At 69.3% G+C, this 49,786-nt stretch carries 76 protein-coding genes and 21 pseudogenes (3 of these 97 running past the window's edge); 53 read left to right on the forward strand and 44 right to left on the reverse strand.

From position 1 onward, the window contains the following. The 5 genes and pseudogenes from G7085_RS16465 to G7085_RS16490 form a co-directional block, all read right to left on the reverse strand. Positions 1-458: pseudogene (locus G7085_RS16465) on the reverse strand (5-methylcytosine restriction system specificity protein McrC); it reaches 414 nt to the left of the window's first position. Positions 459-560: 102 nt separating this feature from the next. Then, positions 561-1,409: an McrB family protein gene (locus G7085_RS16475; protein ID WP_197511776.1), complete on the reverse strand. Its 849-nt coding sequence runs from the start codon at positions 1,407-1,409 to the stop codon at positions 561-563. A gap of 85 nt (positions 1,410-1,494) precedes the next feature. Next, entirely contained in the window at positions 1,495-1,695 is a 201-nt protein-coding gene (locus G7085_RS16480; RefSeq protein ID WP_197511777.1) for a hypothetical protein, read from the reverse strand. Between the two features lie 197 nt (positions 1,696-1,892). Continuing rightward, positions 1,893-2,285, reverse strand: a complete 393-nt coding sequence (locus tag G7085_RS16485) for a hypothetical protein (protein WP_197511778.1) — start codon at positions 2,283-2,285, stop codon at positions 1,893-1,895. A gap of 769 nt (positions 2,286-3,054) precedes the next feature. After that, a complete protein-coding gene (locus tag G7085_RS16490; protein ID WP_197511779.1) occupies positions 3,055-3,528 on the reverse strand; it encodes a hypothetical protein in 474 nt (157 codons plus the stop codon). On the opposite strand from G7085_RS16490, the gene G7085_RS16495 reads away from it, so the two are divergent. The 4 genes and pseudogenes from G7085_RS16495 (at position 3,518) to G7085_RS32975 (ending at position 6,151) form a co-directional block, all read left to right on the forward strand. Further along, complete coding sequence (locus tag G7085_RS16495) at positions 3,518-4,066, forward strand: hypothetical protein (protein ID WP_197511780.1); 549 nt, start codon at positions 3,518-3,520, stop codon at positions 4,064-4,066. The genes G7085_RS16490 and G7085_RS16495 overlap by 11 nt on opposite strands. 283 nt (positions 4,067-4,349) lie before the next feature. Then, positions 4,350-4,526 carry a hypothetical protein gene (locus tag G7085_RS16500; RefSeq protein ID WP_197511781.1) on the forward strand — a complete coding sequence of 59 codons (177 nt, stop codon included), beginning with the start codon at positions 4,350-4,352 and terminating at the stop codon, positions 4,524-4,526. Beyond that, a complete protein-coding gene (locus G7085_RS16505) occupies positions 4,508-4,696 on the forward strand; it encodes a hypothetical protein (RefSeq protein ID WP_197511782.1) in 189 nt (62 codons plus the stop codon). Before G7085_RS16500 ends, G7085_RS16505 begins: the two co-directional genes overlap by 19 nt. A 65-nt stretch (positions 4,697-4,761) precedes the next feature. Further along, positions 4,762-6,151: pseudogene (locus G7085_RS32975) on the forward strand (MFS transporter). 51 nt (positions 6,152-6,202) lie between these two features. Here the strand turns inward: G7085_RS32975 and G7085_RS27115 are convergent. Together G7085_RS27115 and G7085_RS16530 are read right to left on the reverse strand one after the other, a co-directional pair. Then, positions 6,203-6,654: pseudogene (locus G7085_RS27115) on the reverse strand (DUF2249 domain-containing protein). A 196-nt stretch (positions 6,655-6,850) separates the two neighbouring features. Continuing rightward, entirely contained in the window at positions 6,851-7,345 is a 495-nt protein-coding gene (locus G7085_RS16530) for a hemerythrin domain-containing protein (protein WP_197511786.1), read from the reverse strand. Between the two features lie 140 nt (positions 7,346-7,485). Here G7085_RS16530 and G7085_RS16535 point away from each other — a divergent pair, with 140 nt between their 5' ends. Next, the gene (locus G7085_RS16535; RefSeq protein WP_197511787.1) at positions 7,486-7,752 is read left to right on the forward strand and encodes a hypothetical protein; all 267 of its coding nucleotides are present in this window, start codon (positions 7,486-7,488) and stop codon (positions 7,750-7,752) included. Positions 7,753-7,879: 127 nt separating this feature from the next. Here the strand turns inward: G7085_RS16535 and G7085_RS30890 are convergent, their stop codons facing one another. The 3 genes and pseudogenes from G7085_RS30890 to G7085_RS35365 form a co-directional block, all read right to left on the reverse strand. After that, positions 7,880-8,239, reverse strand: a complete 360-nt coding sequence (locus tag G7085_RS30890; protein WP_408647219.1) for a DUF6194 family protein — start codon at positions 8,237-8,239, stop codon at positions 7,880-7,882. Then, a pseudogene (locus G7085_RS35360) lies at positions 8,217-8,342 on the reverse strand (DUF6194 family protein); the annotation flags it as partial. The pseudogene G7085_RS35360 and the gene G7085_RS30890, both read right to left, overlap by 23 nt. A 187-nt stretch (positions 8,343-8,529) precedes the next feature. Beyond that, positions 8,530-8,826, reverse strand: a pseudogene (locus G7085_RS35365) (GNAT family N-acetyltransferase); the annotation flags it as partial. Positions 8,827-8,910: 84 nt separating this feature from the next. Here G7085_RS35365 and G7085_RS16550 point away from each other — a divergent pair. Together G7085_RS16550 and G7085_RS16555 are read left to right on the forward strand one after the other, a co-directional pair. Further along, complete coding sequence (locus G7085_RS16550) at positions 8,911-9,087, forward strand: hypothetical protein (RefSeq protein WP_197511789.1); 177 nt, start codon at positions 8,911-8,913, stop codon at positions 9,085-9,087. A gap of 79 nt (positions 9,088-9,166) precedes the next feature. After that, the gene (locus G7085_RS16555) at positions 9,167-10,432 is read left to right on the forward strand and encodes a tellurite resistance/C4-dicarboxylate transporter family protein (RefSeq protein ID WP_231979622.1); all 1,266 of its coding nucleotides are present in this window, start codon (positions 9,167-9,169) and stop codon (positions 10,430-10,432) included. Positions 10,433-10,615: 183 nt separating this feature from the next. Here G7085_RS16555 and G7085_RS16560 read toward each other — a convergent pair whose 3' ends face one another. After that, on the reverse strand, positions 10,616-10,999 hold the full coding sequence (locus G7085_RS16560) for a VOC family protein (RefSeq protein ID WP_231979623.1): 384 nt from the start codon (positions 10,997-10,999) through the stop codon (positions 10,616-10,618). A gap of 313 nt (positions 11,000-11,312) precedes the next feature. Between G7085_RS16560 and G7085_RS30900 the strand changes: the two genes are divergently transcribed. Continuing rightward, on the forward strand, positions 11,313-11,444 hold the full coding sequence (locus G7085_RS30900; protein WP_269451899.1) for a hypothetical protein: 132 nt from the start codon (positions 11,313-11,315) through the stop codon (positions 11,442-11,444). Between the two features lie 7 nt (positions 11,445-11,451). Here the strand turns inward: G7085_RS30900 and arfB are convergent. The 3 genes and pseudogenes from arfB to G7085_RS35370 all read right to left on the reverse strand — a co-directional run. Next, a pseudogene (arfB, locus tag G7085_RS16565) lies at positions 11,452-11,861 on the reverse strand (alternative ribosome rescue aminoacyl-tRNA hydrolase ArfB). A gap of 154 nt (positions 11,862-12,015) precedes the next feature. Beyond that, on the reverse strand, positions 12,016-12,381 hold the full coding sequence (locus tag G7085_RS16570; RefSeq protein WP_197512934.1) for an FCD domain-containing protein: 366 nt from the start codon (positions 12,379-12,381) through the stop codon (positions 12,016-12,018). A 139-nt stretch (positions 12,382-12,520) separates the two neighbouring features. Beyond that, positions 12,521-12,649 (reverse strand): annotated as a pseudogene (locus G7085_RS35370) (GntR family transcriptional regulator); the annotation flags it as partial. A 286-nt stretch (positions 12,650-12,935) separates the two neighbouring features. On the opposite strand from G7085_RS35370, the gene G7085_RS16580 reads away from it, so the two are divergent. The 14 genes and pseudogenes from G7085_RS16580 (at position 12,936) to G7085_RS16620 (ending at position 19,412) form a co-directional block, all read left to right on the forward strand. After that, a complete protein-coding gene (locus G7085_RS16580; RefSeq protein ID WP_197511791.1) occupies positions 12,936-13,742 on the forward strand; it encodes an aminotransferase class V-fold PLP-dependent enzyme in 807 nt (268 codons plus the stop codon). Positions 13,743-13,800: 58 nt separating this feature from the next. Next, on the forward strand, positions 13,801-13,977 hold the full coding sequence (locus tag G7085_RS16585) for a hypothetical protein (RefSeq protein WP_197511792.1): 177 nt from the start codon (positions 13,801-13,803) through the stop codon (positions 13,975-13,977). Between the two features lie 26 nt (positions 13,978-14,003). Then, positions 14,004-14,621: an ABC transporter substrate-binding protein gene (locus G7085_RS27125; RefSeq protein ID WP_231979624.1), complete on the forward strand. Its 618-nt coding sequence runs from the start codon at positions 14,004-14,006 to the stop codon at positions 14,619-14,621. Further along, positions 14,621-14,878: a hypothetical protein gene (locus G7085_RS27130; protein WP_231979625.1), complete on the forward strand. Its 258-nt coding sequence runs from the start codon at positions 14,621-14,623 to the stop codon at positions 14,876-14,878. Before G7085_RS27125 ends, G7085_RS27130 begins: the two co-directional genes overlap by 1 nt. Continuing rightward, positions 14,779-15,129, forward strand: coding sequence for an extracellular solute-binding protein (locus G7085_RS27135; protein ID WP_231979626.1), 351 nt, complete (start codon positions 14,779-14,781; stop codon positions 15,127-15,129). Before G7085_RS27130 ends, G7085_RS27135 begins: the two co-directional genes overlap by 100 nt. Continuing rightward, complete coding sequence (locus G7085_RS27140) at positions 15,126-15,302, forward strand: hypothetical protein (protein ID WP_231979627.1); 177 nt, start codon at positions 15,126-15,128, stop codon at positions 15,300-15,302. Before G7085_RS27135 ends, G7085_RS27140 begins: the two co-directional genes overlap by 4 nt. 19 nt (positions 15,303-15,321) lie before the next feature. Continuing rightward, positions 15,322-16,251, forward strand: a complete 930-nt coding sequence (locus tag G7085_RS16595; RefSeq protein WP_197511793.1) for a carbohydrate ABC transporter permease — start codon at positions 15,322-15,324, stop codon at positions 16,249-16,251. Then, positions 16,248-16,811 (forward strand): carbohydrate ABC transporter permease, encoded by a 564-nt coding sequence (locus G7085_RS16600; protein ID WP_231979628.1) that lies wholly within the window; start codon positions 16,248-16,250, stop codon positions 16,809-16,811. Before G7085_RS16595 ends, G7085_RS16600 begins: the two co-directional genes overlap by 4 nt. Then, positions 16,769-16,999 carry an ABC transporter permease subunit gene (locus G7085_RS27145; protein WP_231979629.1) on the forward strand — a complete coding sequence of 77 codons (231 nt, stop codon included), beginning with the start codon at positions 16,769-16,771 and terminating at the stop codon, positions 16,997-16,999. Before G7085_RS16600 ends, G7085_RS27145 begins: the two co-directional genes overlap by 43 nt. A 99-nt stretch (positions 17,000-17,098) precedes the next feature. Then, positions 17,099-17,959 (forward strand): 1-deoxy-D-xylulose-5-phosphate synthase N-terminal domain-containing protein, encoded by an 861-nt coding sequence (locus G7085_RS16605; protein ID WP_197511794.1) that lies wholly within the window; start codon positions 17,099-17,101, stop codon positions 17,957-17,959. Between the two features lie 29 nt (positions 17,960-17,988). Next, positions 17,989-18,108: pseudogene (locus G7085_RS35375) on the forward strand (hypothetical protein); the annotation flags it as partial. Continuing rightward, positions 18,098-18,652 (forward strand): hypothetical protein, encoded by a 555-nt coding sequence (locus tag G7085_RS16610; RefSeq protein WP_197512936.1) that lies wholly within the window; start codon positions 18,098-18,100, stop codon positions 18,650-18,652. The pseudogene G7085_RS35375 and the gene G7085_RS16610, both read left to right, overlap by 11 nt. Positions 18,653-18,681: 29 nt before the next feature. Further along, entirely contained in the window at positions 18,682-19,023 is a 342-nt protein-coding gene (locus G7085_RS16615) for a hypothetical protein (RefSeq protein ID WP_197513106.1), read from the forward strand. Beyond that, positions 19,020-19,412: a hypothetical protein gene (locus G7085_RS16620; RefSeq protein ID WP_197511795.1), complete on the forward strand. Its 393-nt coding sequence runs from the start codon at positions 19,020-19,022 to the stop codon at positions 19,410-19,412. Before G7085_RS16615 ends, G7085_RS16620 begins: the two co-directional genes overlap by 4 nt. 94 nt (positions 19,413-19,506) lie before the next feature. Here the strand turns inward: G7085_RS16620 and G7085_RS16625 are convergent, their stop codons facing one another. The 4 genes from G7085_RS16625 to G7085_RS16640 all read right to left on the reverse strand — a co-directional run bounded on the left by G7085_RS16625 (position 19,507) and on the right by G7085_RS16640 (position 21,717). Further along, positions 19,507-19,983, reverse strand: a complete 477-nt coding sequence (locus G7085_RS16625) for a hypothetical protein (RefSeq protein WP_197511796.1) — start codon at positions 19,981-19,983, stop codon at positions 19,507-19,509. A 152-nt stretch (positions 19,984-20,135) separates the two neighbouring features. Then, entirely contained in the window at positions 20,136-20,729 is a 594-nt protein-coding gene (locus G7085_RS16630; RefSeq protein ID WP_231979630.1) for a hypothetical protein, read from the reverse strand. A 5-nt stretch (positions 20,730-20,734) separates the two neighbouring features. Continuing rightward, positions 20,735-21,154, reverse strand: coding sequence for a hypothetical protein (locus G7085_RS16635; protein ID WP_197511798.1), 420 nt, complete (start codon positions 21,152-21,154; stop codon positions 20,735-20,737). After that, the gene (locus G7085_RS16640; RefSeq protein ID WP_231979631.1) at positions 21,109-21,717 is read right to left on the reverse strand and encodes a trypsin-like serine peptidase; all 609 of its coding nucleotides are present in this window, start codon (positions 21,715-21,717) and stop codon (positions 21,109-21,111) included. The genes G7085_RS16635 and G7085_RS16640 overlap by 46 nt, the downstream gene beginning before the upstream one ends. A 275-nt stretch (positions 21,718-21,992) precedes the next feature. Here G7085_RS16640 and G7085_RS16645 point away from each other — a divergent pair. The 3 genes and pseudogenes from G7085_RS16645 to G7085_RS30910 all read left to right on the forward strand — a co-directional run bounded on the left by G7085_RS16645 (position 21,993) and on the right by G7085_RS30910 (position 23,377). Then, positions 21,993-22,426 (forward strand): annotated as a pseudogene (locus tag G7085_RS16645) (MATE family efflux transporter). A gap of 302 nt (positions 22,427-22,728) precedes the next feature. Further along, positions 22,729-22,884 (forward strand): annotated as a pseudogene (locus G7085_RS36390) (hypothetical protein); the annotation flags it as partial. Between the two features lie 100 nt (positions 22,885-22,984). After that, positions 22,985-23,377, forward strand: coding sequence for an MATE family efflux transporter (locus G7085_RS30910; protein WP_197511802.1), 393 nt, complete (start codon positions 22,985-22,987; stop codon positions 23,375-23,377). Between the two features lie 59 nt (positions 23,378-23,436). Here the strand turns inward: G7085_RS30910 and G7085_RS35385 are convergent. The 7 genes and pseudogenes from G7085_RS35385 to G7085_RS16685 all read right to left on the reverse strand — a co-directional run. Continuing rightward, positions 23,437-23,772: pseudogene (locus tag G7085_RS35385) on the reverse strand (DUF6176 family protein); the annotation flags it as partial. Positions 23,773-23,839: 67 nt separating this feature from the next. Next, positions 23,840-24,933, reverse strand: a pseudogene (gene nhaA, locus G7085_RS27155) (Na+/H+ antiporter NhaA). Beyond that, entirely contained in the window at positions 24,900-25,133 is a 234-nt protein-coding gene (locus G7085_RS27165) for a hypothetical protein (protein ID WP_231979633.1), read from the reverse strand. Before G7085_RS27165 ends, nhaA begins: the two are co-directional and overlap by 34 nt. Before the next feature lie 58 nt (positions 25,134-25,191). Then, complete coding sequence (locus G7085_RS30915; protein ID WP_197511803.1) at positions 25,192-25,593, reverse strand: ROK family protein; 402 nt, start codon at positions 25,591-25,593, stop codon at positions 25,192-25,194. An 8-nt stretch (positions 25,594-25,601) separates the two neighbouring features. After that, a pseudogene (locus tag G7085_RS30920) lies at positions 25,602-25,853 on the reverse strand (ROK family protein); the annotation flags it as partial. After that, positions 25,814-25,978, reverse strand: a complete 165-nt coding sequence (locus G7085_RS16680) for a hypothetical protein (protein ID WP_197511804.1) — start codon at positions 25,976-25,978, stop codon at positions 25,814-25,816. The gene G7085_RS16680 and the pseudogene G7085_RS30920, both read right to left, overlap by 40 nt. Positions 25,979-25,995: 17 nt before the next feature. Continuing rightward, entirely contained in the window at positions 25,996-26,325 is a 330-nt protein-coding gene (locus G7085_RS16685) for a winged helix-turn-helix domain-containing protein (RefSeq protein ID WP_197511805.1), read from the reverse strand. A gap of 275 nt (positions 26,326-26,600) precedes the next feature. Here G7085_RS16685 and G7085_RS32980 point away from each other — a divergent pair, with 275 nt between their 5' ends. The 11 genes and pseudogenes from G7085_RS32980 to G7085_RS27200 all read left to right on the forward strand — a co-directional run bounded on the left by G7085_RS32980 (position 26,601) and on the right by G7085_RS27200 (position 33,467). Then, positions 26,601-27,449 (forward strand): ABC transporter substrate-binding protein, encoded by an 849-nt coding sequence (locus G7085_RS32980; protein WP_197511806.1) that lies wholly within the window; start codon positions 26,601-26,603, stop codon positions 27,447-27,449. Continuing rightward, the gene (locus G7085_RS32985) at positions 27,347-27,808 is read left to right on the forward strand and encodes an extracellular solute-binding protein (RefSeq protein ID WP_197511807.1); all 462 of its coding nucleotides are present in this window, start codon (positions 27,347-27,349) and stop codon (positions 27,806-27,808) included. Before G7085_RS32980 ends, G7085_RS32985 begins: the two co-directional genes overlap by 103 nt. An 8-nt stretch (positions 27,809-27,816) precedes the next feature. Continuing rightward, positions 27,817-28,023 carry a sugar ABC transporter permease gene (locus tag G7085_RS16700; protein WP_197511808.1) on the forward strand — a complete coding sequence of 69 codons (207 nt, stop codon included), beginning with the start codon at positions 27,817-27,819 and terminating at the stop codon, positions 28,021-28,023. A 56-nt stretch (positions 28,024-28,079) separates the two neighbouring features. Then, positions 28,080-28,723 (forward strand): annotated as a pseudogene (locus G7085_RS27180) (carbohydrate ABC transporter permease). After that, entirely contained in the window at positions 28,713-28,889 is a 177-nt protein-coding gene (locus G7085_RS16715) for a hypothetical protein (protein WP_197511810.1), read from the forward strand. The pseudogene G7085_RS27180 and the gene G7085_RS16715 overlap by 11 nt, the downstream one beginning before the upstream one ends. After that, the gene (locus tag G7085_RS16720) at positions 28,835-29,641 is read left to right on the forward strand and encodes a carbohydrate ABC transporter permease (protein WP_331715742.1); all 807 of its coding nucleotides are present in this window, start codon (positions 28,835-28,837) and stop codon (positions 29,639-29,641) included. Before G7085_RS16715 ends, G7085_RS16720 begins: the two co-directional genes overlap by 55 nt. A gap of 1 nt (position 29,642) precedes the next feature. Then, positions 29,643-30,827 carry an ROK family protein gene (locus G7085_RS32990; protein WP_331715743.1) on the forward strand — a complete coding sequence of 395 codons (1,185 nt, stop codon included), beginning with the start codon at positions 29,643-29,645 and terminating at the stop codon, positions 30,825-30,827. Further along, positions 30,716-31,634, forward strand: a pseudogene (locus G7085_RS16725) (M81 family metallopeptidase). Before G7085_RS32990 ends, G7085_RS16725 begins: the two are co-directional and overlap by 112 nt. After that, positions 31,606-31,875 (forward strand): annotated as a pseudogene (locus G7085_RS27190) (MlrC C-terminal domain-containing protein); the annotation flags it as partial. The pseudogenes G7085_RS16725 and G7085_RS27190, both read left to right, overlap by 29 nt. A gap of 489 nt (positions 31,876-32,364) precedes the next feature. Further along, the gene (locus G7085_RS30925; protein WP_331715744.1) at positions 32,365-32,610 is read left to right on the forward strand and encodes an alpha-L-fucosidase; all 246 of its coding nucleotides are present in this window, start codon (positions 32,365-32,367) and stop codon (positions 32,608-32,610) included. 197 nt (positions 32,611-32,807) lie between these two features. Further along, positions 32,808-33,467, forward strand: a complete 660-nt coding sequence (locus G7085_RS27200; RefSeq protein ID WP_331715745.1) for an alpha-L-fucosidase — start codon at positions 32,808-32,810, stop codon at positions 33,465-33,467. A gap of 8 nt (positions 33,468-33,475) precedes the next feature. Here G7085_RS27200 and G7085_RS16735 read toward each other — a convergent pair whose 3' ends face one another. Further along, on the reverse strand, positions 33,476-33,796 hold the full coding sequence (locus G7085_RS16735) for a putative quinol monooxygenase (RefSeq protein WP_197511811.1): 321 nt from the start codon (positions 33,794-33,796) through the stop codon (positions 33,476-33,478). A 122-nt stretch (positions 33,797-33,918) separates the two neighbouring features. Between G7085_RS16735 and G7085_RS16740 the strand changes: the two genes are divergently transcribed. Genes G7085_RS16740 through G7085_RS16750 form a run of 3 tightly spaced genes read left to right on the forward strand, consistent with a single transcriptional unit; the run spans position 33,919 to position 34,926 of the window. Further along, entirely contained in the window at positions 33,919-34,350 is a 432-nt protein-coding gene (locus G7085_RS16740; RefSeq protein ID WP_197511812.1) for a GNAT family N-acetyltransferase, read from the forward strand. Between the two features lie 50 nt (positions 34,351-34,400). Beyond that, positions 34,401-34,622 carry a hypothetical protein gene (locus G7085_RS16745; protein ID WP_197511813.1) on the forward strand — a complete coding sequence of 74 codons (222 nt, stop codon included), beginning with the start codon at positions 34,401-34,403 and terminating at the stop codon, positions 34,620-34,622. Further along, positions 34,558-34,926, forward strand: a complete 369-nt coding sequence (locus tag G7085_RS16750) for a DUF6191 domain-containing protein (RefSeq protein ID WP_197511814.1) — start codon at positions 34,558-34,560, stop codon at positions 34,924-34,926. Before G7085_RS16745 ends, G7085_RS16750 begins: the two co-directional genes overlap by 65 nt. 242 nt (positions 34,927-35,168) lie before the next feature. On the opposite strand, the gene G7085_RS16755 is transcribed toward G7085_RS16750, so the two are convergent. From G7085_RS16755 to G7085_RS16790, 8 genes are all read right to left on the reverse strand, one after another. Continuing rightward, positions 35,169-35,405 carry a hypothetical protein gene (locus G7085_RS16755; RefSeq protein WP_231979634.1) on the reverse strand — a complete coding sequence of 79 codons (237 nt, stop codon included), beginning with the start codon at positions 35,403-35,405 and terminating at the stop codon, positions 35,169-35,171. A 663-nt stretch (positions 35,406-36,068) separates the two neighbouring features. After that, the gene (locus G7085_RS16760) at positions 36,069-36,248 is read right to left on the reverse strand and encodes a hypothetical protein (RefSeq protein ID WP_197511816.1); all 180 of its coding nucleotides are present in this window, start codon (positions 36,246-36,248) and stop codon (positions 36,069-36,071) included. Then, positions 36,245-36,535 carry a DUF2207 domain-containing protein gene (locus tag G7085_RS16765; protein WP_197511817.1) on the reverse strand — a complete coding sequence of 97 codons (291 nt, stop codon included), beginning with the start codon at positions 36,533-36,535 and terminating at the stop codon, positions 36,245-36,247. The genes G7085_RS16760 and G7085_RS16765 overlap by 4 nt, the downstream gene beginning before the upstream one ends. Beyond that, entirely contained in the window at positions 36,418-36,894 is a 477-nt protein-coding gene (locus G7085_RS16770; RefSeq protein ID WP_197511818.1) for a hypothetical protein, read from the reverse strand. Before G7085_RS16770 ends, G7085_RS16765 begins: the two co-directional genes overlap by 118 nt. Positions 36,895-36,918: 24 nt before the next feature. Continuing rightward, positions 36,919-37,998, reverse strand: a complete 1,080-nt coding sequence (locus G7085_RS16775; protein ID WP_197511819.1) for a DUF2804 domain-containing protein — start codon at positions 37,996-37,998, stop codon at positions 36,919-36,921. 247 nt (positions 37,999-38,245) lie between these two features. Next, complete coding sequence (locus G7085_RS16780; RefSeq protein ID WP_197511820.1) at positions 38,246-39,700, reverse strand: glycoside hydrolase family 2 protein; 1,455 nt, start codon at positions 39,698-39,700, stop codon at positions 38,246-38,248. Between the two features lie 2 nt (positions 39,701-39,702). Continuing rightward, complete coding sequence (locus G7085_RS16785; protein ID WP_197511821.1) at positions 39,703-40,500, reverse strand: MFS transporter; 798 nt, start codon at positions 40,498-40,500, stop codon at positions 39,703-39,705. Continuing rightward, positions 40,494-41,024 (reverse strand): MFS transporter, encoded by a 531-nt coding sequence (locus tag G7085_RS16790; protein ID WP_231979635.1) that lies wholly within the window; start codon positions 41,022-41,024, stop codon positions 40,494-40,496. The genes G7085_RS16785 and G7085_RS16790 overlap by 7 nt, the downstream gene beginning before the upstream one ends. Positions 41,025-41,123: 99 nt before the next feature. Between G7085_RS16790 and G7085_RS16795 the strand changes: the two genes are divergently transcribed. From G7085_RS16795 to G7085_RS27210, 3 genes are all read left to right on the forward strand, one after another. Further along, complete coding sequence (locus G7085_RS16795) at positions 41,124-41,447, forward strand: ArsR/SmtB family transcription factor (RefSeq protein WP_331715746.1); 324 nt, start codon at positions 41,124-41,126, stop codon at positions 41,445-41,447. A gap of 2 nt (positions 41,448-41,449) precedes the next feature. Further along, complete coding sequence (locus G7085_RS27205; protein WP_231979636.1) at positions 41,450-41,953, forward strand: cation diffusion facilitator family transporter; 504 nt, start codon at positions 41,450-41,452, stop codon at positions 41,951-41,953. Positions 41,954-42,113: 160 nt separating this feature from the next. After that, on the forward strand, positions 42,114-42,377 hold the full coding sequence (locus G7085_RS27210; RefSeq protein ID WP_231979637.1) for a cation diffusion facilitator family transporter: 264 nt from the start codon (positions 42,114-42,116) through the stop codon (positions 42,375-42,377). An 18-nt stretch (positions 42,378-42,395) separates the two neighbouring features. Here G7085_RS27210 and G7085_RS16805 read toward each other — a convergent pair whose 3' ends face one another. Further along, on the reverse strand, positions 42,396-42,746 hold the full coding sequence (locus G7085_RS16805; protein ID WP_197511824.1) for a VOC family protein: 351 nt from the start codon (positions 42,744-42,746) through the stop codon (positions 42,396-42,398). A 227-nt stretch (positions 42,747-42,973) separates the two neighbouring features. On the opposite strand from G7085_RS16805, the gene G7085_RS16810 reads away from it, so the two are divergent. The 11 genes and pseudogenes from G7085_RS16810 (at position 42,974) to G7085_RS27225 (ending at position 47,528) form a co-directional block, all read left to right on the forward strand. After that, positions 42,974-43,177: a DUF1905 domain-containing protein gene (locus tag G7085_RS16810; RefSeq protein ID WP_331715747.1), complete on the forward strand. Its 204-nt coding sequence runs from the start codon at positions 42,974-42,976 to the stop codon at positions 43,175-43,177. Positions 43,178-43,191: 14 nt separating this feature from the next. Next, positions 43,192-43,365 (forward strand): annotated as a pseudogene (locus tag G7085_RS35390) (hypothetical protein); the annotation flags it as partial. A gap of 95 nt (positions 43,366-43,460) precedes the next feature. After that, a pseudogene (locus G7085_RS35395) lies at positions 43,461-43,505 on the forward strand (hypothetical protein); the annotation flags it as partial. A gap of 4 nt (positions 43,506-43,509) precedes the next feature. Further along, positions 43,510-44,529 (forward strand): serine O-acetyltransferase, encoded by a 1,020-nt coding sequence (gene cysE / locus G7085_RS30930; RefSeq protein WP_408647220.1) that lies wholly within the window; start codon positions 43,510-43,512, stop codon positions 44,527-44,529. Between the two features lie 223 nt (positions 44,530-44,752). Continuing rightward, positions 44,753-45,355: a phosphotransferase gene (locus G7085_RS16820; RefSeq protein WP_231980600.1), complete on the forward strand. Its 603-nt coding sequence runs from the start codon at positions 44,753-44,755 to the stop codon at positions 45,353-45,355. 8 nt (positions 45,356-45,363) lie between these two features. Next, on the forward strand, positions 45,364-45,798 hold the full coding sequence (locus G7085_RS16825) for a CBS domain-containing protein (RefSeq protein WP_197511826.1): 435 nt from the start codon (positions 45,364-45,366) through the stop codon (positions 45,796-45,798). 7 nt (positions 45,799-45,805) lie between these two features. Beyond that, on the forward strand, positions 45,806-46,738 hold the full coding sequence (locus G7085_RS16830; RefSeq protein ID WP_197511827.1) for a GNAT family N-acetyltransferase: 933 nt from the start codon (positions 45,806-45,808) through the stop codon (positions 46,736-46,738). A gap of 107 nt (positions 46,739-46,845) precedes the next feature. Next, entirely contained in the window at positions 46,846-46,992 is a 147-nt protein-coding gene (locus G7085_RS16835) for a hypothetical protein (RefSeq protein WP_197511828.1), read from the forward strand. Continuing rightward, positions 46,953-47,207 carry a methyltransferase family protein gene (locus tag G7085_RS16840; RefSeq protein ID WP_197511829.1) on the forward strand — a complete coding sequence of 85 codons (255 nt, stop codon included), beginning with the start codon at positions 46,953-46,955 and terminating at the stop codon, positions 47,205-47,207. The genes G7085_RS16835 and G7085_RS16840 overlap by 40 nt, the downstream gene beginning before the upstream one ends. Before the next feature lie 49 nt (positions 47,208-47,256). Beyond that, positions 47,257-47,391: pseudogene (locus tag G7085_RS36395) on the forward strand (DUF7218 family protein); the annotation flags it as partial. A 41-nt stretch (positions 47,392-47,432) separates the two neighbouring features. After that, entirely contained in the window at positions 47,433-47,528 is a 96-nt protein-coding gene (locus G7085_RS27225; RefSeq protein ID WP_331715748.1) for a Rho termination factor N-terminal domain-containing protein, read from the forward strand. Between the two features lie 6 nt (positions 47,529-47,534). Here the strand turns inward: G7085_RS27225 and G7085_RS16850 are convergent, their stop codons facing one another. Next, the gene (locus G7085_RS16850) at positions 47,535-47,858 is read right to left on the reverse strand and encodes a CBS domain-containing protein (RefSeq protein ID WP_231979639.1); all 324 of its coding nucleotides are present in this window, start codon (positions 47,856-47,858) and stop codon (positions 47,535-47,537) included. Next, complete coding sequence (locus G7085_RS16855) at positions 47,828-48,100, reverse strand: CBS domain-containing protein (protein WP_197511830.1); 273 nt, start codon at positions 48,098-48,100, stop codon at positions 47,828-47,830. Before G7085_RS16855 ends, G7085_RS16850 begins: the two co-directional genes overlap by 31 nt. Positions 48,101-48,446: 346 nt before the next feature. Beyond that, complete coding sequence (locus tag G7085_RS36400; RefSeq protein ID WP_456300401.1) at positions 48,447-48,869, reverse strand: ABC transporter ATP-binding protein; 423 nt, start codon at positions 48,867-48,869, stop codon at positions 48,447-48,449. Positions 48,870-48,871: 2 nt separating this feature from the next. Continuing rightward, positions 48,872-49,144, reverse strand: coding sequence for an ATP-binding cassette domain-containing protein (locus G7085_RS36405; RefSeq protein WP_456300416.1), 273 nt, complete (start codon positions 49,142-49,144; stop codon positions 48,872-48,874). Further along, positions 49,137-49,196 (reverse strand): ABC transporter ATP-binding protein C-terminal domain-containing protein, encoded by a 60-nt coding sequence (locus G7085_RS36410; protein WP_456300417.1) that lies wholly within the window; start codon positions 49,194-49,196, stop codon positions 49,137-49,139. The genes G7085_RS36405 and G7085_RS36410 overlap by 8 nt, the downstream gene beginning before the upstream one ends. A gap of 236 nt (positions 49,197-49,432) precedes the next feature. Next, positions 49,433-49,525, reverse strand: a pseudogene (locus G7085_RS36415) (ABC transporter ATP-binding protein); the annotation flags it as partial. Next, entirely contained in the window at positions 49,495-49,644 is a 150-nt protein-coding gene (locus G7085_RS36420) for a hypothetical protein (RefSeq protein WP_331715749.1), read from the reverse strand. The gene G7085_RS36420 and the pseudogene G7085_RS36415, both read right to left, overlap by 31 nt. Before the next feature lie 12 nt (positions 49,645-49,656). Then, positions 49,657-49,786 (reverse strand): annotated as a pseudogene (locus G7085_RS36425) (ATP-binding cassette domain-containing protein); its annotated part runs 44 nt beyond the window's last position; the annotation flags it as partial. Next, positions 49,773-49,786: the 3' end of a hypothetical protein gene (locus tag G7085_RS36430; protein WP_197511831.1), read on the reverse strand. 133 nt of this gene lie beyond the right edge of the window; the window shows 14 of its 147 coding nt (coding positions 134-147); its start codon lies beyond the right edge, outside the window — the gene reads right to left on this strand; the stop codon is at positions 49,773-49,775. The gene G7085_RS36430 and the pseudogene G7085_RS36425, both read right to left, overlap by 58 nt.

The raw sequence follows: 49,786 nt of genomic DNA on the forward strand, positions 1-49,786 counted from the left end.
GAATAGGTAGTACTCCCGCAGGAACCTTTCGAAGAGGCTGCTCATGGCATCATCGGAGACCCAGGTGGCGAGCCTGGTGTTTCCCGCATCCTGGGTTGGGAGAAGCCCGCGGACGATGAACTCGCAGACCCGAGCAGCAGACGATACCCCGCCGTGGTGCGATGAAAGGTGAGCTTTTCCCATTGGATGGCCGCCGGAGAGATGAGTGCCACGGCATCGAGATACGGCAGGAGTCGGCGGAGAGCGTCCCGGCGGCCAGCTTCCAGCGTGCCATGGCGGATGAGAAGTACGAGGACTGCCTTCAATGCCCTGTTTTGTGGCGTGTCCATCTGGTACTCGTCGAACTCGCAGCGCAACCTCCCGCGGGCTCTGAGGCCAGCTGCCGCTGTACGGGAGATGTCGATGCGGCCACGGACCGTGGGGAGGTCATCATCCGTTCGGAGATAGTCCCGGTGCAGCCCCGTTTGACCTCCGCTCCGATCCCGCGGAGGAGGATCTCCCCGAGCAGGTCATGCATATGGGTGAAGTCTTCACCCGCGATCCGGCGTGTGCCCGAGTGATCAATCGACCTGAACGCGTACGCCAGCATCACGTACACGTTGCGGATGGCGATCGGGCTGGCGCTCATGCCACCGCTGTCCGGAGCCGGTCTGACCACTCGGCTGCCTTGGCAGGTTCATCGAACCAGTACTCCTCGAGCAGCGGAACGAGCTCATCTTCGACAACGGAATGTACCCAGTCCGCCACGCCGTCGGCGGGTCGAGACAGGTAGCTGTGGCCGATGGTGAAGCCAGCGCCCAGCGCGGGTCGTCTGAGATCACTTCGTTGAGGGCTAACACCACCTCCACGAGGTTGTTCAGCGAAGTGTTTTGAGCCTCTTCCAGCCACCGCCCGAATCCTTCCGACGAGAATTCGGGCGACATCGGGAAGAATCCAAACCTGCGGCGGAGAGCGTAGTCGAGGACGGCGAGGCTGCGATCGGCCGTGTTCATCATGCCGATGAGGTGGACGTTCACTGGTACCGAGAAGGTTTCGTTCTTATAGAGGAGCCGAAGTTCATGCCCGCGTTTGTCAGCCTCGATCAGCATGAGAAGCTCTCCGAAGATCCGTGAGATGTTGCCGCGGTTGATCTCGTCGATGATGAAGAAGTACGGCCGATCGATGTCGTCGGCGCGGGCCTTCTCGCAGAACCGGTAGAACGGGCCTTCAACAAGCGAGAAACCACCGGCTTCGGTAGGGCGGTAGCCCATGATGAAGTCCTCATAAGAGTAGCTCTGATGGAACTGGACCAACTGGACCCTGCTCGGGTCCTTTTCACCCATGACGGCGTAGGCTAGCCTCTTGGCCGCGAACGTCTTCCCCACGCCGGGCGGTCCTGCGAGGATTACGTTCTTCTTGCGTAGCAGCAACCCATGTAGCCGGTTGTAGCGCTCGCCGGTGAGGTAGACCTCGCTGAGGAACTCATCCCTCCCGTAGGGGGTATCGGACTCACGTTCAGGACCTGCGTATCCGACTCCTCATCGCCCAGTAGGAGGGCCTCCAGTTCTTCGACGTAGCCCTGGTAGGGGTGATGTTGGTGAGGGTCTTCGTCACCGCATCGCCTGGGTGCTCCCAAGATCCCTCGTGGGTCCACTTCACCGAGCGGACATGTGGATATGAGTCGCGCATCCCGTCGAAGCGGGCGCCTGACGTCACCTCGCCGCGGCCGACGATCTCACGCCTGCCTCGCTTGGCATAGACGATGTCGCCCTCTGCGACCTCGTTCTGGAACTGCCAAAGAGCAAGGACGTCATTTCTCCTGCTACCCGGACCATCCGCGCCCCCGAGAGCGTTCCGGATCGCCTCCCTGCTCGGATACTGAGAGAGGTCCCCCAGCTCGCCCCAGCCGATGGCTATGAGACCCTCCTCATGGCACCGGGCCCAATTCGAGGCTCCGGGGCCGGGGAGAAGAGCCAGTAGCGCCGTTGACGTGGTTCGTTCGGGTCCGTTGCCTGCGGACTTGACGAATCTGACGGACGGGGATCTGCGTTCCAGCGCTCCTCCACACCAGGCGTCCAATAGTTGAAGGGTCCGTCGACCATTGAGGCGAGGGTGCCGCGGATCTTGACGAAGTCACGGTCGATCGCGGCCGCTGTATCGCCGGCCGGGCCGCCGATGAGGTCGGAGAGACCGTTGCGGACCCGCTTCTTCATTGATGCTGATGAGATTGGCTCAAAGACATCAGGTCGAGCGAGGAACTGGATGGCGTTGCGGATCTCCGAGCGGTCTGGGCCCGAGTCGAGCATTGCCTGCTGGAGCTTCCAAGGGTCCGTGCGCGCAGCCTCGCGTGCGCTCTCGGGGAGGCCGGTCCAGTGCCGTACGAAGGTGGCGATCCAAATGACGTGGAGCCACAGGGAGCCGTTGTACCAGGTGCCGCCTTCGAATCCAGCGGTGTTAGAAGGACGAGCCAGCCACGTCGCCATTGGTTCGGGTACCGGGATTGGCTGCTCGAGGTGGGTGAGGATCCGCTCCAATGGGAACGGCGAGTCTGCGGGAGGGCTGATCGTAGGGGGTGCTCGCGCAGAAACGCGATTTCGGCGGCGAGGAGGATAACCTCGCGACTAGCCCCCTTCAGTTGGAGGTCAAGCTTGTCCCATTGGCCTTGGCCCTTGCCTACGATCTGGTTTTCCTCGATCCTCCCTCGGAGATCCTCGGCTGCTGCTGGCGTCCAGATAGTTGTCGATGGATCGATGACCGAGCGACCGTCGCCGATCATGTGGGCGATCACAACACCAGCTTCAGACGCGATTCTCATGTCGTCAGCTGGCCGGGACCTGAGTGTCTGCTCGTTGGCGTCGGAGTTGGTTGTCATGGTCGCATTCTTGCCGAAAGGTCACTGGAGCCCCACGGGCCTCGCCGAGGCCAGACAAACGGATGGCTTGGATCGGCGGTGGTCAGCGTCGCCGCTGCTCCGCGATCCGGGTGTGGTGACGATCCCTGCCGACACCGTGGCCTCGAACTCTCACCCCCGAGCCGTGCGGAAGAGTCGCCCGGTTCGTCGCCGGCCAGAGTGGGTCAGGCCGTGCGATCGAAGACGAACTCGAGTTCGATCGCCGGGTCGACCGCGCGGATGATCGACGTGTAGAAGGCCGTTGCCTGTTCCTTCAGCAGTTCCTCATTGGCGCTGAGGTACTCCGACCTGGCCTTGTCGGTCAGGATCTCGTTGACCATCGCGATCGTGTCGATCTCAGGTGTGGCCCAGCTGAGCAGCCCCTTGTCCTCGGCCGCAACCTTGAACGACGCATTGTCGTGTCCGATGAAGATGAACTCGGGAAACGAGATGCGGTACGCGTCGTCGCCGGTCGGTTCGATCGCGACACCCGCGCCGTCGATCCCGAGCTTCGCGGTGAACCCGTACTGCATCAGAGTGAGGCGCTTGCTGCCGGGAACCTTGACCCCCGGGAACGTCGACTCCTTGCTCTCCTCGAGGATGCCCTGGATTCCGAGGCTCACGAGAGCGATCTCCTCGGTGCGCTGGATGGCGCTCATCACCTGGGTGTCGCGGGAGTCGGACGTCGCGCCCCAGCCGACGGAGGTGAGGAGCGGGCGCACCGCGAAGGCTCCGACGGCAACACAGACGGCGGCGAGGAGAACTCCGGCCAGGGTTTTCAGTGCCTTCATCATTGGGGCCTCCAAACGGCCTGCGGGTAGCCCGGCGCTGCACGAGGCCCTCGACGCGTTCTGGGCCAATGCGCCCGGCCCGGGTGGCATCGGGCTGCAGGACCGGTTCGCCGCCATGTGGGCCCACGTCGCAGCCAGGGTGGCCGGGCATCCCGCGCTCCTTGGCTACGACCTGCTCAATGAACCGGCCCCGGGTCGGCCGCACCCGGCATCTTCGAGGCGCTCATCGGCACATTCGCCGTCGCCACAGGCCAGGACCCGCAGCAGGTGTTCGCCGACTTCGCCGATCCCGAGGCGAAGCTCGCCCAGCTCGCCCGCCTCGAGGACGAGGCCCTCTACCGGCAGCTCGGCGACGCCATCCAACCTCTCGTGCGGGCCTTCGAGGTTGATGCGGTGGCTCCCATGATGGCCCGGGTCGCCGCGGCCGTCCGCGCCGTCGACGGCGACACCCTGCTCGCCCGCGAGCACTCCTACTTCGCGAACCTGGGCGTGCCGTCGGGGCAGCCGACGCTGGACGACCCGCCTGGGTCTACTCGCCCCACGGCTACGACCTCACCGTCGACACCCCGCCATCGCGCTCTCCTCCAACGTGCGCGCTGGCGTCATCTTCTCCCGTCACAGGGAGACGCAGGAACGGCTCGGGTTCCGGTGATCGTGGGGAGTGGGGCGCCCTCAGCCTCGGAGAGGGCGTGCGACCCCACGGCGAGTTCCTGCTGGACCTCTTCGACTCGTTCGGCTGGTCCTGGACCTACTGGGTGTGGGAACCGGGGTTCGCCGGCTCGGAGGCGGCCGCGACGCTCACCCGTCCCGACCCGTCGCCTTCGCAGGCACCGCCGAGGCCTGGTCGGTGGAGGAAGGACGGCTGAAGGCCTCCTGGATCGGGGCCGACGGCGCGGCGCCGTCGGTGTTCTTCGTCCCGGAGACGCGCCCGGTCACGGTCCTGCGGGACGGTGCGGAGGTCGAGTCGCGGCGCGAGGGAGCCTGGATCTCTGTCGCTCCCGGGGACGGCCGCTTCGAGTTGAGCACGGGGCGGTAGGGCCCGCCATGGCGCTGTCGTTGCGGCAGAAGCTCCTGCTGGCGACACCGCTGCCCGCGACGTGGATGTCGAATGTCATCATCCACAACGTCTACATCAAGTTCTACACCGACGTCATCGGCCTCTCGCCTCAGTATGTGGGCTGGGTCTACCTCGTCTTCAACCTGTGGAACATCCTCAACGACCCGATCTTCGGCGTCATGCTCGACAAGATGCGGTACCGCCCGGGCGGGGCAAGTTCCTCTACGTCATGCGGCGCACCATCCCCTGATGCTCATCGGACTGGTAGCCATGGCCTGGAGCAGCCCTCGTGGCCGCAGGGTGTGATCTTCGCCGTCTTCCTGTTGGAGCTGTTCCTCTTTGACGTTGCCTCAACGCTCTACCTGATCTCCGCCGTCAGTTACGGATACCTGGCCGCTCCCAGCCGCGAGGACCGGATCGACGTCGAGGTGGTCAAGGCGTGGGTGGGTAACATCACCTCGGCCTTCGCGACCATCCTCGCCACCCAGCTCCTGGTGGGAGACGCCATCACCGAGCACACCACCGTGGCCACCATCCTGATGGGGTCGTCGTACTCAACGCCGTGCTCTACCTCGTGCCCGCGATCAAGCTCAAGGACCCACCCGAGCTCTACGAACGCGGCGACGCCGGTGAGGAGGCGGCCACCTGGGCGCAGTTGCGGAGCGACGCGAAGTCGATCGTGACGATGCGGGCGTTCTGGGCCTGGTTCGGGTTCGGAACCACCGCGATGGCGCCGATGGGCATGTACTTCACGGCCTTCCTGTACCTGATGGACCATGTGATCCGCAGCTCTGGAACCGAGGTGACCATCACCGACGTCGGCTCCATGGTCGTCGTGCTGGTGCTGCTTCCCTGGTGGCGCGGGCGATCAAACGGTTGGGCAGCCGCACCGCCATCTTCATCGCCTTCGTGCCGTACCTGGGTGGGCTCGGCGCACTGTTCTTCGTGACGCAGTGGTGGCAGGTGCTGATCAGCTACATGTTCATCATGACGGGGCGCTACACGATCATGACGGCGGGCGTCGCGCTGGAGGGTGCCCTCGTCGACGACAACGAACGGCTGACGGGAACCCGCAAGACCGGCTCGTTCGCCTCGCTGCGAGCCCTGCTGTCCGCACCGCTGATCGGCACCCAGACCACGCTCTTCATGTGGATCATCGCCGCCTACGGCTACGACCAGACGGCGACGGTGCAGTCGGAGAGCGCACAGTGGGGATCAGGTTCGCGACGGCGGGGTGCCGATCATCCTCGGCCTGCTCGGCATCATCGCGTTGCTGTTTCTGCCCTACAGCCGGCGGGTGGAGGCCGAGATCAGCGAGTTCTCACGGTCCCGCCGGGGCGAGGGACGGCCTTCCGCGTGGGCGGCGATGGGGGCGAGCGGGCCATGACCCGGAACCGGAAGGCGAGATCCTGCAGGAGAGCACCCCGGGGATAAGGGGCTGGGAATGGGCTCCGCCGGGCGCCCGGCGGAGTCGACGAATGTTGCTCAGGCCTCGGGCTTGCCGATCCGGACCCGCCACACGGTCGGGCCCTGCTCGAGATAGTCCCAGGTGAACTGGTTCTTGAACTCGGCGTCGAACTGGTACCAGAGGGCTTCGGGTCGTGGTCGTTGACCAGTTCGAAGCCCTTGCCCGACTCCAGGTCGTGGTAGTTCTGCAGGATCAGCTCGTGGCGACGCTGCGGCGGGTCGTTGCGCACGTCGAGTTTGGGGTCGTTGCTCATGATTCCTCCGGGGTGGTTGGTGAACTGGTCGGATCGGGCCGCGTTGTCTGGGGAGACGGGCCAGGTAGTGCATCGCACCGTTGATCCGCTCGGCCTGCCGAGGGTCGACGTCGCGCAGCCTGAGCCAGGCCTGGGCGGCAAGCCGGTTGGCGGCATCGGGGTCACCAGACCGGCCAACTGCCCGCAGGGCCTTGATGAGGTAGCCGACCGTCGCATCGAGCGGCCCGTCGAGCCCAGCTTCGGTTGCCATCTGCGCCTCTCCCTGATTAACACGAGAAGTTCGTGCTAATGGGTACCTTAGCCCCGGTCGGTGTCGTCGGGTCAAGGCGTCCGGGACGGCGCGGGCCGGGCAGACGGGCACCAGGACGGACGTCCGGGTGGGGTCCGCCCGGCGGGGCGATGTCGTTGGTGCTCAGGCGTCCTGGCAGACCCAGCCGTCCGGCAGCGTGCCGCTGTTGAACAGCTCCCGCACGCGGCCGCGCTCACCGGCGTCGAGGTCGGTGTCCATGTGCGGGTAGATGATCGGCTCCTCCTTGGCGTTGTGGTTCTCCAACAGCGCCAGCAGTTCGCGGCAGGCCTCGTCCAGGTCCCCGCCGCTCGTTGAGGGAGCGGCGATGGAGCGTTCGAGGTCGTCCATGCGCCGCCACAACTCACCGTGCTCACGCCGCATCACCAGCAGCGGCATCAGCAGCGGCCCGGGCGGCAGATGTGGGAAGACGATGTCCTCCTCGAGGTAGATGTGGCGACGCAGCGCCTCCACCGCGTTCAGCAGCGGGACCGCACGCCGGTGCGGGTCCGGCTCCGTCGAGGTGAGGAACTCGTCGATGGCCGCGTCGATCTGGTGGTGCTCCCGCGTGAAGGCCTCGGCGAGAGATACCTCGCTGGTGTCGGTCGGGCTCGTGCTCATGCTCGTCCTCCTTGGACGGCCCGGCGGGTGCCGCCCGGCACCGTGAGGGCCTGCCTCGACGATAGCGCGCCCGGCAGGGGTCGGCGTCAGGGCTTGCCGGCCGGGGGCTCCGCCGTGAGTGTCGCGGCGAGCCCGCGACGGTGGAGCCCGCCCCGGGCCCGCTCTGGCCCGGCATGCTCGAGCGCCGCCAGCCGCGTGTGTCCCTTCCGGACCTGCCGTCCCCAGCGGTGGACGGTGACGGTGAGGTCGCCTACGAGGTGCTCGAGGTCGGGCTGATGACCGGATCGCCCAGCCGGATCGCGGGACCGCCGGGCAGCCGCACGACCAGCCCCGTCACCTCCACCCGCAGCGATCCCGCCGCCACGATTCCGCCGGCGAAGGCGACGCGCCGGCCGTCGGGTCGCTGAAGCGCCAGAAGTAGCCCTCCATCGCGACGCCGTGATGGGCGCGCGTCGGGTGACCGAACGGCAGGTCGGCGCCCGTGCCCCGGTAGCGGGCGGGCAGGCCTGAGCCGCGGGTGAGGCGTCCATCGGGCTACCGGGCCCGACGCTCGACGCGTCGCCGGTCGGCCAGGTGGGCCTCGCGCAGGAGCTCGAGGACGCGAGCGGTTGTCGCCGGAGCGGGGTTCACGATGCTCACCCAGCCGTAAGCGCCGTAGAGCGGGTGCGGGATGAAGGCGTCGGCCAAGCTGTAGTCGATGCTCGCCGCGTCGATCTCTGCGGGCGGGTAGCCAAGCAGCTCCGTGAACCGTTGCGTCCCGACGTGGATGTTCAGCCGCCAGCGGTCGGGGCGTCGAGTCGGGAGGCGGCGTCGTCGGATAGTCCTTGGTGACGATCGTCGCGTAGCCCTGCCGGTTCGTGGGCACCACGCCGTCGGGCGCGTAGTAGAAGAAATGGTCGCCCCAGGAGATCTCGGGGTGCCCGCTGCCGGGCGCTGGTGCCAGTTCGAGGACGCCGTCGAATCCCCGGACCTCGGCGAGGATCTGTTCCATGGACATGCGACCAGTATGGGCGTGTCGGGGAGTACAGGTTCGGGACCAGCCGAACCGGTAGATCTCCGCAGGGAGGGTCAGCCGAACTGCACGAACGCCTGAATCGGCTCCGACAGGTTACGCACCTCGGTGAACCCATGGCCTCGTAGAACGCTGTCTGGCGAGGCTCGTCGTCCGTGAGCAGAAGCTTCTGCCGCACGTCTCCGAAGGGTTCGAACACCAGCCGGAACAGCTCCCGGCCGATGCCGGAGCGCTGGTGTTCAGGGACGACCAGGATGTCCTGCAGATAGACGATGGTCAGCCCGTCTCCCACGACCCGGGCGAGGCCGACGAGCCGATCGTCGTCCCAGGCCGTCACCACCGCCAGCGAAGCACTGATCCCGGCGGCGAGCCGTTGCGGATCTCTCGTGTAGGCCGCCCATCCCACCGAGTCGTAGAGGGCGGTGAGCTCGTCCTGGTTGGGGATGGTGTCGACGCGGTAGCTGACCATCCGGTAAACCCTATCGAAGCCTCACGTGTGAGGGCGGGCGCAATGGTGCGGAAAATACCCGGGCTGTTTCGTGCTCGAAGGGTCATGGAGGCAGGCGGAGCCGTAGCGTTGGGCATGGAGACAGCGACCCGGGTGGGCGCCCACCACGGCTGGGTGGCGCGCGCCGTCGAGACCCTGTCGCCCGGCTACTTCGCGATGGTGATGGGGACGGGCATCGTCTCCATCGGGCTGCACGACCTTGGCTGGTCGGGCTCTCGCTGACGCTGCTGATCGTCGCGGCCGTCTCCTACCTCGGCTGTGGGTTCTGTACGTATGGCGGGCGGTGTCGTTCCGGCAGGCGATGCTGCATGACCTCCGGAGCCCCGAGACGGCCTTCGCCTATTTCACGGTCGTGGCCGCCACCGACGTGCTTGCGGTCCGGTTGCTGGCGGAGGGTTTCACAGGAGTGGCGGTCGCCCTGGTTGGGTTCGCGGCGCTGGTGTGGTTCGTCTTCGGGTACCTCCTGCCGTGGCAGGTGCTGATGCGGCGCGACGGGCGGCCGATCCTCGCACGGACCAATGGCACCTGGTTCATCTGGGCCGTCGCGAGTCAGTCGCTCGCCATCGGTATGAGCATGCTGCAGCCGCTGGCGGGACGCGGGCAGGCGTGGGTGGCGCTGCTCGCCGTCCTGTCCTGGTCGGTCGGGGTGGCGCTGTACGCCGCGGTCGCGATGCTGGTGCTGCTGCGCATCGTGCACTTCGGCATCACGGCGGAGCAGTTCGAACCGCCCTACTGGGTGACGATGGGCGCGATGGCCATCGCGGTGGTGGCGGGCAGCCGGATCGTCGAGATGGAGCCGACCCCGATGGTCGAGGCGACCGGTCGGCTGATCGCCGGCACCGTCGCGATCTTCTGGACCTTCTGCCTGTGGCTCATCCCGATGCTCATCGGAGCCGGATTCTGGAGGCACGTCAGGCACCGGGTGCCGCTGCGGTATGTGCCGACGCTGTGGTCGATCGTGTTTCCCGTCGGCATGTTCGCGGTCGCCTCGATCAATCTGGGGCGCGTCGACAGGCTCCCGATCGTCGAGGGCATCGGCTCGGTGACCCTGGTCGTGGCGGTGCTGGTGTGGGTGGTGGTCTTCGTGGCGATGCTCCGGCACGTCGTGCGTGTCGCCACCGGCCGGGCGGCAGCCCTGCCCTCGGGCCGGGCGGCTCGACGGTGGCAGAATCTGTCCATGGCTTCGCTCCAGACGCTTGAGGACGGGCAGCGCCGGGTCGTCGCCCGCTGGGCCGCCGCGTGCGCGGAGCGGGTGGTCGGGTTGTTCGTAGCGAACAGGGCCGCGGAGGCGCAGATCCGCGACGCGCTGGAACGCACCTTCGCCTACGCGGCGGGAGGCGGCAGTGCCGCCGAGGAGATCGCCAAGCGGATGATCGCGGTGAAGGCCGCCGGCACGGCCTCCACGCCTGCGGGCGCGGCGGCGGCGCGGTCGGTGGCCCAGGCCTCGGCGGTCGCGCACATGGGTGCCCACGCACTCGGGCCGCCGCCTACGCCGTCAAAGCGGTATCGCTCGGCGGCGACGAGCAGACGGTCCGGGCCGAGATTGACTGGCAGCTGGGCCAGCTGAGCGCCGGCGAGAGGGACGTTCTGCGGCTCCTGCCTCCGGTCGGGTCGGACAGCAACGGGCCGCTCGGGGCGGGGCTGCTGTCGCGGGGGATCCTCGGCGACACGATCCGGGAGATCCAGGCCACGCTCAACCGGTGACGGCGGCCGGTCGGCCCAACTCCTCCGCCAGGCCGAGCAGGATCCCTCAGGGCCGCGCACGTAACACAGCCGGTAGACGTCTCCGAATGCCACGACCTCCCCGACCGGCTCGACCCCGACCCCTGGAGACGCGCCAGGGTGTCGTCAAGGTCGTCGACGGTGAACATCGCGCGCAGGTAGCCGAGCGCATTGACGGGCGCCCTGCGGTGGTCGGCGATGACGCCCGGCTCGATGAAGCGCGACAACTCGAGCCGACCGTGCCCGTCGGGGTGCGCATCATCGCGATCTCCACCCGCTGGTCGCCCAGCCCGGTCACCTTGCCGGCCCATTCGCCCTCGACGAACTGCCTGTCCTCCAGCGTGAGGCCGAGCGCCCCGAAGAACGCGACGGTCGCGGTGAGGTCCTCGACGACGATCCCGACGTTGTGCATCCTGATGCCCATCGGGTCAGCCTAGGTCGGCCTCGCCATGAGTCGGCCCGGCCAGGCAATCCGACGGCGCCGACCGGCCGTGTCGGGCCCGTGCGAGGATGTGGGCCATGTCCACCCAGCGTGAGATGAACCAGAAGACGTGGGAGCGACTCGTGGGGCTCGGGTTCAAACCGGGCGACCCGCTCGACGTCGACGTGTACTTCGCCGCGGAGAGCGGCGGTGACGCCGGCGCCGTCGAATCGGCGCTCGAGCGGCGCGGTTACGAGGTCGACATCTCCACTGCCCGGGTGGGGATCATCCGCCGGCGCACCGAGTGGACGGTGGGGCCAGCCGCAGGTTCGACGCCGTCAGCCTCGATGTGCTCGATGCCCTCGTCGACGAGATGGAGGATCTGGCCGTCGACACCGGCACCGCGTTCGACGGCTGGGGAGCCGAGATCGGCTGAGCCCGGCTCAGTCGGGCCTCGGACGGCGCCGGTTCTGCTTCGTCTCCGCCCGTGACCGTTTGGCGCTCAGCCTCCGCAGCTGCGAGCCGCGGGTCGGCCGCGTGGCGCGGCGGGCCTTCGGTGGCGGAGCAAGGGCGTCCCGGAGCAGCGCCGCCAGCCGGAGCCGGGCCGTCGCCCGGTTACGCAGCTGCGACCGGTGCTCCGCCGCGCTCACGGTCAGGGTCGTTCCCACGAGCCGCTGCTCGAGGTGGATGAGGGCCCGTTGGCGCTGCGCGTCGGTCAGGCCGGTGGTCGCCGCCACATCGAGGGTGAGCTGGACGCGCGAGTCGCTGGTGTTGACCCCTGGCCGCCCGGGCCGGAGGCATGGGAGAACTGCTCCACCAGATCCCGGGCCGGGATTCTCAGCCCGCTCGGGATGCCGGGCCCGGCGGCACGTGCAGGTCGTCCATGGTTACGAGTCTGCCGCAGAAGCCGGAACAGGGTGAACCCGGACGCCCGATGACGGAGCGACGTCAGCCCTCGAAGACGATCGGCCCGGGTTGCAGGCCCTCGAGCCAGATCCGGGTCTCCCTCACGTGCTGCATCGCGAGGAAACGCGCCGACTCGGGTCACGCTCGGCGATGGCCCGCGCGATCTGGACGTGCGCCTCGTCCGAGATCTCCTTCAGCTCATGCCCGTGGGCCATCTCGAAGATCCGGTAGTCCTGCCCGCGACGGCGGATCGCCGACAGCAGAGAGGCGATCACCTCGTCGCCCGCGCCGCGGATGATCATGCCGTGGAAGTCGGCGTCGAGGGTCTGCGCCCGATTGTTGGGCACCTCGGCGCGCAGCTCGAGCGCGAGCTCCATGAGCCGCTCGCACTCCCCGTCCGTGAGCTTCGCGGCGGCCGCCGCGGCGACGTGGCCCTCCAGGACCTCCCGCAGAGGGAAGAGTTCGATGAACCGGGGAGCGGCAGCAGGGCACGACCATCTTCAGGCCCGCCATGATCTGGTCGGCATTCATCATCGAGACCGTCGGCCTGCTCCCCGGCCTGGAGTCCAGCACGCCCGCCACTGAGAGCATCTTCTGCGCCTCGCGCAGCGAGCTGCGGGAGACCCCGAAGCGCTCGCACAGCTCCGCCTCGCTGGGCAGCAACTCGCCCATGCTCAACTCGCCCGCGGCAATCATCCTTGCCAGAGAGCTTCTCGCCGTCTCGACCGCGCTCATGGAGGTCCCGTCGTGTCCCACGTGACAATCATGCCCATTTGGCGATTGTCAGACAATCATGTAACGATTCGGTCACTTTGGGTGACGCAGTGAGGTGGTCACCCCATAATTGTCAGACAAGGAGGTCTGATCGCATGGCAGTCGCCGCTCAGCCGGGGAACGATCCCCAACCCCGTTGGTCGCTGGATCCGCGGGTCAAGCACCTGAACCACGGGTCGTTCGGGCCGTCCCCGTCGCCGTCCAGGAGGAGCAGGACCGGCTGCGCCGGCTGGCGGAGTGGAACCCGGTGCGCTGGTTCGCGAGCCTCGCGCCGCAGATCGGGGAGGCCCGCGAGGAGATGGCCGCGCTGTTGAACGTGCCGCGCGGCAACCTCGCCTTCGTGCTCAACGCCTCGGCCGGTGCGTCCGTCGTGTTCCAGGCGTTGATGGACCGCGGGCCCGTCGACGTGATGGTGACCAACCACGGCTACGGAGCCGTCACGATGGGTGCCGAGCGAGTCGCGCGCCGCACCGGCGGCACGGCCACGACGGTGTCGATCCCGCTGGCGGCGACCGGGCCCGAGGCGTTCGCCCTCGTGGCGGAGGCGATGGAACAGACCCGCCCGACGCTGCTGGTGATCGACCAGGTCACCTCGGCCACCGCCCGCGAGTTCCCCGTCGACGACATCTGCCGGCGGGCGCGGGAACTCGGCGTCCTCACCCTCGTCGACGGCGCCCACGCGCCCGGCGTGATGAGCGACCCGATCTGCCGCGAGGCCGACTACTGGTGGGTAACCTCCACAAGTTCGTCTGCGCGCCCCGGGGCGCCGCCGTCCTCGTCTCGCGGGGGACGGGCAGGAGCTCTTCCCCGTCATCGACTCCTGGGGCGCGCCGCACCCCTTCCCGCAGCGCTTCGACCACTCGGGCACCTTCGACGCCACCCCTGGCTGACGGCCCCTTCGCGTGGCGCCATCTCGACGCGGCCATCGGGTGGGACACCATCCGCGCCACCTCCGCGGCGCTGCTCGCCGAGGGTTGCGCCGTCGTCGCCGACGCACTCGACGGGCTCGTCGAGGTGCCTCTCCCCGATGTCGGCCAGAGCGTCGGACCGCTGAGACTCGTCGGCCTGCCCGGAGACCTGGGCTCGACCCACCCGAGGCGGACGCGCTGCGCGTGCCCTTCAGCGATGCGACCGGCATCGGCATCGCCTTCACGAACTTCGAGGGCCGCGGGTACCTGCGGCTGTCGGCCCACGCCTACAACGCCCTCGATGACTACCGGTACCTGGCCACGGTTGGGATTCCCCTCCTCAACCAGTGGTCGCTCGACAACAACAGGGGAATCGCATGACAGGCAACAAGAATCAAGGAGGATCCATGCGCAGGAAGCTCACAATGGCCACCGCCTCGGCGGCGGCCCTCGCGCTCGCGCTGACCGGATGCGCCGGCGGCGACGAAGGCGCCGGCACGGAGGGTGGCCAGGTCACGCTCCAGATGGTCGAGTCGCTCACCAACCCGGCACGCACCGACCTGCTGAAGTCGATGATCGCGGACTTCGAGAAGGCCAACCCGGACGTCAAGGTGCAACTGGTCTCACCGCCCACCGAGCAGGCCGACCAGAAGCTGCAGCAGATGCTGCAGTCTGGCTCCGGTATCGACGTGCTCGAGGTCCGTGACCTCACGGTCGGCCCGTTCAGCAACAACAAGTGGCTCTACGACATGTCGACCGAGATCAAGGGCTGGGACGGGCTCTCGAAGCTCACCGACCAGGCACAGAACGTGGCGCTCGACGCCGACGGCAAGTCGTACTTCGTGCCATACGGCTTCTACGGGCTCAGCCTCTTCTACCGCACCGACATGGTCAAGGACGCAGGCTTCGACGGCGCCCCAAGAGCTGGGACGACCTGGTCGAGCAGGCCGCCGCGATCCAGGACCCGGCAAAGAACAAGTACGGCTACGCCTTCCGTGGCGGGCCGAACTCGGCGGGCCAGCTGATGAGCATCCTGCAGGCCTACAACATCGACAACCTCGACGTGTCCAACGCCTACAAGGTCGACAGCGGCGCCACCATCTTCTCCACCCCGGAGTCGCAGGTCGCCATGGACAAGTACCTCGAGCTCTTCAAGACCGGCTCGCCCGAATCGTCTGTCGCATGGGCTACGCCGAGATGGTGCAGGCGTTCACCAACGGATCGACCGCGTTCCTGCTCCAGGATCCCGAGGTCATCGCCGTCGTCAACGACTCGTCGCTGACGCCGGAGCAGTGGAGCGTCGCAACCAACCCCGTCGGCCCGACCGGCAAGGCCGCGTGGCCGATGGCAACCGCCGGCTGGGGCGTCGCCGAGGCGTCGAAGCACAAGGAGGAGGCCGTCGAGCTCGTCAAGTTCCTGTCGGGTGACGCCTCGACCCAGTTCGCCAAGGACAACTCGCTGGTGCCGATCCAGCAGGCCGCCGGCGAGGACGAGTTCTTCAAGTCCGGCCCTGGGCCGCCTACGTCGAGATGAGCTCGAACCCCGACACCTGGATCTCCGTCGTCGAGCCCCGCGGCTCAGCCTGGTGGACCGAGTGGATGCAGCGCTCGGAGGCCGACCTGCAGCAGGTCCTGATCGGCAAGATGTCGACCGCCGACATGCTGAAGGGCTGGGACCAGTTCTGGACCGAGAAGTGGGCCGGCTGATCCATGTCGACTCCGACCGGTGAGGTCGCCAGGGGGCGGGTGCGCGTCGCACCCGCCCCACCTCGGGCGACAGTTCAACGGGCGCGCGGCGCTGACGATCCTCGCGTATCTGGCGCCCGCGTTCGTCTTCGTCATCATCTTCACCTACTACCCGCTCGCGGTCGGTGGGCAGATGGCGTTTCGCAAGTGGTCCCTCTGGGACCTCACGAGCACCCCGTTCGTGGGCCTGCAGAACTTCCTCACGCTGTTCTCCGATCCGCTGTTTGCGAAGGTGATGCTGAACTCCCTGATCTGGGTGGTCGGCTCGCTGGTGCCGCAGTTCCTCATCGGTTTCCTGATCGCGTTGGGCCTGCGTAAGAAGTTCCGCTTCCGCGGGTTCTACCAGGCCGTCGTGTTCTACCCCTGGGCCGTCTCCGGCTTCCTGATCGGCATCCTGTTTCGCTGGATGTTCAACTCCGAGTTCGGCGTTGTCAACGACCTGCTGATGCGCGTCGGGCTGGTCGACCGGCCCGTCCCGTGGTTGGCCGACCCCGACCTGGCGCTGCTCAGCGTCATCATCGCCAACGTCTGGTACGGCGTCACCTTCTTCTCCATCATGATCCTCGCCGCGCTGCAGTCGGTTCCAGACGAGCTCTACGAGGCGGCTGCGCTTGACGGCGCGAGCCGCTGGCGCACCCTGACCAGGATCACCATCCCCACCATCCGCACCACCCTGGTGCTGACGGTGCTGCTGCGCGTCATCTGGATCTTCAACTTCCCCGACATCATCTACGCCATGACCGGCGGCGGCCCGGCAAACCAGACCCAGATCGCGACGACCTGGATGATCCAGTTCACCCAGCAGGGCGACTACGGCCTTGCCTCCGCCCTCGGGTTCATCATCATGGGCGTCCTGGTGGTCTTCACCGGCCTGTACCTGCTGTTGTTGAACCGGGAGCGTGCCACATGATCAACAAGGACCCCCGCTGGCTGACCGTGGTCAGGATCCTCGGGCTCGGGCTGTGGCTCGTCATCACGCTTTTCCCGCTGTACTGGATCCTGCTGACGTCCTTCAAACCGGCAAACCAGATCGCCGAGTACCCGGTGCGCTACTGGCCGAAGGAGTTTACGCTCGACAACTACGTGAGCCTGTTCCGGAAGGCACAGTTCGGCGACTACCTGCTCAACAGCGTCATCGTCTCCGCCTCGGCGGCGCTCGTGGCCACCACGATCGCGCTGCTTAGCGCCTACGTCCTGTCGCGCTTCCAGTTCCGCGGTAAGGGCGCAGTCATGCTCGCGTTCCTCGTGACGCAGATGATCCCCGCGTTCATCGCGCTCGGCCCGCTGTACCAGATGTTCACCAACCTGGGGCTCGTCGACAAGCGCTTCGGCCTCGTGCTCATCTACATCGCCATGACCATCCCGTTCTCGGCGATCATGCTGCGGGCTTCTTCGACAACGTGCCAGACAGCCTCGAGGAGGCGGCCATGGTCGACGGCGCCACCCGGTTCGGGGCCCTTTGGCGGGTGATCGTGCCGGTCATGACGCCCGGCATCATCGCCACCTTCATCTTCAACTTCGTAAACTGCTGGAACGAGTTGTTCCTCGCGGTGACGTTGATCAACACCGACGACCGGAAGACGATCCCGACGGCGCTCAACGGGTTCATCTCCAGCTTCAATATCGAGTGGGGCCCATGTCGGCCGCAGCGGTGCTGACTATCCTTCCGACCATGGTGCTGTTCGCATTCGCCAGCAGGTGGATCGTGGCAGGACTTACCCAAGGTGCAACGAAGGGCTGAGAGGGAGTAGAGGGAGATGTCGGAAATGACGCCGGACCTGGCGGTGCTGGACGCGATCCAGCGGCGGGTGCTGTGGTTGGCGACCAACATGATCGAGGTCGCAAACCATCGTCGACCGGACAGGGACGGCTTGAAGGTGGGCGGGCACCAGGCGTCCTGTGCATCGATGGTCACGCTGATGACGGCGCTGTATCTGCACCACCTCGATGCTGACGACTTCGTCGCGGTGAAGCCGCACGGTTCGCCCGTCCTCCACTCCCTCAACTATCTGATGGGCAACCTCGACGCCGAGTGGCTCACCGAACTGCGCGAGTTCGGAGGCCTGCAGGCCTATCCCTCCCGCACGAAGGATCCCGACCGGGTCGATTTCTCCACCGGGTCGGTGGGCCTCGGACCGGCCGCCACGATCTTCGCGGCCGGGGTGCGTGACTATGTGGACGCCCATTTCGGGGCCCGGCCCTCGTCGCGTTTCGTGGCGGTGCTCGGTGACGCTGAGCTCGACGAGGGCAACGTGTGGGAGGCCGTGCACGATCCCGCGTCGAACGCGCTGGGTCAGGTGACCTGGCTCGTCGACTTCAACCGCCAGTCGCTCGACCGGATCGTGCCCGATGTGCGGATCTCGCCCTGGCATGCGGCGTTCGCCGCGCACGGCTGGCAGGTCATCGAGGTCAAGTACGGGCGCGGCTCCGCGCTTTCGCGGCCGAGCATGACGGCGAACCCCTGCTCGAGTGGATCGACCGGATGCCCAACGAGCGCTACCAGTCGCTCTTCGGGCTCGGCCCCGCCGAGCTGCGGGCCCGCTTCCTCGATGGCGCACCGGCCGCGGTCGCAGATCTCCTCGCCGGCCTGCCCGACGACGAGGTGGCGACGCTGGTGACCGACCTGGGCGGCCACGACCTCGCCAGCGTGCTCGAAGCCCTCGAGCAGGCCGACGCCGACCCGCAGCGCCCGACCGTCATCTTCGCCTACACCCACAAGGGCTGGGGCCTTCCGATCCAGGGCAACGCCCGCAACCATGCGGCTGTGCTCAGCACCGCGCAGGTCGAGCAGTTGCGCACCTCGCTCGGGATTGACGCCGACGCCGAATGGGAGCGCTTCGACCCGGAGTCGCCTGAGGGAGGCTGCTGGCAGAGCGCGGCCGTCATCTCACCCGTGGCCCCGCACCATCGGAGCCAGACCGCAGGTACCGACCTCGACCGGGCAGCGCGCGTCACGCCCGATCAGCACCCAGGAGGGGTTCGGTCGCATCCTCGTCGACCTCTCGCGGGACGACGGCGTCCGCCGCCACCTCGTGACGACCTCACCCGACGTCGCGACCTCCACCAACCTCGCGGGCTGGATCAACCGCGTCGGCGTGTTTGCGGAGCACGAGCGCCAGACGTGGTCGGACGATCCGCTGCTGCGTTGGCGGGAGACCCCGTCCGGCCAGCACATCGAGCTCGGCATCTCCGAGATGAACCTGTTCCTGCTGCTCGGGCAGCTGGGGCTGGCCGAGAGCTTCTCCGACCAGCGGCTCCTGCCGGTGGGCACGCTGTACGACCCGTTCGTCTGCCGGGCCTCGACGCCCTGATCTACGGCACGTATTCGGGGTCGAGCTTCGTGTTCGCCGGTACCCCGTCTGGCGTGACGCTCGCGCCGGAGGGCGGTGCCCACCAGTCGAGCATCACGGCCTCTATCGGCACCGAACTGCCGGGGCTCACCTATCATGAGCCCGCCTACCTCCGCAGCCTCGACTGGCTGCTGTGCGATGCGCTGGCCCGGGTCGCGGGCAGCGACGACAGGCGGGCGGAGTCGACGTATTTCCGGCTCACCACCAGGCAGCTCGACCAGGCCCCGTTCGACGCGGCGCTGGCGAGGCTTGGGGAGGAGCTACTCCGCGGCCAGGTGCTGGGCGGCGCCTACCTGCTGCGTCCGGCCGGGGAGGGGCCGCGCCGCAGGTGACGATCGCCGCGGTGGGCGCGCTGGTGCCTGAGGCACTCGAAGCTGCCGCGGAACTGGGGAGGAGGGCATCGGGGCCGAGGTGGTCGATGTCACGAGCCCGGGCCGCCTCTACCGCGCCTGGCGCAGCAGCCTCACCGAGGGATCCGGAGCGCCCGCTCGCCGCAGCCGGCGACAGCTCTGTCGGTGTTCACCCGGGCCGTCCGCTCGTCACGGTGCAGGACGCCGCCAGCCACCACCTGGCCTGGATCGGCTCTGCGCTCGCCGCGCCGTCGGCCTCACTCGGGGTGGACGCCTTCGGACAGTCGGGCTCGGTGCCGGATCTCTACGCCGCCCACAGCCTGGACGCCGGGAGCATCGTCAACGCGTCGCTCGGGGTGCTCGGCCTCTAGCGGATCAGTTGCAGTTCGGGCACTCGCCGCCCATCAGCGGCAGCTCGAGGAAGCAGCTGGTGCACACTGGGCCCGTAGCTCGACGGGCTCCGGCTTACGCGCCGTGGTCGGTGCCGCGGCCTTGCGGGCTGTGCCACGACAGGTGCCGCGTCCTCCGGTACCTCAGAGCAGAACGCCTTGTAGCAGGCCAGTCGCGACTCGGCAGCGTGGCGCTCGCGCTCGCGGGGGCTGGCGAAGGGGCCGCGCCGGTGGTGGCGGCGACCATGTCGTAGTTGACGCCGACCTGGCCGTCCTGCCGGTTCACGGCGAGCGAGGTCAGAGGTGGGAGGTTCCGCCCCTGGCAGGCGGTCGCGACGAGGCGGAGCACGCCTGCGAGCCAGGTGCGCTGCTGGGCGTGGGTGCGAACGCCCGAGCGGTTCTGGACGGCCTCGGCGAGGTCGGCGTAGGTGATGGTCGCCCCGTACCGGGACGCCGTCTCGCGCAGCACGAGGATCGCCTCGCGGGCCCACGGGACCTGCCCCGCCTTGCTTCCGACGATTCGTTCACTGACTTGCGCCGCGGTCTTGTTCACGTTGCCCAATCCTCCCAGAGAAACCGGACCGTTCTGACCACCTGACCCCTCGTGCCCGCACTTCCGTAGCCCCGCCCGGACCCGTACCGCCTTGTCAGTACGCGTGCCGCGATGCCGTGGAGACCGGCGAAAATTTGCGTGCCGGGTTGTCGTCACCGCTCGGCGATGTGACCGCGCCCGCAGATACCGACCCGTCCCTCGGCGCCTGTGTCCGTGCCGCGGGTCTGGGTTGCTGTCGGCGCGGTCAGGCGCCGACTACCCGGTCGGTCACCGGGACTCGTTGCCTGCCATGTCGAAGCCGACCGCGCAGAAGCGGGCCGGAAGCTCCGCCGCCTCGAAGAAGAACGACTGCCGGCGGTACTGGAAGTACGAGTCCCGGTCGGCGCAGTCCGTCTCATCGACGGGCCGAACAGCACCTGGAGGTCCGCGATGTCGGGAATGTCGAACAGCGGATCGACCATGACGGTGCCGTCGCCCATCTCCTGGACGGCGAGTTCCGGGCCCGCTGTGGGTGCCTCGCCGTCGATGGAGAAGACGAGCCGTGCCGCCTCCGTCTCCCTACCGGGGACCGCCACGCAGACCAGTGCGAACCCGTGCTCCGTCGGGAGGGCGAACGGCAGCGGGGTCGGTTCGCCGTCGGCAGCCAACTGGACAGGCGTCGCGCCGGCGTAGATCGCCGGGTCGCTGCAGGCGCGCGCCTGACCCAACGGAACCTCGGCCACGACGACGCTCTGCGCCGGTCCCATGAGCCTCAACTCCGGCTGGCGACCGGACGCCTCGAGGCCCGCGGTGGTGAAGATCCCGCCACCACGGAGCCCTGTGAGGCTCGCGGTGGGCAGCGGGCAGGTGCCGCCCAGGGCGAAGCTGCCGCCGGGGAAGCAGGCGCCGATCCCGGCGACATCGACCCCGTAGCTCGTCTCGGGGAGGGCATGGCCCCGGCGTCCGTGATCTCGCACGGCTTTCCGAGGTAGCAGGTGCCCGCACGGTCGGCGGGAACGCCACCGTTGGTGGTGTTGATGATCGAGACGACAGTGCCGTCGGCGATCAGCGGGGAGCCGGACGAGCCGCCGAGGACACCGGGGCAGTCGGTGCGGGGTACGCCGAGCCACAGCCAGTGGTGCTCGATCAGGTCGACCGCCCCGCCGAGGGTGCACTCACCCTTGCGGAGCACGACCTCGGTGGCTTCAACCCCTGCGAAGGTGCCGCGATGTTGACCACCTCGGTGCCCACGGCGGGGGCCGTTCCTGTGATGGGGAGCGGGACGGCGCCCGCCGCGCGAAGCTCGCCGAGGGTCGTGTCGAGGCGGATGATGCCGATGTCGACACCGCGCATGGTGCCGTACTCGTAACGGGCGACCTGGACGCTTCGCACCGACCCCTCGGCGGCCCCGAGCACGTCGAAGAAGTGGGCCTCGCCGGCGCCTTCGCCGTCGACGAGGATGTCGCCCGCGGCGGCGTTGTCCATCCCGACGCAGTGGCCATTGGTCAGGATGTAGGCGGGTGCCTTGTCGACGCCGGTCTCGATGAGGGTGCCGGTGCAGGCCGACGACGTGTCGAGGCGGGCGACGCCGCCGTAGAGGCTCAGGTCCTCCGGCGCCATCGGGGCGCGGGAACGACCTGGGTCGGGGCGGTGGCGGACGGCGTGGGCTCCGGGAACCGGGCTCGGCCGTCGGGGCAGGAGCTCGGGCGGGACAGGCGCGCATCCCGCGAGGACAACGGCCGCGGCCGCCGTCATGAGCCATCGTCTCACCATGTTCCCCTCCTCCACGAGTCGTCAGGGCGAGCCTATCGACGGGGAGCGACCCGGGTGTGGGACCGGAACACAATTGCCGTCCCGCCGTCGCGGCGCCGCCCCGTCGCCTCGAGTGCCGTCGACCCCGTGCCCCGGGGCCGAATTGATCTCTGGCGGCAAACGCGTAAGCTTACTGGTCGGCCCGCGCCTCTCTGGTGCCTGCCCCTCCAGCCTCATCACCCACCTCAGCCCGTCTCCGGGCGCGTGAAGAAACCTGCATGACCAATAACCTGACCGTCGGTTCGCCGACCCGCGTGATTGTCGCGTTCACCCTTCCCCTCCTGATCGGCAACCTGTTCCAGCAGGTGTACCAGTTCACCGATGCCGCGGTTGTCGGCCGCATGGTGGGCGTTGAAGCGCTGGCCGCGGTCGGCGCGACCGGCTCGCTGATGTTCCTGCTGCTCGGCTTCACCTTCGGCGCCTCCGGCGGCCTCGCGATCCCGATCGCCAAGGCCTTCGGGCCGGCGACATGGCGACGCTGCGCAGGCACTTCGCAAACTCCATCCGGATCGGCGCCGCCATCGCTGTGGTGATCATGCTGGTCGGCGTCTTCGGGGCGCACGACCTGCTCGTCCTGATGCAGACGCCGCCGGAGCTGATGACCGACGCCGAGGCGTTCCTGGTGATCAGCTTCTGGGCACCCCGATCGTGATGGCCTACAACCTCCTCGCCGCGGTGATCCGCGCGCTGGGCGACAGCCGCACCCCGCTCTACTTCCTCGTGATCAGCTGCGTGCTGAACGTCGTCCTCGTGGTCGCGTTCATCGGCGGGCTCGGCTGGGGCGTTCCCGGCGCGGCGCTCGCGACGGTGTTGGCGCAGGCCGTGTCGGTGGTGCTGTGCCTCATCCTCGTCAAGGTGCGGATGCCGCAGCTCCACCTCACCCGCGCCGACTGGGCCTCGCGTCCCGGCGAGCTCGGCGAGTCGCTGCGCCCCGGCCTGGCGATGGGCTTCCAGATGTCGGTGATCGCGATCGGCGCGGTCGTGTTGCAGTACGCCATCAACGGGCTCGGCTCCGAGGCGGTCGCCGCCTTCACCTCCGCCATGCGTGTCGACCAGGTCGCCGTCGCGCCGCTCGCCTCGTTCGGCCTGGCGCTGACCACCTTCGTCGCGCAGAACCGTGGTGCCGGCCGCTGGGAGCGGATCCGGGTCGGCGTCTGGCGCACGAGCCTCCTGACCTGGGCCTCGCGGTGCTTCTCGGGGTCTGATCATCGTGTTCGGAACACCCATCGTGAGGCTTTTCGTCGGCGACGGCGAGCCTCAGGTGGTGGCGTTGGCGCACGAGTACCTGATCATCAACGGCGCCCTGTATCCGATCCTGGCGAGCCTGTTCGTCATGCGAAACGCGATCCAGGGCCTCGGAGCGACCGCTGTCCCGACGCTGGCCGGCTTCATGGAGCTCGCGCTGCGCTCGGTGGCCGGACTCGCGCTGGTGACTCAGTTCGGCTTCCTCGGCGTCGCGCTCGCCGCTCCACTTGCGTGGCTCGGTGCCCTGCTGCCGGTGTCCGTTGCATGGTTCGGCTGGCGTCGCGCGCTGATGGGGCACCCCGACGGCGCCCCCGAGCCCACCCCGGTGCGTCGCTTCAGCCTGGCCCGCGCAAGCTGAACCGTCCCCGCCGGCCGGTCAACCCAGTGCCGCCCCACGATCGCCTCGCGGACCGCGGGGGGCGCCAGGAAGAGCCGTGGTTGGAGCTCCTCCCACCCGCGTTCCTTGGTCGCGACGGCGAACGCGTGGTGGGTGCGATCCAGGTCGTTGTCCAGGACGAGGCCCGGGGAGTCGGCGCCGAGCATCTGCAGGTGGTACATCCACCAGCTGCCGTCGGCCTCCTGGTTGAGGAACGTCGCCTCGAACGCCATCTTCTCCCGCGGCAGGCTCGCGAGGCACTCGTCGTAGCGTTCGTGCAGCGTCCGCATCCAGTCGTCGAAGCCCGCCTCGCGCCCGTCGAGGAGGCGGGCCCTGCTGAGCTCGAGGCGCACCCCCTCGGGCACGGACGGCGGCATCGGCCATCCGGGGAAGTCATCGGCGACGGGGCGAAGGGAATCGGGTGCATCGCCGCACCCTAACCCGTCAGACGATCGGTTCGATGTCCATGTCGACGATGCCGTCCTCGTTCATGTCCGCCGACCGGCTCTGGCGGGCCGACCAACGCAGCGCCGCTGCGCCGAGCACGGCCGAGAGCAGCGAGCCGGCAAGGATGGCGAACTTGGCGGCGGCGGTGTGGGTGCCGTCGGAGAACGAGAGCTCGGCGATCAGGAGCGATACCGTGAAGCCGATGCCGGTGAGGAGGCCCACCGGCATCAGATCGCGCAGCCCGATCGCGTCGGGCAGCCGCAGGGGCGTCAGCTTCGTCACGATGGCGGTGGTACCCATCACGCCGACGACCTTGCCGATCACGAGACCGGCGATGATCGCTGTCAGCACGGGCTGGCGCAGGACCGCGAGCGGGCCGTCACCGTCGACCAGTGAGACACCCGCGGCGAAGAAGGCGAACACCGGCACGACGATGCCCGACGAAAGGGGCTGCACCAGGTGGGCGAAGCGGTGCGCACGCGTGCCGGACTCGCCGTGCACGGGCCGCGCGGGAACAACCAGCCCGAGCAGCACACCGGCGATGGTCGCGTGTACGCCAGAGGAGTGCATCAGCGCCCACGCGACGACGCCGACGGGAAGCAGCAGCCACCAGCGGGTCCGGGACAGCCGGGCGAGGCAGGCGAACACGGCGACGGCGGCCAGGGCGCCGAGCAGCCACAGCGGGTGCACGGTGTCGGTGTAGAAGACGGCGATGACGATGATAGCGAGCAGGTCGTCGACGACCGCGAGCGTCAACAGGAACACGCGCAGGGCACGGGGAGTCCACGCCCGAAGACGGCGAGGACGGCGAGGGCGAAGGCGATGTCCGTGGCGGTCGGGATGGCCCAGCCCTGCAGCGCGTCGGTGGCCCCGGCCGCGGTGACGACGGCGACGTACACGATCGCGGGCACCGCCATGCCACCCACGGCGGCGAGCACGGGTACCGCTGCCTGCCTGGGATTGCGCAGGCTTCCGGTGACGATCTCCTGCTTCAGTTCGAGGCCCACCACGAGAAAGAAAACGGCGAGGAGGCCGTCGGCGGCCCACTGGGCGAGCGTCAGGTCCAGGTGCAGCGCGGCCGGCCCGACCACCCATGCGGACAGGTCGGCGTAGGCCGCCCGCCACGGGAGTTGGCCCAGATCAGGGCGAGCGCGGCGGCAGCGAGCAGCAGGACGCCCGCCACGGTCTCGCGCGAGACGAAGTCGCGCAGGCGGGTGAGGGGGAGGCGGTCATGGGTCCTTCCGGTCTGTTCCCGTCGGATCCGACGGGCGCCGACCAGACTTCCCGACACACCGCGGGCCAGCCTACATGGCGGGCGGCCGGATGCCACGATCCGGCGGCACGGGTGGTCAGCCCGCCAGGTCCAGCTGCTCGAGCGCGAGGGCGGCAGCGCCGAGGAGGACCGAGTCGGCCCCTGCATGCGCCGCCTCGATCCGTAGCGTCTGCGTGACGAGCGGGTGGCAGCTCGCGTAGACGCGGCTCCGGACGGCGGCCAGGAACGGCTCCGACGAACTCATCGACCCGGTCAGGAACACGGCGTGCGGGTTGAAGAAGTTCACCACGCCGGAGAGCACCTGCCCGAGGTGGTTGCCCGCCTTCCGAACGAGTCGGGTGGCTGTGACGTCTGCGTCCCGGGCGAGGGCGAGCGCCTCCGCGGTGGTGGTGACGTCGTAGCCGGCCTCGCGGAGCTGCCGGACGACCCCGCGCCGCTGGCGACCGTCTCGAGGCAGTTGAGGTTGCCGCAGGAACACGGCACCTCCTCGTCGGTGTCGATCCGGGTGTGGGTGATGTCGCCGGCGGCGGAGGTGGCTCCGTGGTGCACCCTCCCGTCGACGACGATCCCCGATCCGATGGCGGTTCCCGCCTTGACCGTGATGGAGTGCTGCGACTCGCCGAGGCTCAGGCGGTGCTCGCCGAGTGCCGCGAGATTTGCGTCGTTGTCGACGGCGACGTTGACGCCGAACCTCTCCGTCAGGTGCGCGCTGACGTTGAACCCCTGCCATCCGGGCATCCGGGAGGGCTGGTCGACGCCCCGAGCTCGGGGTTGACCGGCCCGGGCAGCGACACGCCGATGGCGAGGATCGGCGCGTCGTGGAAGTCGTCGAGCGCGGCGGAGACCAGTTCCAGGGTCGGCACCGGCCCGTCGGCGAGGGTCAGGGAATGGTGCGGGTCTCGATGAGCGCCCCGCCGAGGGCATGCCTGCCGAGCCTGGCGTGCCCGCCACCCAGGTCGACCGTGAGCACCTCGCCGCGTCCCTGGCTGACCCGCAGTTCCCGCGGGCGGCGTCCGCCGCGCGAGGCTCCCGGCCCACCCTCGTGCAGCGCGCCCGCGTCAATGAGCGCCTGGACCCGGAGGCCGACGGTGGACGGCGCCATGCCGAGGGCCTCGGCCAGCTGGCTCCTGGAGCTCGCTTCGCCGCGCGCGACCAGCTCGAGGATGCGCTGGTTGGCGTCGGGGTGGGTGCCGTCGTGGGCGTGTCGCATGTTCTTCCTCCATGCTCGAATGAAGTTCACAGTAGGCGATGCCATGCGGGCTTGTCGAGGGCCATGGTGGGTCGAAGATCACCTTTTCATAACATTGCCGGAGGTTCTTCCCTTTTCGGGCGGTCATGCAACGATCACTTCATCCAAATCTGAGGGAAGTTGATTCGATGTCGAATTAACCCCGGTTTCAAGGAGGAGAATTTCGATGAAGAAGATCCGCTTGGGTGCAGTGGCGCTTGCCACGGGCGCCGCGATTGCCCTCACCGGTTGTGGCGGTGGGGAGGAACCCCCTCCCCGGCGCGACGGGCGGTGGCGGTGACGCGGGCGCCACGATCGTCGTCGACATGTGGGCAGGCAGCGAGGACGACACCGCCGCGCTCGAGGCGCAGCTTGCCGTCGTGAAGGAGCAGAACCCCGACATCAAGGTCGAGCTGCGCACCGCCCCCTGGGGCGACTTCTTCACGAAGCTCACCACCAACATGGCGTCGAACAACATGGCCTGCGTCACCGGCATGAACTCCGGCATGCTCGCCAGCTACACCGACGGCTTCGCGGCCCTCACCGCCGACGACCTCAAGACCGCCGGGCTCGCGGAATCCGACTTCGCCCCGGGCGCCACCGAGATCCTGCAGAACAAGGGCAACCTCTACGGCCTGCCGTTTGACGTCGCCACCATGGTCACCTACTACAACGAGGATCAGCTGAACGCCGCCGGCGCGAAGATCCCCGAGATCGGGTGGACCTTCGACGACTTCGAGGCGGCCGCCAAGGCCGCCACCAAGGACGGCAAGTACGGCTTCGGCATCGGCATGGGCGGCTTCCAGTGGCAGGCGCTCCCGATCGCAAAGGGCGGCGTCCAGCCCGTCACCCAGGACGGCAAACTCCAGCTCACCGACCCGGCCTTCCTCGACGCGGCGGCCTGGTACGCCGGTCTCGTGACCGATCAGAAGGTCGCCGCACCGGTGGCCTCCGCCTCGGACACGGGCTGGGCGAGAACCAGTTCAGCGGTGAGAACGCGGCGATGGCCGTCGACGGCACTTGGAACGCGGTCGGATACCTCACCAACGACGCGGGCTTCAAGGCCGGCCTCGCCCCGCTGCCCACCGGGGACAAGGGCAACCTGAGCCTCGTGCTCGGCTCCGGCTACGGCATCGCCAAGAACTGCGAGAACAAGGAGGCCGCGCTCAAGGTGCTCGGCTCCCTGCTCAGCAAGGACTCGCAGGACTCGATCGCCTCGTCCGGCCGCAGCTACCCGGCCCGTGCCGAGAGCCAGCCGCTCTACTTCGAGTCGCTCGACGAGGCCTACCGCGACGACGTGAAGGCCGTGTTCGAGGCCGCGTTCGCCAACGTCCAGGGCCAGTACGTCTCCGACAACTGGGCCAAGGTCGACACCTTCGTGCAGCCGGAACTGGTCAGCGTCTACAACGGCCAGGCTGACATGAAGGCAGTGCTCGAGTCGGCGCAGCAGCAGTTCGGGAGCTGAGTCGTCCGATGACAACGACAACCGCGCGGTCGACTCGCGGGAATCTCGCCAGGATCGAGGCGCGCCAGGCGCTGGGCTTTGCCAGCCCGGCCCTGGTGGGCCTCGCCCTGTTCACGATCGTGCCGGTTGTCTTGTCTGTGGTGATGAGCTTCTTCGACTGGCCGACGTTCGGCGAGCGGACCTTCAACGGGGAGCCAACTATCTCAAGCTGCTGAAGGACCCCAACTTCCTGCCGGCGCTCCGCAACTCTCTGGTGTTCACGGTGCTGTACGTGCCGGCGAACATCATCCTGGCCCTGCTGCTCGCCATCGGCCTCGGCCCGAGGATCCGTGGACGGGGCGCGCTGCGGGTGCTCTTCTTCATCCCGGTCGTGACGCCGATGGTGGCCAACGTGCTGGTGTGGAAGATGCTGCTCCAGCCGCAGGGCCTCTTCAACGGCATCGCGACCAGCTGGTTCGGTGTCCAGCTGCCCAACTTCCTCGCCGACAAGAGCTGGGCGATGATCATGGTCGTCGTGATGAGCGTCTGGCAGGGGCTGGGCTACAACATGCTCATCTTCTCCGCCGCCCTCGAGCAACTGCCCGACTCGGTCCTCGAGGCCGCGGCAATCGACGGGCCTCCGGCTGGCGCATCACCTGGAGCATCATCCTCCCGATGATCTCGCCGTCGATCTTCTTCGCGGCCGTCATGACGATGATCACGTCGCTCCAGGTCTTCGCCCAACCCCAGCTCCTCACAGGCGGTGGGCCGGGGAACGCGACCATGCCGCTCGTGATGTGGATCTACAACCAGGGCTTCAAGTTCCAGGACCTCGGCCTGGCTGCCGCCGGCGCCTGGATCCTGTTCGCGCTGATCATCATCATCACCGCGCTGCAGTTCTCCGCTCAGAAGAGGTGGGTCCACTATGAGCATTGATCACGAACTCCCCGGGCAGGCGATGCGCTCGCTCGACGGCGACGAACGGGCCGAGCCCGAGACACCATCGCGCGGCCGCTCCCGCTCACCCCGTGGCAGCGGTTCCGCCTCGTGCTCGCCCACGTCTTCGTCTACGCCGCCGCCGCGCTGTTCATGCTCCCGCTGATCTACGCCTTCTTCTCGGCGCTCAAGCCGAACGGCGAGATGTTCGCGATGCCTCCGCGGCTGATCGGCTCCGAGATCCGCTGGTCCAACTTCGTCGACGTCTTCAAGTTCGGCCCCTTCTTGACCTACATCGGAAACTCTCTGTTCGTCGCGGTCGCGGGCACCCTCGTGGTGATCACCGTCTCGGCCTGCGCCGGCTACGCGTTCGGCCGACTCCGCTGGAAGGGCCGCGACGTGGTGTTCATCGCCTTCCTCGCCACCCTGATGGTGCCTGCCGAGGTGCTCGTCATCCCGATGTTCCAGGTGATGCAATGGTTCAACTGGGTCGACACCTACCAGTCGCTGATCTTCCCGTTCGCGTTCGGCGCGTTCGGCACCTTCCTGATGCGCCAGTTCTTCCGCGGCATCCCCTACGAGATGGAGGAGGCGGCCCGGGTCGACGGGGCGGGCCCGATCCGCACGTTCCTGCTGATCATGCTGCCGCTCTCGAAGTCCGCCATCGCGGTGCTGTCGGTGTTCACGTTCCTGTCGTTCTGGAACGCCTACCTGTGGCCGCTGATCGTGACGGTCGACTACAAGGCGCACGGCACGCTGCCGGTCGGCCTCGCCAGCTTCTCGGGCCTCACCGGTACCCGTTGGGACCTGCAGATGGCAGCCGCGATCATCTCCATGATCCCCACGACCCTGCTCGTCATCGTTCTGCAGAAGCACCTGGTCAAGGGCATCGCCATGGCCGGCCTCGGAGGTCGGTGACGTGACGGGCACCACCGACGATGAACGCGGCGTCCTCGCCGGGATCGACATCGGCGGCTCCAAGATCGCCGCGCTCCTCGTGCACACCGACGGCGGCATCGTGGCCCGCGGCGTGGTTCCCGCACCCGCACGGGAGGGAGGCCCGGCCATGGCCGACGCCGCCGCCGGCCTTGTCGAAGGTCTGCTGCGTCGCTCGGGCGCCAGTCTGCTTGCCGCCGGCGTCGGTGCGGCCGGTGTCGTCGACCAGGTCAACGGGGTGATCCGCGCCGCGTCCGACACCTTCGTCGGCTGGGCGGGGTTCCCGCTCGGGCCGGAACTCGAGCGGCGCCTCCGGGTACCGGTCGCCGTCGAGAACGATGTGAACGCCTTCCTGATCGGTGAGGTGGCCTGGGGCGCGGCGGCCGAGACCGACGATGTGCTGGGCGTGATGCTCGGCACGGGTGTAGGTGGTGCGGTGGTGCTGGGCGGCGAGCTCCGCTCCGGGCCGACCGGCGCGGCCGGCGAGATCGGCCACACCCCCGGCTACAGCGATCTCCCGTGCACGTGCGGGCAGGTCGGGCATCTCGAGACGGTCGCCTCGGGCAGGTCCATCGAACGGCGCTACCAGGAGGCGGGGGCGCCGACCTCACCGCTCCCGCGATCGCCGACCTGGCCCGCGCAGGCGATCCCCTCGCGCTCGCCGTCTTCGACAGGGCGGGCCGCGCCCTGGGCTCGCCTGCGTGATCTCGGCCGGCATCCTCGACCTGACGGCCGTCGTGGTCGGCGGGGGCGTGGCCAACGCCTGGGACCTGCTCGAACCGGCCGTGCGTTCCACCCTACGCACCGACCCGCCCGTCTCCGGGTCGCCGCTGACCGTCGTGCGGGGCACCCTCGGGGCGACGCCGTCGCTCTCGGGGCCGCCGCGTCCGCCCGTCACCTGCTCCCCACCCAGCCTGACCAGGAGAACCACCGCACCATGGAGTCCGCAGACCAGATCTGGATGGGCCCGCTCGGGCCGCTCGACCCGCAGGGCCTGCCCGCCCCCGCATCGGGATCGCGGGCATTTCGATCGAATCCAGCACCTTCTCGCCCCATATCTCAGGCGACGAGGCGTTCACCGTCCGCACCGGCGAGGCCCTGCTGGCCTACTACCCGTTCCTGGACGACGGCCGCGACCTGCGCGCCGCCGCGACCTGGGTGCCGCTGACGCACGGCAGGTCGCTCCCCGGCGGTGCCGTCGCGTCGGAGACCTACGAGGCGATGAAGGGGCGATCCTCGCGGGTATCGCGGCCGAGGGCCCGTTCGACGGGCTGCTGTTCGACATCCACGGCGCGATGAGTGTCATCGGCATGGACGACGCCGAGGCCGACCTCGCCACCGCGGTGCGCGCCGCGCTCGGCCCCGACACGCTCGTGTCGGCCTCCATGGACCTGCACGGCAACGTGTCCCGGGAGCTGCTCGACGCCGTCGACCTGATCACCTGCTACCGGATGGCCCCGCACGAGGACTGGATGAACACCAAGGAGCGGGCCGCCTACAACCTGCTCAGCCGGCTCCGCGGCCCGCATGGCCGCGACCCCCTCGCGCGTCGGCCGTGGAAGGCGTGGCGCCAGGTGCCGGTGCTGCTGCCCGGTGAGAAGACCAGCACCCGGCTCGAGCCGGCGAAGGGCATCTACGACCGGGTGCCCGTCGTCGAGGCGCTCCCGGGCGTGGTCGACGCGGCCATCTGGGTTGGCTACGCCTGGGCCGACGAACCCGTTGTCAGGCCGCGGTCGTGGTGACCGGCGACGACCGCGATGGGATCGCCCGCGAGGCGGAGCGACTCGCCCGCAGCTACTGGGACGCTCGGGCCGACTTTGTGTTCGTCGGCCCGACCGCGGGCCTGCACGAGGCCCTCGACCTTGCCCTTGCACCGGGGCCGCGCGGCCCTACGTCATCTCCGATTCCGGGGACAACCCGACGGCGGGCGGCGCGGGCGACGTGTCATGGACGCTGGGGAGTTGCTGGCCCGTGACGACCTCGCCGACCCGGGTCGCACTGTCATCCACGCCTCCATCTTCGATCCGGGCGCGGTGTCCACCCTTGTGGCCGCGGGCGTCGGCGCCACCGTCAGCGTCGAGGTCGGAGGCCGGGTCGATCCCGGGCCGCGCGGCCCCGTCATGCTGACCGGCGAGGTGTTCTCCATCACCGAAGGCGACCCCGTCGCGGGCACCCAGGTGGTCGTCCGGGCCGGCTCGGTGCACGCGGTCATCACGGAGCGGCGCAAGCCGTTCCACCACCTGGACGACTTCCACCAGCTCGGCCTCGCCCCGAGCAGGCCGACGTCGTCATCGTCAAGATCGGCTACCTCGAGCCCGAGCTGTTCGAGCTCGCCGCCGACTGGACCCTCGCGCTCACCCCGGCGGTGTCGACCAGGACCTGCTGCGCCTCGGCCACCACCGCCTCGCCCCGGCGTCTACCCTTCGACACCTCGCAATCCGCCCCGATCTCACCGCGGTGGTAACCCGCAGGGGAGAGGAGAATCCATGCTGAACTTCGAGACCCGCACCGGCCCGACTTCGGGCGGACGCGCCGACCTACCCTGCGGCGAGGGTGCCCGACTGGTACCGCGACGCGAAGCTCGGCTTCTTCGTCCACTGGGGGCTCTACTCCGTGCCCGCCTGGGCCACCTCCCACGGCCCGGGTGAGGTGCCACCGAGGATGCCTACACACACCACCAGTACGCCGAGTGGTACGGCAACACCGTGCGCATCACGGGTAGCCCCACCTGGGAGCGGCACCAGCGGCTCTACGGCGTCGGCACCAGCTACGAGGACCTCGCCGACCTCTGGCAGGCCGAGGCGTTCAATGCCGACTCCTTCGTGGCAGAGCTCGTCGGTGCCGGCGCCCGCTACATCATCCCCACCACGAAGCACCACGAGGGCTTCTGCCTCTGGGACACCCCGACCACCCCGTTCAACGCGGCCCGCCGCGGCCCCGCCGCGACCTGATCCGCGAGCTGCACGACGCCACCCGCTCCGCCGGGCCCGCTTCGGCGTCTACTACTCGGGGCCCTCGACTGGCACGTCAGTGACTTCCCACCCATCGAGTCCGACACCGATCTCTTCCGGTTCCGCCGCCACGACAAGGCCTTCTCCAGCTACTCCGCGGCCCAGCTCGAGGAACTCATCACACGGTTCGCCCCGATGTGCTCTGGAACGACATCGAGTGGCCCGACGGCGGCAAGGACAGCGACCCCGAGTCGCTCGCGGCCCTGTTCCACCGCTACTTCGAGGCCGTTCCCGACGGCGTCCTGAACGACCGCTGGGGCGTGCCCCACCACGGCTTCCTCACCCGTGAGTACTCGCACGTGCCCGAGATCATGGAGCCGGTGTGGGAGGCCACCCGCGGGCTCGGCTACTCGTTCGGTTACAACAGCGACGAGGATGCGGGCCGCTCCATGTCGGGCGCCCAGCTGATCCGGCTGCTGGTCGACGTGGTCAGCAAGAACGGCAACCTGCTCATCAACGTCGGCCCCGCGCCGACGGCAGCATCCCCGACATCCAGCTGGCCGCGATGCGCGAGCTCGGGCGATGGATGGGCGTCAACGGCGACGCGGTCTACGGCACCCGGCCGTGGATCCGCGCGGGCGAGCCCGTCGGGTGCCGCGGGCGTACACGACGACCGGAGCGACGGTGCACGTGCACCTGCTCGACCCCTCCGGTGGCGAACTGACGCTGCCGCCGGAGCTGATCGGCCGCGACGGCACCTGGTCGGGCGGCGTGCCCGTCGTGACCGACGCGTCAGGGCCGTCGAGGTGCCCGAGGGGCTCCGCGGTGAGCCGGTGGCGGTGCTGAGCCTCAGGTGAGGGCGGCGTCAGCCGACGCGGAACTCGCCCAACTCGTCCCAGTGGTCGCCCTCAAGGAGGACGTTGCGCACCTTCGGCGTCTCCGGCAGGTACTGCGGGAGCTCCGCCTGGGCCTTGCGGAAGTGGTCGCTGGTGACGTGCGCCTCCGCGGCGTCGTCGCGGAACGCCTCGATCAGGATGTAGGTGTCGGGGTCGGCGAGGCTGCGCGACCACTCGAAGAAGAGGTTGCCCGGCTCCGCCAGGGTCGCCTCGGTGAACTCACGGGTGATCTCGGGCCAGGCCTCGACGTGCTCCGGCTTCACCTTCCACTTGACGCAGATGAAGATCATCGCGCTCCTCCTTGTCCTCGGGGCCAACACTACCGAGCCTGAGCGGGAGGTCCGCCGTTCCGGGAGGGTGCGCCCGACCCGGAACCCGGCGGGGCCGGTTAGGCTGGGGCATGAGCGACGAGGTGGTTCTCCGTGCCGGCCGTGACGACGACTTCCCAGAGCTCATCGCGGTCTGGCGCAGCTCCGTCGACGCCACGCACGACTTCGTGACGCCCCAGGATCTGCTGGAGATGGAACGCGAGGTCATCCCGGGCTTCCTGCCGCGGCTGGACCTGACCATCGCCACCGTCGACGACCGGGTGGTGGGCTTCGCGGGCTCCGACGGCGAGGTGCTGGAGATGCTCTTCGTGCACGACGATTTCCGCGGCCACGGCATCGGCTCGGTGCTGCTTTCACGGGTGGTCGAGGGCGGGGTCCGGGAACTGCAGGTCAACGAGGACAACGCCGACTCCGTGGCCTTCTACCGCAACCGGGGCTTCGACGTGGTGCGTCGCACCGAGTTGGACGATGCCGGCCGTCCGTACCCGACGCTGCACATGCGGCTCGCCGACTGAGCACGGGTACGCTGAACGCAGAGACCGTACATCGAGCGAGGGGCTGAAACGTGTCTGAAAACCAGGGAGGCAACGGCCGGCTGACGCTGGTGATCATCCTCGTCATCGGGCTGCTGTTCTCCGGGGTGGTGCTGTTCTCGGTGTACTCGCTGAAGGGCAAGGCGGAGCAGGTGGAGGGATCCGCCCCGTCGCGGTGGAGGCGACGAGGTGAGCGACTTCATCTCGATCTTCCAGCCGGGCATGGAGCACGTCTACCGGCAGCGGGACCTTGAGAAGTCGCTGATCGTCGAGCCCTCGAAGGGGCAGGGAGGGCCTGAGCCGCTCGACCTCGAGTCCGGCGTCGTGGTGATCGACATCCCGGCGCGCCCGGGCCCCGACGGCGTCGACCCCACCCCGACCCCGACCCCACCTCCTGACCCGCTGCCGCCCGACCTCCAAAATCGGCCAGTGACCGATTCTGGTTGGTCCGGCTGGAAGTTTCGGCCACTGACCGGGTGGGTTGACGCGGGGTGGCTGACCTTCAGAATCGGCCAGTGGCCGATTCTGGTTGGTCCGGCTGGAAGTTTCGGCCACTGACCGACCGCCCGACCAGACGCCAGGCTCACCAGCTGGAGCCGCCACCCCCACCCATGCCGCCCCGGCGTGCCCGCCGCCGCTCGCGCCGCTACCCGACGACCAGCCGCCACGTGAGCCGCCGTCGCCGGCGCTCTGGAAGGCAGCCGAGATCGATCTGCGGGTGTCGTTGAAGCGTTGGCCGATGCCGTGGTTGATCCCGGCCATGGCCTGCGTCTGGAAGACCCGGCCGCCGTTCCCGTGGGTCAGCGCCGCGACCACGTCGCCCAGCCGGAGCCCCCGGAGCGTCGGCAACCACTCCGCCACGTCGGGGACCCCTCGATGCGCTGGCCGATCAGCTCGACCCAGCTGTCCTCGGGCCCGAAGATCACCGCGTAGGGCAGCAACGGTTCGTACAGGCCCACCCGGGTGGTGGCACCGCCCTGCACCCGAGGGGCGCTGGCGGTGTTCTGCAACCAGGCGATGCGGTCGGCCTCCGACATCCGCATGAAGTTCTCGAGCCCCCGCAGGTGCTGATAGGTGGCCTCGCCCTCCGAGGTCAGGGGCCCGACGTCGGGGTCCGGTATACGGCCAGCACCAGCAGGAGTACCGCGACGGTCGTCGAGGCGAGCGCCAGTTCCAGGGGCATCGCGTACCTACCGACCCGGCAGCGGTGCAGACGGCGGCGCCGATGACCAGGGCGACGAACGTGGGGAGGAACCAGCCTCCTGCCCGGCCGACCGGGCGCCGCTGGCCCGCCCGGTCGACGAGCGAGCGTCGGCGGTCGAGTAGCGAGTCGGCCAGGTTGGGATCGCCCAGCCTGCGGAGGCCGAAGATGCCGCGCATCAGGGCCCCGATGGCCGGTCGTCCCGGTCCTCGAGCCCTCCACCCGCAGGGACCCGCGCAGCCGGGCGAGCTCGCGGCCCGTGGGCCGCTCCGGGCCGGCGGGAGACTGCGAGGCGGGCGGCTCCGTCGTCGTGATCCTGGCCTCGCCCCGCACGACCATCGCGAGCAGCTGGGCGGCAGGGCCCCGGCCAGGCACGCCCAGACGTCCGCGGCGACGAGCGGTTCGAGGCCTTCAGGCGGCTGGAACCGGGTGACGAGCACCTGTCGGTTGCGGCGCAGCCGGGAGACCAGCTGCGGGAGGAGCACGGACAGCAGGACGATCAGGGCGCCGATCGGGGCAGCAGGAGCCAGAGGCCGCCCCACGGGGTGCGCTCGGGTGGAGTCCAGGCGACCGCGAAGGTGTCAGGCTCGAAGTCTGTCGCGATGGTCATCGTCTCGAACGGTTCGAGGTCGGTGGCGGTGCTGACGATCTCGGTCGCGTCGGCCCCGGGGCGCGTCACAGTCGTGCAGCGCGCCGTCGAACCCGGGGCCCCTGGTAGCAGGCGTTGGCACCGGTGAGGCGTCCCGCGAGCGACCCGGGCACCTGGAGGCGTGCGGTCACCCGGCCGAAGGGGGAACCCCAACCGGTGCCGTTGACGTCGAGGTACACCTCCTGACCCTCCGGGGTGTTCAGGGCGATGTCCTCGAGCCGGTAGCCGATCCGGAACTCCTGGGCGCCCTCGGCGAGCTCGACCGTGGGCGACCCGATCCGCAGCTCGACCGTGTCACGATCGCGGGTCTCGAGCACATCGGCCCCCGCCAGGCGTCGTCCGGTGCCGCGTCGCCCTGAGCGTGGAGCCGTGCCTCGACGCGGACCTCGGAGACGCCGACGGGGTGCGAGCCGAATCGCAACGGGATCGCCCGGACGATCCCGTGCCTGCCGGCGGAGGAGAAGTCGACGACGATCGCCTCGGTCACCAGCACGTCCAGGGCGCCGCCGTCCTGCGGCTCCAGCGCGTAGGTGGCGTCGAAGCTGGTCACCGCCATCGAGTAGTCGCGCTCGGGCGTCCCGCCGGGGCCCCGTGGCAGTGCGATGAGGCCCGTGACAAGGGTGACCGCGACCGCGATCAGGGGGTAGGCGATCCACCGGCCGACGTTGCGCAGCATGGGTGAGCCTAACCGGGTGGCCGGTCACCACCGGTTGTGGACGTGCTCCACCCAGCCTGTGACGTCGGCGACCCGCGACCATGTCCCCGCGTCGTCGCGAACCCGCCCCGACCAGAGGCCGAACGCCTGCCAGGTCGCGTTGGAGAACACCTTCAGGTCGATGGATGTTTCCTTCACGTGGAACGGGGTGAGCATCAGGTCGATCCTCTCCCCGCGCACCCGCCACGGCCGCATCGGGTCGACGGTGTCGTAGTCCCAGGCGAGTTCCTCGCTGATCTTGTGCAGCCGCCCGCCGAGCAGCAGCGAGTTCTCCACCGAGCCGGTGCCGTCGGTCCACCGGCCGCCGAGTTGGATGCCGACGACCCTGCCATCCACCACGCCCGACCCGGCGCCCCAGTTCCAGGTGACGTCGTAGGGCCACCGGCCGCGGCCGTGATCGAGTGTGGCCCACGCGTCGTCCCCGTCGACGGCGTGGCGGACGCCGTCCAGCCTGATCCAGCCGGTCGCGGGTCGCGCCACGTCCTTGACGGTGTACTGGAACAGCCTGTCGTCCCAGGGCACCACGACGCCGAGGCGCTCGTGGCCCTCGGGCAGGTGCGCGTAGATGTCGAGCTCGATCCGCGGCCCGCGGGCCCGCAGCCGGGTACCGCCACCGTCGGCGTCCATCGCGATCTTCACGTGGCGGGTCCGCGCCCGCACCGGGCCGGCGTCCAGGGTGCCGGGGAGCGTCGCGCTACCGCCCAGCACCCCGATGGCCTCGTGGGTCACCTCGGTGCCGGTCGCGCGGTCGAGCAGCCAGATGCTGTGCACCGCGGCGTAGTCGAGGCTCGAGGCGGTGACGGCGACCACATGGGTGGGCGTCGTGACGCACCAGTACTCCCACCGCTTGTTGCGCCCCTTGCCGAGCGCTCCGCGGCCGATGCCGTCGGTGCGGACCAGCGGCGTCCGCGTCCAGCCCACCGCATCGGGGTTGAGCCTCCCGTCGGGGAGCGTCAGGTCGACCGGTGCGGTGATCTCGCGCTCCGTGACGGCGATCGCCGCGCGCGGCCGGAGCCGGGCCGCAGCGTCGAAGCGCTGCCGGAGCCGCTCGTTCGAGGCGCGCACGGCGTCGACGTCGAGCTTCAGGACCCGCCGGTCGTAGGTGATGAGCCCGTTGGTCTCCTGCTCGACGTCGGCCAGCTGGGTGTAGACGAACGCCGCGAGCGCCTCGTCGACCGCTGGCCCGACCTCGGCATGCTGCAGCCGGAGGAAGGCACGCTGGAAGGCGCCCGGTCGGGGATCCTGCGGTAGCCGAACTCCCTGTCGTTCCAGGTGTGACCCTCGACGCGGTGCGAGTAGCCGCCGTACTCGGTCAGGGCCGCGGCCCGCGCGTCGGCGGCGTCGCGGCGGGAGAGCCGGTAGCGGCGGAAGTAGACGTGCCTGCTGGCGAAGTCGCCCGCTCCGCGGTCGTGCCAGCCGCTCGCGTGGTCGATCGGGCGGGTCGGGTCGAGTGCGCGGATCCCGTCGGTGACCGCGACCGAGTCGAACTGGCCCCAGCCCTCGTTGAACGGCACCCACACGGCGACGGCGGGGAGGAGCGCAGCAGGCGGACTGTCGCGTGCGCCTCATCGAGGAACTCGCTGCGACCCGGCTCGTCCTGCCTGCCGAACAGGGTGTGGCGCCGGTCGTCGAGCGACATCGGCAGCGCGACCGGGGCCTGGATGACGGCCGGGTTGTACGGGCGGCCGCCGTTGACCATGTCCTGCCACACCAGCATGCCCAGCCGGTCGCAGTGGTGGTACCAGCGCAGCGGCTCGATCTTGATGTGCTTGCGCAGCATGGTGAAGCCGAGGTCCTTCGCCGTGGCGATGTCATGGATCATGGCCTCGTCCGACGGCGGGGTGTACAGCCCGTCGGGCCAGTAGCCCTGATCGAGCAGGCCGGCGTGCAGGTAGGGCTCCCCGTTGAGCAGCAGCCGCGTGACGCCGAGCGCGTCGGGGCCGACCTCGACGGAGCGCAACCCGAAGTAGCCCGTCACCCGGTCGTCGCCGAGACGCACCTCGACGTCGTGCAGGAACGGGTCCTCCGGAGACCACGGCCGCGGGCCGTCGCCGAGGCTGAGGACGAGCGGCTCGCCCGGGGTCGTCGACCCGCGGGCCACCTCGACGCCGTCGGCGCTGACCACGACGTCCGCGGCCAGGTCTTCGTCGGAGACGACGGTGACCGCCACCGAGCCGGCCTCGAAGTCCGGGGTGAGGATCAGGTCGCTGACGAAAGCCTCCGGGACCGACTCGACCCATACGCTCTGCCAGATGCCCGACTGCGGGGTGTACCAGATGCCGCCGGGCTTCAGGGCCTGCTTACCGCGGCTGCGGAAGCCTGTGTCGGTGATGTCGCGCACCCGCACCGTCAGCTCGGCGCTGCCGCCGGCCATCCCGGCGGTGACGTCGATCGTGAACGGGAGGTAGCCGCCGCGGTGCGACCCGACCGGCCGGCCGTCCAGGAAGATCTCGGCATCCTGGTCGACGGCGCCGAAGTGCAGCAGCACGCGGCCCCGGTCGAAGCCGTCGGGCAGCGTCAGGTCGCGCCGGTACCACAGCGCCTCGTCGACCCTGAGCCTGCGGTTGACGCCCGACAGCGGGGCCTCCGGGGAGAACGGAACCACGATCGACCCGTCCCACCGCGTCGGGGCGGGAGCGTCGACTGGCGTGAACGCGTGGTCCCAGCGGCCGTTCAGGTTCAGGTACGAGTCCCGCACGAGCTGCGGGCGCGGGTATTCGGGCAGCGGGTGGTCGGCGTCGAGGGCCTCGCCCCAGGGCGTGAGCATGGTCACACTGTCTCCTTCACCAGGCGGTGGCGGCGCACGAACGCCGCCGGGATGACGATGAACGCCACCACCACTGCGGCGGCGATGAAGATCCACGGCGTCGGCACCTGCCGGGTGACGCCGAGGTCGACGTAGGTCTCGTCGGCGCCGCGGATCACCAGGGCGCCGATGAACGGGCCGAGCACCATGGGGATCAGCACCATCGCGATCATCCGGAGGCCCTGCACCTCGCCCGCCCGGTGAGGCGGCGTGAAGTTGCGCACCGTCGCCGACAGCGCCGCCGCGCCCAGCATGAAGCCCGACATCATCACGATGCCGGCGCCGATCACCGGCAGCATCCCGCGGGCGAAGAACATCGCGACGAGACCGATCCCGTACCAGGCGGCGACCGGGACGATGGCGCGTTCGGCGCCGATGCGGTCGAGCACGCGGCCGCCGAGCACGCTGAGCAGCGCCGCGCCCAGCAGCACGCTCGCCAGCACGATCGGGTAGCCCTCGATCCGCAGGTACCGCTGGACGTAGATGATCAGGTAGGGCAGGAACACCTGCGTGCTGGTGCCGAGCACGGCCCAGGCGGCCAGCGTGACGTAGAGGCCGGGGTTCGCCCGCACCGACGACGGCCGCAGCCCCGCCATCAGCGTCGACAGGTACGAGCCGGTCGCGCGCGGTTCGGCCGCGTCGCGCAGCCAGAGCGCCGCCACCACGCCGACGAGCGTCGTCACCACGCCGATGACGGAGAAGAAGGCCAGCCACTGCCCCTGTCGGGTCAACGGGTCCAGCGCGCCGAAGACGATCAGCATGGCGAGCAGTGGGAAGGTCGAGAGGACGGAGTCGACCCGGCCCCGGTTGGCCGGGTGGTGGTGTCGGTGACCCAGGCGTTGAACGCCGCGTCGTTGGCGGTGGCGCCCAGCGCGCTCATCACGCAGTCGAGCGCGACGATCGCCGCGATCGCGACCACCACCGAGTTCACCGCGGGCAGCAGTGCCGCCGCCGTCGTGATGTCGACCAGCCCGAACGCGGCGGTGCTCAAGCCCCACAGAATGTAGCCGGCCGCGATGAACCGGCGCCGGTTGCCGAGCCGGTCGGACCAGGCACCCGCGATGAACGTGGCCACCGTCGCGGCGACCGCGCTGGCGGCGACGAGGGCCGCGAGCACGGTGGGGTCGTCGGTGATCGTGTCGTAGACGAACACGTTCAGGTACATGTTCTCGATGGTCCACGCGAGCTGGCCGGTGAGGCCCAGGACCACGATGAGGATCCAGGAGCGGCGCGTGAGCCTGGCAGGAGTCGGCATCGTCTTCCTTCGCTGGCCTTGCGCCGCCATCTTAGGGGCGGGTCCACCCGACCGTTGGAAAGGGTGGTGACAATCGTCGAGTAGCGATAGCATCGCCACATGGCGATCAATGTTGTGACTACCGACCGGGTGGCATCCGAGACCTACGCGCGCCTGTTCCATGCCTTGTCGGACCCGACCCGGTTGACGATCCTGCAGCATCTGGCGCTCGGCGGACACCGCGTCCGCGACCTCGTCGAGCACCTCGGGTTCGCACAGTCCACCGTCAGCAAACACCTGAGCTGTCTCCAGGAGTGCGGGCTCGTGAGCCTCCGGGTCGAGGGTAGGGCCTCCTGGTACTCGCTTGCCGACGCCGACGACCTGGCCGGTGTCCTGCAGGCGGCCGAACACCTGCTCGGTGCCACCGGTGCCCGGGTGTCGCTCTGCACCCAGCTGATGCGTCCGGAGTCATGAGCATGGCCCACGACCACAACCATGCGGCGCGACCGGTCACCCCGGACCACCGCCGTCGCCTGATCCTGGTGGTGGCGATCACCGCCCTGATCGTCGCGGCCCAGTTCGTCGGCTCCATCCTCACCGGAAGCCTTGCGCTGCTCACCGACACCGTGCACGCCCTGGCAGACCTCTCCGGACTGAGCGTCGCGCTCGTCGCAGCCACCCTCATGCTGAAACCGGCCGACGACCGCCGCACCTGGGGTTTCCGCCGGGTCGAGGTGATCGCGGCGCTCGGGCAGGCGGCGCTGCTGCTCATCGTCGGCGGCTACGCGGTGGTCGAGGGTGTGAAGCGCCTGTTCGCCCCGCCGGAGGTGCCTGCCTCCGAACTGCTCGTGTTCGGCCTCATCGGGCTCGCGGCCAACCTCGTCGGCCTCGTCGTGCTGCGGGGCAGCCGTGAGGCGAACCTCAACATGCGTGCCGCGTTCCTCGAGGTGTTGAACGACGCGCTCGGTTCGGTGGGGTGATCGTCGCTGCGGTCGTCATCTGGGCCACCGGGTTCCAGCGCGCCGACGCGCTCGCGGGCCTCTTCATCGCGGCGCTCATCCTGCCGAGGGCCGTGGTCATCCTCCGCGAGACCACCCGGGTGCTGATGGAGTTCACCCGGAGGGGCTCGACCTCGACGAGGTGCGCGATCACCTCACCGGCGTCGACCACGTCCTGGAGGTGCACGACCTGCACGCGTCAACCGTGGCGACGGGGCTGCCGGTGCTCACGGCGCACGTCGTGCTGGCCGACGAGTGCTTCCGCGACGGCCACGCCCAGGAGATCCTCCGGGCGGTGCAGGAGTGCGCCGCGGAGCACTTCGAGCTGGGCCACACCACCTTCCAACTCGAGGCGCCCGGGTTCCACGCCGCGGGGTCGGAGTGCGTCGGCACCCCGGTCCGCTGAGCCGCTCCTGACCGGGGCTCAGTGCCCGCCGGCGATGCAGAACTGGTTGCCCTGCGGGTCGGCGAGCGTGATCCAGCGCAACGATTCGTCGCCGCGCTCTCCGACCAGGGTCGCTCCGGCGGCCTGCAACTCCGCGCTCGCGCCGGCGAGATCGTCGACGAGCAGGTCGAGGTGGATGCGGTTCTTGCCCTCGGTCGGGTCGTCCACGTGCTGGACCGCGAGCGTCGGGATGGACCCGATGACGAAGAACCAGCCGTCGTTCTCCTCGACGATGGGGGCGCCGAGTCGCTCCGACCACCACGTCGCGAGGGGCGGGGATCGGAACTGTCGATGGTCACCATGGCGATCTTCAGATTCATGTCGGAACACTAGACCCGCACCGGTGCACCGGGAGCAGCTTCCCGGGAGAGCGCCCTCCGGCCCGTACCGTCGACGAGTCGGAGCCCCGTTCCGACCCTCGGATGCCCACGGTTCCCCTCGGCGCGGCGCCGAACTAGGCTTGCCCAGGTGGAGTTCGAGTTCGACGGCGACGTCATCGAATGGCGCGGTCCGGCGCCCTTCCTCTTCGTGCCGCTCAGCGAGGAGGCCGCGGGGTCGTGGCCGACTCCGCCGCGCTCCTGACCTACGGCTGGGGCTGCATCCCGGTGCAGGTCAGGATCGGCGCCACCGACTTCACCACCTCGCTCTTCCCGCGTGACGGTGGCTACCTGCTCCCGGTGAAGGTCGTCGTCCAACGGGCGGAGGGCCTCGGCATCGGTGACCGGGTGCATGCCCGGCTCCACCTCGAACCCCGACTCTGAACCGGGAGCAACCCATGAGCCTCACGCTGCGCACCACCATCACCCCGACCGGGCCGGCAGGGGCGATCCTGTTGACCGACGCCCAGGTCGCCGAACTGTCGACCGCGAAGACCCCGCCCGTCGTCGTGACCATCGGCGGCCGCTCCGCGCGGCTGCGGGTCGCGAGGATGGGCGGGGTGATCTGCATCGGGCTCAGCAGGGCGGCCCGCGCCGAGTTGGGTGTGGAACTCGGCGACGAGGTCGACGCGGTGATCGAGTTGGACGAGGGGAGCGCACCGTCGAGGTGCCCGCGGAGCTGGCCGAGGCACTTGCCGCGGAGCCCGGGCTGCGGGATGCGTTCGACGCCCTCAGCTACACCAGGCGCCGGGAGATCGCCGCGGCGTGGGTGGGGCGAAGCGCGAGGAGACGAGGAAGCGGCGCCTCGCGGCCGCCCTCGCGGGGCTGCGCGCGGTTCGCTGACAGCGGATCCCGGTGGAGCGACCCGGGCCGGGTGGGTAGCCTTGGCGGCAGTCAGTGCCGAGGAGGGCCCTATGGATCCGCGACTCATCGTTCCCGACGACCAGGTCTGGGAGTCGATCAAGTCCGAATGTGCGCTCGCCGCGGCCAACGAGCCCCTTCTGGCCGGATTCCTCCATGCGACGGTGCTCAGCCAGCCCGACATCGAGGAGTCGCTGAGCTACCTGCTCGCGAGCAAGCTGGAGAACTCGACGCTGCCCGCGCTGGGCCTGCGTGACATCTTCTACGACGTGTTGCAGGAGGATGAGTGCATCCAGCGCTCGATCCTCGCCGACCTGCAGGCGGTCGTCACGCGCGACCCCGCCTGCCCCGGCTACGCCAACCCGCTGCTCTACTTCAAGGGCTTCCAGGCCATCCAGGCCTACCGGGTGGCCCACTTCTACTGGCAGCACGGCCGCAGGGCGCTGGCCTGGTACCTCCAGAGCCGGATCTCCGAGGTCTGGGCCGTCGACATCCACCCGGGCGCGCGGCTCGGCAAGGGCATCATGTTCGATCACGCCACCAGCGTCGTGATCGGTGAGACGGCGGTCGTCGAGGATGACTTCTCCATGCTGCACGAGGTGACGCTCGGCGGCTCCGGCAAGGAGGGCGGCGACCGGCATCCGAAGATCGGCCGTGGAGTGATGATCGGAGCCGGAGCCAAGATCCTCGGCAACATCCGCATCGGCGACTGCGCCAAGATCGGCGCCGGGTCGGTCGTGCTGAAGGACGTGCCCGACCACACGACGGTGGCAGGCGTGCCCGCCAAGGTGGTCAACGTGCCCGCCACGTCGCTTCCCGCCTTCGACATGAACCAGAACTTCGAGGAGATGGACGCGTTCGACCCGTGCATCTAGAGGAGATCCCGCTCCCCGGCGGCGACGTCACCGACGGCATCGTGCGGGTCGGTGACACGGTGCGCCGCCCCACCGGTGAGCACACGCCGACGGTGCACCTCGTGCTGCGGCACCTGGCATCCGTCGGGTTCGAGGGTGCCCCGCGGGTGCTGGGCATCGACGGGCGAGGACGCGAGATCCTCTCCTTCGTCGACGGCGAGGTGGCGGGGCATCCCACGCCGGCCTGGGTCGCCGACGTCGAGCGTGGTCGCTCCGTTGCCCGGCTGCTGCGCAGGCTCGACGACGCCATGGAGCCGCTCGGCATCCCAGACGGCGTCGACGGGGGCCCCCGCCCGCCGGATCGCCGGAGCCCGTCGGCCCGCCCCCGACGCTGCTCGGGCACCGCGACGTGACGCCCGGGAACACGGTCTTCCGCGACGGGGTCGCCGTCGCCCTGATCGACTTCGACCTCGTCCGGCCCAGCTCCCGGGTCGACGAGGTGGTGAACCTGCTGCTGTGGTGGGCGGGCTGGCAGGCGCCCGAGGACCGCAACCAGGTCTTCGACGGCGTCGACGTCGCCGCGCACGCCCGCGCCCTCGTGGACGCCTACGGGCTTGACGCCGCGGACCGGGCCTGGCTCGTGCCCGTCTCGATCAGCGTGGCCGACCGGTCCTGGTTCTCGATGCGCGACCGTGCGGAGCGACTCGGGGCGGCTGGGCCCGGATGTGGGACGACGGTGTGGGCGACGCGATCCGCCGCCGTGGGCCTGGCTCAGGGCCTCGGCCGACCGGCTCGCCGCGGCCCTCTGATTCCCCGAATCCGGTCCCACCCGCACCCCAGGCCTTAGCCTGAGGCATGCGGATCACAGATGTCATCAACCACAAGGGCAGCGAGGTCGTCACCGCACGGCCCGATGAAGACGTGGCCCACCTCGTGGGCCTCCTCAGTTCCCGCAACATCGGCGCGGTGGTGATCGTCGACGACGAGGGACAGGTCGTGGGCATCGCAGGGGAGCGCGACATCGTCCGGGCACTCCACCGGTTCGGGACCGGCACCCTCACCCAACCGATCTCCGCGATCATGACCGGCGACGTGCACACCTGCGGCTTCGACGACGACCTCGCCGTCATCGCGGCCGCCATGACCGAGTTGCGGGTGCGACACATGCCGGTGCTGTCCGACGGGCGGCTCGCGGCCATCGTCTCCATCGGTGACCTGGTGAAGAACCGGATCGACCAGTTGCAGGTCGAACAGGAGCACCTCGTCCGGTATCTGCAGACGGCGCCGTAGGTCCCGCGTGAGGCTCACCTGGAACCACCTGCACGCGGACACCGTCGATCAGTGGGCCCGGCTCACCAACGAACTCGCGCGCGTCGACCGGACCGGGGAGTTCTACGAGGCCGACGACCTCGCGGAGGAACTCACCGAGGACGGCGTCACGCCCGCCCTCGACACGTGGGCGGTGTGGGACGGAGACACGATGGTCGCGTTCGCGCAGCTCAGGGTCGGGTCGACGACCGCAGACGACGGTACGGTGCGCCTGCAGATCGACGGGGGAGTGCTGCCCGACTGGCGGCGCCGCGGCATCGGCACCCGGTTGATGGACGAGGCGGAGGCACGCGCCCGCGCCCTGAACGCAACCCGGAACCCGGGCCTGCCGGGCACGTTGCGCGTCTCCGGCGGCCGGGAGGGTTCACCGGCCGAGGCGATGCTCGGTGCCCGCGGCTACCGCATCGCGCGCTACTTCACCCTGATGGAGCGACCCGTCCCGGCGACCCTGTGGCCCCGACAAAGCGCGGTCTGGCCTCCCCGACCCCGGAGGACCTCGAGGCGGTGCGGATCGCGCACAACGCCGCCTTCGTGGACCACTGGGGATCTTCGCCCTGGCCGCCGGAGCGGTGGCACGACCTGTGCACCGGTCGCCCGGCCCGGCCCCAGTTCTCGACGATCGCCCGCGACGAGTCGGGGCGGTGACGGCGTACGCGCTCGTGTCGCAGTACGTGCCCGACGAACTGTTCGTCGACCTGGTGGGCACCGTCCCGGCCGCCCGCGGCCAGGGGCTGGCGGCGGCGGTGCTCGGCCGCAGCATCGACCTGATCGCGGGGCCACCGGCATCCGGGTGCTCGGCCTCGAGGTCGACTCGGAGAGCCCCACCGGAGCCACCCGCCTCTATGAACGACTCGGGTTTGTGGCGAAGCACACCACGTCGACCATGATCCGCCCGGCCTGACGAGGGGGCGCCGTGCACATTCCTCCACCCGTCATCTTCGCCGCCGCCTGGGCGGCCCAGTCGCTGCTCATCAGGGCCGACGCCGACCCGACGCCCCGCCGGCGGCCATGAAGGCCGCGGGGGTGACGGTGGGCGTCGCCTCGCTTGCGCTGATGGGCGGCACGGTCGCCCAGTTCGGCAACGAGGGCACCACCGTCGACCCGGTGCACCCGAGATGGCGACCAGCCTCATCGTCACCGGTCCCAACCGCCTGACCCGCAACCCCATCTACCTCGGCTTCGCCGGCCTCCTGACGGCACACGCCCTGTGGCGCGCGACGCCCGCGGCACTGCTGCCCGTTGCGGGATTCGTCGCCGCGCTCACCCCGCAGATCGGGCACGAGGAGGAGGCGCTGCTCACCCGGTTCGGGGACGACTACGGCAGCTACGTGCGGCGCGTCCCGCGGTGGGTCGGCCGACCGCGCTCCTGAGCCTGTGAGCCGGCCGGGGCGTAGCGTCGAGGGGTCGGAAGGAGAACTCATGCCACGCGAGAGGGGCCCAGGGCCCAGCGTCAGGGACAAGGAACTCTACGAGGCGCTCCGGGAGGAGGGTAACTCCAAGGAGAAGTCCGCGCGCATCGCCAACGCCGCCGCGGCCACCTCGCGCAGCGAGGTCGGTCGCAGGGAGCGACCGCCGAGAACTACGAGGACCGCACGGTGCCCGAGTTGCGCCGCCGCGCGGCGGAGATCGGGGTGGAGGGACGCTCCAGGATGAACAAGGCCCAGCTGATCCACGCCCTGCGCAACCACTGAGCAGGGTCAGCCCGCGTTGGTCCTGCGCGCCAGGATCCGCATGCCCGCCGCCGTCAGGTCGGCCTCGATCGCATCGGTGTTGGGCGTGTTGAGACCCACCACCACGACGCTGGTGTCGAGGTTTCCCCGGTGCACGGCGAGGTGCTGGATGTTGGCCTGGTGCTTCGCGGTGATGCCGGTGAGCAGGCTCAGCACGCCCGGCTCGTCGAGCGCCTCGATCGTCAGCCGGGTGCCCTGGTCACGGAAGCCGAGCACGTCGATGAAGGAGTCGAGGATGTCGCTCTCGGTGATGACACCGATCAGCCGGTCGTCCTCCACCACGGGCAGCATCTCGATCTTCCCGTCGCGCAGGATGATGGCGGCCTCCTCGAGCAGCGCGTCGGGGAGACCACGACCGGCGGCCTGCTCATCACCTTGCCGACGGTGAGCTTGGACATGAGGTAGGTGGCCTCCTGAGCGCTCAGCGTCGTGGCCTTCGACGGCGAGGCGGCCGCGATGTCGTTGCGCGAGATGACGCCGATCACCTTCTGCCCGTCAACCACCGGCAGGTGCCGCACTCCGCGCTCATCCATCAGCGCGAGGGCGTCGGGATCGACCTGGTCGACTCCACGGTGAACGGGTTGGTGGTCATCCGCAGCTTGACGAACATCTCTCTCCTCCAGGAAAAGTCGGTGCCTCGGCCACCATCGGCCGACGCGCCCTCGCGGCCCAGATTAGTGGCCCCGCCCGCTGGCCGGGTGGGCGAGGCCCCGATAGCTAGTGTCCCGTGTCAGATATTCGCTGCGCTATGCGGCCCTCCGCTGGCGCCTCGCGGCGTTCTCCTCTCTCGACGAACGGCAAGGTGCGACTTCGATCGTCGGCCTTGCGATGCATCCAGCGGCGCGCCACCTATCATCAACGAACCTCTGACACGAAACACTAGCCGCCCAGGTAGGCGCGCTTGACCTCTTCGGTCTGCGCCAACTCCTTCGCGTCGCCGGAGAGCACCACGGAACCGGTCTCCAGCACGTAGGCGCGGTTGGCGATGTGCAGGGCGACGTTGGCGTTCTGCTCGACGAGCAGCACGGTGGTGCCCGCCTTGTTGATGGCGACGATGATGTCGAAGATCTCCTGCACGAGCAGCGGCGCGAGCCCCATCGAGGGTTCGTCCAGCAGCAGCATCTTCGGCTTCGCCATCAGAGCGCGGCCCATCGCAAGCATCTGCTGTTCGCCGCCCGAGAGGGTGCCTGCGAGCTGCTTCCTGCGTTCCGCGAGGATCGGGAAGCGCTGGTACACCTCGTCGAAGTCGGCCGCCACCGCGTCGCGGCGCAGGAAGGCGCCCAACTCCAGGTTCTCCAGCACCGTCATGTCGGGAAGATCCTGCGGCCCTCGGGCACGTGCGACATGCCCCGCTTGACCCGGTCCTGCGCCGAGAGGGAGGTGATGTCCTGGCCTCCCAGCGTGATGGTGCCCGCCGTCGGCCGCTTCAGACCCGACAGGGCCCGCAGCGTCGTGGTCTTCCCCGCACCGTTGGCCCCGATCAGCGTGACGATCTCGCCCTCATGGACCTCGAACGAGATGGACTTGATGGCGTTGATGACGCCGAAGTGGACCGCGAGGTCCGTGACCTCAAGCACTCGGGGCCTCCTCTCCCAGGTAGGCCTCGATGACCTTGGGGTTGTTCCGCACCTCGGCCGGGTGCCGGAGGCGATCACGATGCCGTGGTCGAGCACGTAGATGCGTTCGCAGATCTTCATCACGAGGCTCATGTCGTGCTCGATCAGCAGGATGGTCAGCCCGAACTGCTCGCGGAGCTGGGCGATGAGCCCGGTCAGCTCCGCGGTCTCGAACGGGTTCATGCCCGCGGCCGGCTCGTCGAGCAGCAGCAGCGACGGGTTGGTGGCCAGCGCGCGGGCGATCTCGAGATGACGCTGCTCGCCGTAGGACAGGTTGCGGGCCAGTTCGTCGGTCTTGCCGCCCAGCCGCATCAGGTCCAGCAGCGCGCGGCTCTCCTCCATGATCCGCCGCTCGCTCGCCCGTACGGAGGCAGGTGGAACAGCGACGCGAACAGGTTGTACGGCACGTTCTGCTGCAGCGCGATCGCGACGTTCTCGAGCACCGTGAGGTCCTTGAACAACCGGATGTTCTGGAACGTGCGGCCGACGCCTGCCGCGCAGATCCGGTGCGGGGCACGGCCGCCGATGGAGGTGGTGGTGCCGTCGATGGTGAGCTCGATGGTGCCGTCCGAGGGCGGGTAGACGCCGGTCAGCAGGTTGAAC

Source organism: Tessaracoccus coleopterorum, assembly GCF_011174705.1.
In the GTDB taxonomy this organism is placed as follows: Bacteria; Actinomycetota; Actinomycetes; order Propionibacteriales; family Propionibacteriaceae; genus Arachnia; species Arachnia coleopterorum.

What these genes read in the sequence shown, in the direction of transcription:
- G7085_RS16560 (WP_231979623.1), bottom strand. Translation starts at nt 10,999, where the DNA reads ATGCACAACGTCGGGATCGTCGTCGAGGACCTCACCGCGACCGTCGCG.
- G7085_RS27125 (WP_231979624.1), top strand. Translation starts at nt 14,004, where the DNA reads ATGCGCAGGAAGCTCACAATGGCCACCGCCTCGGCGGCGGCCCTCGCG.
- G7085_RS16790 (WP_231979635.1), bottom strand. Translation starts at nt 41,024, where the DNA reads ATGGCGGCGCAAGGCCAGCGAAGGAAGACGATGCCGACTCCTGCCAGG.
- G7085_RS16785 (WP_197511821.1), bottom strand. Translation starts at nt 40,500, where the DNA reads ATGCTGATCGTCTTCGGCGCGCTGGACCCGTTGACCCGACAGGGGCAG.
- G7085_RS16495 (WP_197511780.1), top strand. Translation starts at nt 3,518, where the DNA reads ATGGCGCTCATCACCTGGGTGTCGCGGGAGTCGGACGTCGCGCCCCAG.
- G7085_RS16850 (WP_231979639.1), bottom strand. Translation starts at nt 47,858, where the DNA reads ATGCTGCCCGTGGTGGAGGACGACCGGCTGATCGGTGTCATCACCGAG.
- G7085_RS16770 (WP_197511818.1), bottom strand. Translation starts at nt 36,894, where the DNA reads ATGCTGCGCAACGTCGGCCGGTGGATCGCCTACCCCCTGATCGCGGTC.
- cysE (WP_408647220.1), top strand. Translation starts at nt 43,510, where the DNA reads ATGCGTTCGACGCCCTCAGCTACACCAGGCGCCGGGAGATCGCCGCGG.
- G7085_RS16715 (WP_197511810.1), top strand. Translation starts at nt 28,713, where the DNA reads ATGAGCATTGATCACGAACTCCCCGGGCAGGCGATGCGCTCGCTCGAC.
- G7085_RS16530 (WP_197511786.1), bottom strand. Translation starts at nt 7,345, where the DNA reads ATGAGCACGAGCCCGACCGACACCAGCGAGGTATCTCTCGCCGAGGCC.
- G7085_RS27130 (WP_231979625.1), top strand. Translation starts at nt 14,621, where the DNA reads ATGAGCATCCTGCAGGCCTACAACATCGACAACCTCGACGTGTCCAAC.
- G7085_RS16610 (WP_197512936.1), top strand. Translation starts at nt 18,098, where the DNA reads ATGCGGCTGTGCTCAGCACCGCGCAGGTCGAGCAGTTGCGCACCTCGC.
- G7085_RS16630 (WP_231979630.1), bottom strand. Translation starts at nt 20,729, where the DNA reads ATGGGACCGGCGCAGAGCGTCGTCGTGGCCGAGGTTCCGTTGGGTCAG.
- G7085_RS32985 (WP_197511807.1), top strand. Translation starts at nt 27,347, where the DNA reads ATGGCCGTCGACGGCACTTGGAACGCGGTCGGATACCTCACCAACGAC.
- G7085_RS16735 (WP_197511811.1), bottom strand. Translation starts at nt 33,796, where the DNA reads ATGATCTTCATCTGCGTCAAGTGGAAGGTGAAGCCGGAGCACGTCGAG.
- G7085_RS27205 (WP_231979636.1), top strand. Translation starts at nt 41,450, where the DNA reads ATGGCCCACGACCACAACCATGCGGCGCGACCGGTCACCCCGGACCAC.
- G7085_RS16485 (WP_197511778.1), bottom strand. Translation starts at nt 2,285, where the DNA reads ATGCTCGACTCGGGCCCAGACCGCTCGGAGATCCGCAACGCCATCCAG.
- G7085_RS16640 (WP_231979631.1), bottom strand. Translation starts at nt 21,717, where the DNA reads ATGACGGCGGCCGCGGCCGTTGTCCTCGCGGGATGCGCGCCTGTCCCG.
- G7085_RS16780 (WP_197511820.1), bottom strand. Translation starts at nt 39,700, where the DNA reads ATGCTCACGCCCTGGGGCGAGGCCCTCGACGCCGACCACCCGCTGCCC.
- G7085_RS27140 (WP_231979627.1), top strand. Translation starts at nt 15,126, where the DNA reads ATGAGCTCGAACCCCGACACCTGGATCTCCGTCGTCGAGCCCCGCGGC.
- G7085_RS16550 (WP_197511789.1), top strand. Translation starts at nt 8,911, where the DNA reads ATGGAGGCAGGCGGAGCCGTAGCGTTGGGCATGGAGACAGCGACCCGG.
- G7085_RS16840 (WP_197511829.1), top strand. Translation starts at nt 46,953, where the DNA reads ATGGCGACCAGCCTCATCGTCACCGGTCCCAACCGCCTGACCCGCAAC.
- G7085_RS16855 (WP_197511830.1), bottom strand. Translation starts at nt 48,100, where the DNA reads ATGGATGAGCGCGGAGTGCGGCACCTGCCGGTGGTTGACGGGCAGAAG.
- G7085_RS16490 (WP_197511779.1), bottom strand. Translation starts at nt 3,528, where the DNA reads ATGAGCGCCATCCAGCGCACCGAGGAGATCGCTCTCGTGAGCCTCGGA.
- G7085_RS16555 (WP_231979622.1), top strand. Translation starts at nt 9,167, where the DNA reads ATGCTGCATGACCTCCGGAGCCCCGAGACGGCCTTCGCCTATTTCACG.
- G7085_RS16600 (WP_231979628.1), top strand. Translation starts at nt 16,248, where the DNA reads ATGATCAACAAGGACCCCCGCTGGCTGACCGTGGTCAGGATCCTCGGG.
- G7085_RS16825 (WP_197511826.1), top strand. Translation starts at nt 45,364, where the DNA reads ATGCGGATCACAGATGTCATCAACCACAAGGGCAGCGAGGTCGTCACC.
- G7085_RS16685 (WP_197511805.1), bottom strand. Translation starts at nt 26,325, where the DNA reads ATGCGACACGCCCACGACGGCACCCACCCCGACGCCAACCAGCGCATC.
- G7085_RS16755 (WP_231979634.1), bottom strand. Translation starts at nt 35,405, where the DNA reads ATGTCGGAGGCCGACCGCATCGCCTGGTTGCAGAACACCGCCAGCGCC.
- G7085_RS27145 (WP_231979629.1), top strand. Translation starts at nt 16,769, where the DNA reads ATGGTCGACGGCGCCACCCGGTTCGGGGCCCTTTGGCGGGTGATCGTG.
- G7085_RS16605 (WP_197511794.1), top strand. Translation starts at nt 17,099, where the DNA reads ATGTCGGAAATGACGCCGGACCTGGCGGTGCTGGACGCGATCCAGCGG.
- G7085_RS27135 (WP_231979626.1), top strand. Translation starts at nt 14,779, where the DNA reads ATGGGCTACGCCGAGATGGTGCAGGCGTTCACCAACGGATCGACCGCG.
- G7085_RS16835 (WP_197511828.1), top strand. Translation starts at nt 46,846, where the DNA reads ATGAAGGCCGCGGGGGTGACGGTGGGCGTCGCCTCGCTTGCGCTGATG.
- G7085_RS16700 (WP_197511808.1), top strand. Translation starts at nt 27,817, where the DNA reads ATGACAACGACAACCGCGCGGTCGACTCGCGGGAATCTCGCCAGGATC.